Here is a 56,888-nt window from a genome sequence, read left to right as displayed (position 1 = left end):
CGGCCCGGCTCATCAACGCGCGGGCTGAGGACTTGTCGGCCAGCACGGACATCACGTGCGGAGGCGGGCCCACGAAGGTCAGCCCGTTGTCCGCGCAGATCTCCGCGAAGTCGGCGTCCTCGGAGAGGAAGCCGTAGCCCGGGTGCACCGCCTCGGCACCGACCTTGCGGGCGGCCTCCACCACCGCCGCCGCGTTGAGGTAGCTGCGGCGGCTGGCCGAGGGGCCGATCCGGACGGCCTCGTCGGCCAGCCGCACGGCCGCCGAGTCGGCGTCCGCCGTGGAGTAGACGACGGCGGTACGGATGCCCAACTCCCGGCAGGCGCGGAGGATACGCAGCGCGATCTCGCCCCGGTTGGCGATCAGCACCTTCGAGAACATCAGCACCACCCTCAGCCCGGGTCCAGGACGACAAGCGGCTGGTCGTACTCCACGGGTTGTCCGTCGGCCACCAGGACCTCGACGACCCGGCCGGGCCGGTCCGCGGCGATCTCGTTCATCAGCTTCATCGCCTCGACGATGCCGACGACCTGCCCGGGCCGGACCAGGTCACCGACGGCCACGAAGGGTGCCGCGCCCGGCTGCGGCGCCCGGTAGAAGGTGCCGACCATCGGCGAGCGGACGCTGATCCGGGTCGCCGGGGCCGCCGCCGACGGGGCCACGGACGGACCGGCCGGCGACCGTGGGGCGGGAGCCGTGGCGGAATCCGTGCGACCGGACGGTGCGCCCTGGTCCGGGCCGACCGGCCGGTCCCACTCCACCTCCAGTTCGGCGTCGCCGAGGCGCAGCCGCAGCCGGCGTAGCGGCTCGGCGAGTTCGGCGACGAGCTGCCGGGCGTGTCGGCGTAGCTCGGTCAGGGCGGCGTCGGCCGCCGCGTACCGGCCGGGACCTGCGACGCCGTCGACCAGGTGACCGGTCTCGTCACCGTCCGGGGTCGGCGCAGCGGTACGCGCGAGGTACGCGGCGTCGGCGTCGGACCGCCCGGAGCGGACCGCGTCCGACGGCGGCCCGGCGGTCGCGGTCGGTGCGCCGTCCACAGACGACGACGGGGCACCGGCGACGGTGGGCGCGGCACCGGCCGTGGCGCTCACCGGGCACCCGCCCGGGCACCGGCACGGGCGGCACCGAAGCGGCGGAAGCGCCGTCGCCGTCGTTGGACCAGGGTCACCGCCGGCACGTCCAGCAGCGGCAGCAGGTTCGCCAGCAGTGCCTGACGGACGGCCCGCGCCGTCGCCTCGGGATCGTCGGCGGCCGAGCCGTCCGGCTCGGGGACGACCTCGTCGACGACCCCGAGCCGGCACAGATCCGGCGCGGTCAACCGCAGGGCCCGGGCCGCCTGCGGGGCGGCGGTACGACCTGGCCAGAGGATCGCGGCGCAGCCCTCCGGGCTGATCACCGAGTAGACCGCGTGCTGGAGCATCAGCACCCGATCGGCCACCGCCAGGGCGAGCGCGCCACCGCTGCCACCCTCCCCGGTCACCACCGTCACCACCGGAGTGGGCAGCATGCTCAGGGTCAGGATGTTCTCCGCGATGGCCGCCGCCTGGCCGTGTTCCTCCGCGTCCACACCCGGATCGGCCCCCGGGGTGTCGACGAGGGTCACCACGGGCAGCCCGATTCGAGCCGCCAGTCGCATCAGCCGCAACGCCTTGCGATGTCCCGCCGGGGTGGCCATGCCGAAGTTGCGGGCCGCCAACTCGGCGGTGGTGTGTCCCTTCTGGTGGCCGATCACCATCAGGTGCCGGCCGTCGAGCCGCGCCAGCCCGCCGACGACCGCCGGACAGTCCCCGCCGAGCCGATCGCCGTGCAGTTCGGTGAAGCCGTCGAAGGTGGTCTCCAGGTAGTCCAGCGTGGTGGGGCGAGCGGGGTGTCGGGCCAGGCGTACCGTTTCCCAGGCGTCGCGGGCGGGTGCCCGGGACGGGTCGACCGCCGGGGCGGACGCCGACGGTGGCGCGGGCGCGTCGGACCGCTTCGTGGTTCGGCGGCCGGTGGCCGCCACGGCGAGCAGGGTCGCCAGCCGGGCACGCAGCGCGTGTCGGGGCACCACCATGTCGACCTGGCCGTGCCGCAGCAGGAACTCAGCGGTCTGGAATCCCTCCGGCAGGGTGCGACCGGTCACCTGGCGGATCACCCGGGGGCCGGCGAAGCCCATCCGGGCGCCGCTCTCGGCGAGGACCAGGTCGGCGCTGGTGGCGAAGGAGGCCGCCACCCCGCCGTAGGTGGGGTCGGTGAGCACGCTCACGGTGAGCAGCCCGGCCTCGCGTAGCGCGGCCATCGCCTGGCTGACCGTGGCCATCTGCATCAGCGACAGGGCGCCCTCCTGCATCCGGGCGCCGCCGGAGGCGGTGACCAGGACCAACGGCACGCCCGATTCCAGGGCCTGCTCAGCGGTACGGGTGATCAGCTCGCCGACGGCGCAGCCCAGACTGCCGCCGAGAAACCGGAAGTCCATCACCGCGAGCGCACATCGCGACCCGCCGACCGTCGCGGTGCCGCAGAGCACGGCCTCCGCGAGGCCGGTGTCGGCGCGGGCGGCGGTGAGCCGGTGCGGGTACGGCAGGACGTCGACGAATCCGATCGGGTCCACCTCGACCGCGCGGTCCGGCAGCGGCCGGAACGATCCGGGGTCGACGAGTTGGCTGATCCGCTCGGGTGCGGCGAGTCGGGTGTGCAGGCCGCACTCGGGGCAGACGTCGAGGTTGCGGCGCAGCCGCTTGCGGTAGAGCAGGGCGGCGCAGCCGCCGCATCGGGACCACAGGGTCTCGCCCGAGGGCGCGGTGGCGGTCACGGCCGACGCCCGTCGAAACGGTAGAAGCACCGCGCCATCGCGTCCCGGGGTGAGCGCCAGTCGGGCCGGTACGGCGAGATGTACGGGCTGAGCCGGCTGCTGACCCTGACGAACTCGGGGTGCTCCCGAACCGCCTCCACGGCGCCGTCCCCTGCCGACTCGGTCTCGATGAGGTGCACGTACAGGTCGTGCAGGCGGTACAGCGAGCGATGTCGGACCCCCACCAGGCGGGGCAGCTCGGTCGTGTCGGACTCGGCGAAGATCTCGGCGACCGCCGACTCGGCGGTCGGGACCACCTTCGCGACGATCAGCGTTCGGTCCATGCTGGTCCTCCCCCCATGGGGCCGGTGGCGACGCCACCGGAGGTGCCCGGACGGCTGCCGCCACGATGCGGAGCACCGCGTCACCCGGGCGTCACCGACGCCCTCGGAAAGAACAGGAGACGGTGACGCTGAGTTGACGCAAGCTGTGATTCCGCTGAGGAATCACGACGTCCATGATCAGCATGATTTAGCAGTTCAGAGGCGATCTCACAGAACCCGACGGGTTACATTGCCAACAGCATCGTTGACTCAGAGTAACTGCTATTGATAATCTTCGCGGCGGTCAGACCCGGCACCGCACCCCGCGTGCGACGGCGTAGCGAGTCGACAGTGGCGTCACGGCGGCCACGCCGGGGCCCGGCCGAGACCCGTAACCGACGCGTTCCGCAGGGGGTGCCGCCGTGGCCGCCGATCCGCCCGCCCCCACCACCGGCCAGCACCACGACACCGACATCCGGCTGCATCTGCTCGGCGGATTCCGTCTGACGCACGGCGACACTCCGGTGGTGGTGCCGCGCGGCCTGCAACGGATCATCGCGCTGATCGGGCTGCGCCCCGGCGCCACCCGTACCCACCTCGCCGGCCTGCTCTGGCCGGAAGCCACCGAGGAACGGGCGCTGTCCTCACTGCGGACCGCGCTGTGGCGACTGCGGCAGGATCCCTACTGCCCGCTGACCACCGCCGCCGACACCGTCCGCCTCGACCCGCTGGTCCGGGTCGACGTCGACCTGCTCGTCGACACGGCCGGTCGGGTACGTGACGGCCACGCCCCGGACGACGCCACGGAGGCTCTCGCCGCCGGGCGGCACGACCTGCTGCCCGGCTGGTACGACGACTGGGTCCTGGCCGACCGGGAACGCCTGCGCCAGCTCCGGCTGCACATGCTGGAACAGGTCGCCGGCCAGCACCTGGCCGCCGGTCGGCACGGCGAGGCGTTGGAGGCGGCGCTGGAGGCGATGGCGGCCGAGCCACTGCGCGAGACACCGCACCGGCTGGTCGTCCGCATCCACCTCGCCGAGGGCAACGCGTTCGAGGCGGTGCACGCCTTCTACGTCTACCGGGACCTGTTGCTGCGGGAACTGCGGCTGGAGCCGTCACCGGCGATGAGCGCGCTGCTCGCGGAGACCCTCGACCCGATCCGTCGGGCCAGCCGCCCGAGCAGCGGACCACGCCGGCACCCGGTCACCCGCGCCGCCTTCTCCGGTCCGATGGCGGTGCGTCACCGCACCGATCCCGGACGTTGACGGACAGGTGACTGCGCGGACGCCAGGGTGGGGCCACAGCGGCCCGCGACCCCGGTGTCCGTCCGGGCCGAACCACCGGTGAGAGGGATCCGATGAGCCGTCTAGTGATCGTCAGCAGAATCATCCCGGGCGCGGAGGGTCGGGTGGCGCAGATCTTCGCCGAGTCCGACGAGACCGAACTGCCAGCCATGACCGGCGTCCGCCACCGGTCCCTGTACTGCCTGCACGACCTGTGCGTACACCTGATGGAGACCGACGACGTCGGCGCGGACGCCCTCGCCGCGGCGCGCAACCATCCGTTGTTCCAGCAGGTGAACGAGCGGTTGTCCGCACACACCTCGCCGTACCTGCCGACCTGGCGCTCGCCACGCGACGCGATCGCCAACTGCTTCTACCGCTGGGACGGCGCGGACGTTCCGGCGCCACGCGTGGCCGGCTGACCGGGCGGGACCATGACGACCCGAGCACCGCACGTCCTGGTCATCGGCGCGGGCACCGGCGGCCTCTGCCTGGCGCACGGGCTGCGTCGGGCCGGCATCAGCGTCGACGTCTACGAACGACACCGGGCCAGGGGTGAGGGACTGCTCGGCTACCGGGTGGGCATCGGTCCCACCGGCAGTCGGGCCCTACGTGACTGCCTGCCACCGGAGCTGTTCGAGATCTACCTGGCCACCTGCGCCCGTTCGCCGCGCTACTTCAACGTGCTCACCGAGAAGATGCGCCACACGGCGTCCTTCCCGCTGCGACCGGACACCCATCCGGTCGACACGGAACGGTCCGTGGCCCGGATGACGCTGCGCCAGGTGCTGCTGACCGGACTGGAGGACGTGGTGCACTTCGACCGCACCTTCACCCGGTACGAGCAGCACGACGACGGCACTGTCACCGCCCACTTCGCCGACGGTGGAACCGCCACCGGCGACCTGCTCGTGGCGGCGGACGGCACCCACTCGGCGGTCCGTCGCCAGTACCTGCCGCACGCGGTCATCCGGGACGCCGGCACTGTCAACATCGCCACCCGGGTACCGCTCACCCCGCACACCCGGTCCCTGTTGCCGGAGAGCGTGCAGCGCGGCATCTCGCTGATCTTCGGCACCGGCGGGGTGATGGGCGTCCTGCACGTGATGGAGTTCAAGTGGGACCGCGATGGCCGCGTCAAGCCGGAGACCAGCTCGGCTGACGCGAAACTGCTCGCCGACTGGCCGGGGTTGGGCCACGACCCCACCCGCGACAACATCAACCTGGTGGTGTGGAGTACCGCCCGCCGGTTTCCGGCGGACGTGATGCGACGCCGGGGTACGGAGCTGATCCAGGTGGCCCTGGAGCTGACCGCCAACTGGCACCCGCACCTGCGAGAACTGCTCAGCCTGGCGGACCCGGACAGCGCCCTGCCGATCCGGGTGTCCACCTCGGAGCCGGTGCCGCCGTGGAAGAGCAGTACGGTCACCCTCCTCGGCGACGCGATCCACACCATGACGCCGGGCCGGGGTGTGGGAGCCAACACCGCACTGCGTGACGCGAACCTGCTGCGGCGGCAACTGATCCTCGCCACCACCGGCGAGAAGACGCTTGTGCAGGCGGTGGCCGACTACGAGGCGGCGATGGTGCCGTACGGCTTCGCCCGGGTCGCCGACTCGCTCGGCCGCAGCGGCACCAACGGCGACGACCGCATGTACCAGCCGGTGTTCGGACGGCTCGCGCTCGTCGGTGCGCGGGGATACTTCCGGGTCACCAGCCGGGTACCGAGGCTGCGGCGCAAGTTCGTCGACGACTTCTACACCTACCGGGGCGAGCAGGACTGAACCCCGTCGCGACCCCGGCACCCGACCCGGTGCCGGGGTCGCGGCATGTCCACATCCGCACGATGTCCCCCGCTACGGTTACCGCCGCACCGTCCGTCCCGTAGCGGACACCTGCCGTAGCCTCCACGTGTCCCGTACGGACTGTTACCTGGCCTGCCTGTCGCCCCGGGCGCGCGTGTGCGAAGCTGCGGCGAGTTTTTCTCGCGACGATCCGGACGTGAACCTCAGGGAGGGTTACCGTGGGCGAGTCCTTCGGGAGCTGGCTGATACTGCTCGTGGCGCTGCTGGCGGGGCTGGCGGTGGGCTGGGTACTGCTGCGTGGCCGGCGGACGGAACCGCCCACGCCGACGGCCGGTACGGCGAGCGACACGACCACCGAGGCAACCGGATCGGCCCCGGCCACCGCCGGGACCGAGCAGGCAACCGCCACGACTGAACCGACGACCGAGCCCGCTTCCACCGCACCGACGGGTAGCGGCACCACCGATCCGGCGGCCGAGCCCGTCGAGACCGACGCCGCGCCGACCACCGTCGACACCGACGCCGCGCCAACCACCGCCGACACCCCGGTCGTCGCCGAGACCGGCGCGACCCCGGTCGTCGCCGCCGACTCGACAGCCGTCACCACCGGGGAGCCGGTGACCGGTGAGCCCACCGAGCCGGTCGCGGGCGATGTCGAAGCGGCATCCGTCCTCGACAGACCGACGGCCGACGCCACCGCCGAACCACGCCCGGCGGTCGCCACCCCGCCGGTCCGCCCGAAGGCAGCCACCGAGCCCGCAGCGGCACCCTCCGCAACCGAACCGGCCACCAGCGCGGCAGCCGACCCGGTCACCACCACCGAGCCGATCACGGCAGCCGAGCCGGTCACGGCAGCCGAGCCGGTCACCGCAGCCGAGCCGGTCGCGGCGGACGCCGACGACTTCCGGCGCATCCAGGGGGTCGGACCGAAGATGGCGGCGGCGCTGCACGGCGCGGGCATCCGGACCTACCGGCAGCTGGCCGAGCTGGACGAGGCCGCGCTGCGGGAGACCATCAGGAGCGCCGGGCTGCGCGCCACGGCCAGCCTGGTCACCTGGCCCCAGCAGGCGAAGGTGCTGGCCGCCCAGGCCGACAGCGAGGCCTGACGAACCCCGGGCCGCCGGTCGTGGGAACGCCCGCACGGGCCCCACGCCGGCGGCCCCGGTGTACGCCGTTCCGGTGACCGGCAGCGACTCGGGCCCGGCCCGGCCCGGAGCGCGGTTACGGTCGGTACGCCGGTCGGACCGGCGCGCCGAACTGTCGCCGGCTGCCGGGAGTCGTCCTTGCCGTTCGCCCAGCAACAGCCCGAACACCCACGGCGACCTCCCACCCGCGGTCCGGGCACGCCCCGCCGGGTCACCCTGCTGGAGCTGTTCTTCGATCTGGTCTACGTCGTCGCGCTGGCGCTCATCTCCCGCGACCTGGCCCACGAGATCACCTGGTACCAGGCGACCCAGGCGCTGATCATGCTGGCCGCCGTGTGGTGGACCTGGGTCCTCACCTCTCTCGTCACCGACCTGTACGACCCCGCACGCACCGAGATCAAGGTGCTGATCGTCACTGTGATGTTCGGTGTGCTGTTGATGAGCACCGCGATCCCCAAGGCCTTCGGCGACCGGGGGCTGGTCTTCGCCGGCGCGTACGTCGCCATCCACCTCGGACGCGGCCTGATCCTGATGCCGACGGTACGCGTCGCCCCGATGATCCAGCGTCGGGCGGCGCGGGTCTTCTGCTGGTTCGCCGCCTCCGCGGTGCCGTGGATCCTCGGCGCGTTCTTCTCCGAGGACGTCCGGATGGCGCTGTGGTTGCTCGCCCTCGGCATCGACTACCTCGGGCTTCGGCTGGCCTATCCGGTGCCCGGGCTCGGCACCGTGCCCGCCGCCCAACTGCGGGTGACCGCCGAGCACCTCGCCGAGCGTTACCAGCAGTTCTACACGATCGCCCTTGGCGACACGATCCTGGTCACCGGCATGGCCTACAGCGTGGTACACGCGCAGGCGGAGAACACCGTCGGCCTCGTGCTGGCCTTCGGCACCATCCTGCTGCTGTGGCGGGTCTACGTGCACAAGTCCGGGGAGCTGCTGCCGCTGGCCATGAAGATCTCGAAGACGCCCAACCGGTTCGTCAAGACCGCGCCGTACAGCCATCTGCTGATGGTCGCCGGGGTGGTCATCACGGCGGCCGGCTTCGAGCTGGTGCTGCACGCCCTGCCCGCGCGTACCCCGCCCGCCTGGGCGGCGATCATCCTGGGCGGTCCGGCGCTGTTCCTGGTCGGCCGGGCCTTCTTCGAACGTGAGGTGTTCAACCGCGTCTCGTGGTCACGACCGGGCGGTGTGCTGGCCCTGGTGACCGCGGCACCGGCGGTGCTGTTCCTGCCCCCGCTGAGCGCGTCGCTCACGGCCATGCTGGTGCTCATCGGAGTGGCGGTGGTCGACCTGCTCCACAGCCGTGGCGGTCCGCCCGAGACGCCCACGCCGCCGTAGGGCGCGCCGGCCGCCGTTAGCCGCTCGACGCGTCTGGGTACAAGGGGCCACACCTTGAATCTCTCACCCCCGAATCCGTGGAGGAAGCCATGCGCGGCACGTCGATATTCGGAGTCCTCGTGGTGATCTGGCTCGTCATCGGCGCCATCGCCGCCGGCCAGCGCGGCTACTACAGCGACGAGGAAGCCAACTGCGCCGAGGTCGGCACGATCCTGGTCACCATCGCCGCCGGCCCGTTGAACTACGTCGGCGCCAACCCGAAGGTCGACTGCGATCTGCCCCAGCCCTCTCAGTGAGCCCCCGGTGACACACGACAGGGGCCCGTGCCGCTTCGGACACGGGCCCCTGTCGTACCGGGTCGTTCAGCGGAAGCAGTGCGCCACCGGCACCTTGCTTCCCGCACAGTTCGTCGGATCGTTCTCGATGACGACGCTGTCGTCATCGATCTTGACCTGGGCCCGCTCGGCCTGGATCCCGCCGGCCTTGACTGTGGACTTGTTGCCGACCACCCGGCTGCGGTAGAGCGAGGTCGAGCCGGCCGTCACGAACAGCCCCGCCCCCTGCGACCGCTTGCCGACCGCGGCGTTGCCCTTGACGTCGCTGCCCCGCACGAGCAGGTTCGACTTCTCGGAGTGGATGCCGCCGCCGTTGCCACGCGTGGTGTTGCCGCTGACCACGCTGTCGTCCACCGGCACCAGGCCCTGGAAGGTGGAGATGCCACCGCCCTTGACGGTGGCCAGGTTGTCGCGGACCGTCAGCTGTCGCGCCACCAGCACCGCGTCGGAGTTGGCCAGGCCACCACCGATCTCGGCACTGTTCTGCGCCACAAGCGTGTCGAAGACCTTGGTGCGGGCGGAGAAGCTGGCCATACCACCGCCCTGACCGGCGTTGTTCTGCACGAAGACGGAGGAGTACACGTCACCCGCGGCCCGGAAGTTGGCCAGGCCACCGCCGTAGCTGACCGCGCTGTTGTGCCGGAACTCGGTGCGGTGCATGGTCATCACGCCGCCGTTGAGCAGGCCCCCGCCCTTGCCCTGGGCGCCGGCGGCCCGGTTGCCGATCAGTCTGCTGTCGCTGATCTGGAGGTTTCCGTCGTTGAAGATGCCACCGCCACCGCCCTCCGCGGACAGCGAGGTGCTGCCGACGACGGTGACCCCTTCGACGACCGCCGTGGCGCCGTGCACGACGTGGATGCTGCCGCCCTCCGCCGCCGAGCGGCCGTTGCGCAGGGTGACGTCCCGGAGGGTCAGTTCGCCGCCGTCGCGGACGGTGAAGAAGCGGAAGTCAGGCGTGTTGACCCCCCGGACGATCGTCGCGCCGGAGCCCTCGATGGTGATCCCGTGGTAGATCACCGGCAGGCCGGCCTTGTCATCGGCGGGGTTGCGTGGCGGCGCTTCGGCGTCGCCGGGGTTCTCGGCGGCGTCGGCGGCCTCCCGCGCGTCGCGGATGCCGCCGTCGTACTCGTCGGGCTGCTGGAAGGCGTGGGTCAGGGTGTATGTGCACTTCTCCGCCAGTCGCAACGTGGCACCGCCCTCGGCATTCGCCCACACCAGCGCCGCGATGAGCCGGGCGGAGTCGCAGGGCACCGGCACCACCTTGCCGTCCGGTGCGCGCCCGTGGTGACCTGTCGACCGGTCGGCCCCGCCCGCTGGCGGTTTCGGGGACGCGTCCGGGTCGTGCCGCCACTCGGGCCGCTGCCGGTCCGTCCCCGGGCGTTTCGGCGTCTCGTCGACTCCGGGTACGTCATGCTGGAACATCGCGGCGGGCTGGCCCGGGTTCGGTGCCGCCGGGTCACGGTCGGCGGCCGAGGCGGTGACGGCGGACAGGCCCGCCGCCCCGACCACCAGGCTGCCCGCCACCAGGCCACCGGCCAGCAACCACCGGGACCGCCGACCGGGTCGGGTCGACCCACGGCTCCCTTGGTACGTGGACATCAGCGTTCCTGCCTCTCGTGCATGCGGAAACACGGCCGCACCGAATCGGGCGCGGGGTGGCTGACCTCGCCTCAGCCACCAGAGGCCACCGTACGGCGACACATGACGCAAATCAGGCATAAGTGAATGAGTAAGCCATTCGGCTTCACATCCACCCGGAGTTGGCGTGACCGGACGGTCGTCGCCGGTGCTCAACCCCCGACGTGGATGCCAGGGCGGCGCGCGGGATCAGGTTCTGACTTGCGCAGGATCTCCCGCACCACGGGCGGCGTGTCCCCCCGACCGAGGATGAGATAGCGCAGCAGGTGGGCGATCGGGTTCCCCTCCGACCACTCGAAGTGCGCGTGCGGGCGCACGCCTGTGGCGTCCCGCAGGGCCAGCAGGATGGCCGCGATGGCGTTGGGCGCCGCCGGGCTGCTGGCCCGCAGCACCCGGTAGCCGCCCACCTCGACGCCGCACACCCGCAGCACGTGGCGGAACCCGGAGGGATCCACCACGTCGATCTCCAGGAAGAGCACGTCGGTCGCCCCGGGCACGGGGTTCAGGCCGCGCTGCGCGCGCTCCTTGATGGTGTACTCCTTGACCGCCCCGCTGTGCCGCTTGTTGGCGATCACGTGCAGTCGACCGTCGTGCGCCACCGAGTCGGCGATGAACCGTCGCGCGGTCTGGTCGAACTCCACCCGCTCCGCCCGCAGTTCGGTGGTCCGGCTCACCCGCGAGACCAGCGACACGGCGATGATGCCGAGGATGAACAGCCCGGAGATGGCGATCCCGTCGGGTTTCGCGATCACGTTCTCGACAAGCGCGTACAGCAGCACCAGGGTGAGCACCGTGAAGCCGGCGGCGACCCCGTGCTGCCGGCGGCCGACGGCGGCGATTGCCACCGCGACCGCCGCCGAGACCATCATCGCCAGGATCCCGGTGGCGTACGCGCCGGCCTGCGCGTCGACGTCGGCGCGGAACACGACTGTCAACCCGATGCAGACAAGCGTGTAGACGATCACCACCGGGCGCACCGCGCGCGCCCACTCCGGCGCCATCCCGTACGAGGGCAGGTAGCGCGGCACGATGTTGATCAAACCGGCCATCGCCGACGCACCGGCGAACCAGAGGATCAACACGCTGCTCACGTCGTAGGCGGTACCGAAGGCCTCACCCACCTGCTCGTGCGCGAGATACGCAAGCGCTCGCCCGTTGGCGGGGCCGCCCGGAGCGAACGCCTCGGGTGGGATGAGCACCGCGGTGACGAAGGTGGTCGAGAGCAGGTAGACCGACATGATCAGCGCGGCCGTGGTGAGCAGTCGCCGGGTGTTGCGGATCCGGGCGGCCAACCGGGCCGGGGCGTCCGGCCCCTCCCCCGCGACCAGCGGCATCATGCTGACACCCGTCTCGAAACCGGACAGTCCCAGCACCAGCAGTGGGAACGCCAGCGCCGCGGTCAGCGCGATCTGACCGGGCCCGCCGCCAGCGGTGAGCGTCGCCGTCCAGTCCGTCAACGGACGGGGATCACCTGCCAGTTCGACGAGCGACACGCCCACGATCACCGCGTTCAGCCCGAGAAAGGCGGCCACCAACGGGACGGCCACCGCCACGGCCTCCCGGAAGCCGAGCAGGAAGACCGCGCCGAGGATCAGCAGCAGGACAACAGTGACCCCGACCGCGACGCCGGTGCCGCCGAACGACTCCGGCAGGTACGGATTCTGCAGCACGTGCACTGTGGCGTCGGCCGAGGAGAGAGTGATCGTGACGATCCACGACGTGGCGACGAAACCGAGCAGTACCAGCACGAATATCTTGCCGCGCCAGAACGGCAGCAGCCGCTCCAGCATCGCCACCGAGCCCTGGCCGTGCGGGCTGTCCCGGGCCACCCGGCGGTACATCGGCAACATCCCGAACAGGGTCAGTGCCACGATCAACAGGGTCGCCACCGGAGACAACGCACCGGCGGCCAGGGCAGCGATGCCGGGCAGGTAGGACAGGGTGGAGAAGTAGTCCACGCCGGTCAGGCACATCACCCGCCACCAGGCGTGCGACCGGGTCTGTCCCTCGGCGGTCTCCGGTCCGACCGGCTGCACCCGGTGGACGAACAACCACCGGCGCAGCCGGCTCTCCGGCGCCACCGGACCGCTCGGTACGGCGACGCGCTCGGGCACCGAAACCACACGTCCCGCCCGGTCCCCCTTGCGCGTGGGATCCCGGGCGGCCCGCAGCGCCGGCTCCGGTGCCCCGCTCGCCGGGCGGCGGCGTTCCCGGCCTCGTCGCGCTCTCGTCCCGTCCCCCATGCCCCCGCCTCACCCTTGTCGAACGGACCTAGGTGGTGGTTCGGTCGGCCCACCGCCGCACGACGGTCAGCGCCCGACCGTGATCGTCGCCCGGACCCGGGCCACGGTCAGCCGGTCGCCCCGTCAGCCGCCGTCCGGGCCGGTCAGCACCCGGGCCAGGTCGGCGGGATCGGCCACGGTGACCGTCATCCCGGGATGGCGCGGCCAACCGCCGGGAAGCAGGGCGGGCACCGGCCGGACGAACCGGACGCAGAGCCCAGCGGCCGTGTTGGTGCCGAAGGTGACGCCGGTGTCCGCGCCGGACAGGTGTGGGCCGATCACCCGCCACCAGCGGTACGGGCCGGCGGTCTCCACACCCGCGATGTTGTCCCGCCCGGTACGTAGCCGCCACGGTCCGAACCGGACCAGCAGTTGGGCGGCGTCGACCCGCACCCAGGCGCTTGTCGGCCGGACGCCGATCAACGCCAACGGTCGGCGGAACCGCGTCTCGAAGCGGAACTCGAAAACCTGGACTGTCATCCCCGGGCTCCCCGACCGGCGCGGTCTCCCGGGCGCGCGGGGCGGGGTGGGGCGGCGGGGCGCGGTCGCGGCCGGGCGGCCGGACGACGCCGGGACACAGCGGTCATGGTCGCGGCGTACCCCGCAGGGGCCGGCCGACACCCCCCGGGCCGGCCGGCCCCTGTTTCCCCGTGGTCCCCCCGTGCTCCCCCATGGTCCCCCCGTGCTCCCCCGTGCTTCCCGTGCCCGACTCCGGACGTTGCCGCCCGGTCGGGTCGGATGCCCCCGCGCCCCGCAGGCGGGCGGGGCGCGGGGACCCCCCGTCCGGCTACTGCAGGAACGCCCCGAGGGGCGACAGCAGCAGCCGACCGAGCGCGGCGGCCGTGTCGTCGAGCCGCCTGCGCTCGCGCTCGTGCTGGTGCGGGTCGTGCCGGCACCGCCAGATCCGCTGCGCGTTGCGCCAGGCGACATCGCGCGTGTAGTGGATCAGCTCGCCCTGGTACCAGTCGTCGATCTCACCGTTGAGCATGTCGATGAGCAGTTGCCACTGTTCGAGGTAGCCCCGGCGCAGGCCGGGGATCTTGTCGGCGAAGATCTTGTTGATCTCCAGGTAGTCGCGGTGCTGGTCACTGCCGTCGACCGGCTCGGACTCCAGATGATCGAACGTGGTGACCAATGCGAACGGCAGGTCGAAGTTGATGTGCGCGTTGACGCCGGCCGCCGCCGAGGGCAGCGGTCGAGCATCCGGTCCGCGCATCCGCTCGAACAGACACGCCCACGCTCGGGGCGTGCTCGGACTGGCGTCGCTCCACATCCGCAACGCGTCGAAGTAGCGGGCCGCGAACTCGACGTCCAACCGGGACAGGAAGACCGGATCGACGAACCGGTCGGCGTACAGCCCGTCCAGGACGCTTGTCGTGATCGTCAGGTACAGCTTGTTGAAGTCGGCGAGCGGGCAACTGTCCAGCAGCGGAGGGAGCCGGACCAGCATGTCCTGAAGCTTCGTCAGATGGTCGACGACAGCCGGCACGTCGGTCGGGTGATCGGCCAGCAGGTCCACGATGTCCCGGTGCACAGGCCCCCACACCGGCTCACCACACCCACTGCGCTCGCTCATGTCCCCTCCAGGCTGCTCACCGACGTCGTCGTGCCCGTTGCGACGTCGGGCCCAGCCTTTCAGGCGTCCACTGCGCGGACATCAGTAGAACGACGTATCCGAAACCTACGACCGACTACGCAGGAAGATGGCGCTCGCCTGGACCCGGGTACGTACCTGGAGCTTGTCGAAGATGTGCGAGACGTGGACGCCGATGGTCCGTTCGCTGATGAACAGCCGTTGGCCGATCTCCTTGTTGGTCAGCCCCTCGGCCACCGCGGCCAGCACCTCACGCTCCCGCGCGGTGAGGGCGGCGAGTTCCTCACCGCCCGACTCGTCCGGCGTGGCCGTCCCGACCGCGCCGCGTTCCTCCAAGGCGACCCGGGCCCGCCCGGCGAGCGTACGGATCTCGTGGGTCAACGGCACCGCGCCCAGTGACTGCGCCATCTGGTACGCCTGGCGCAGCAGCTTCCCGGCGGTGGCGGCCTTACGTCGGCTGGCCAGCAGCGCCTCGGCCTGACGCAGCCGCGAGTACGCCGCCGGGTACGGATGGTTACGGTGGTCCCACTCCGCCGCCGCCCGCGCCCACAGCTCCGGATCCGCCCCGTCGAGCCGGCTCACCTCGGCGGCGCACAACGCCAGGTACCCGTCGATCACGTAACGCACCGGTCGGGCCGCCCGCTCGCTGCGTGCCGCCACCCGGTCGGCGATACCCCGCAGCCGGCGCACCGCGTTGTCGTCGACGGCGACGGTACGGCTGGCGTGCGCCTCCGCCTCGGCGCGCAGCCCGTGCCAGACCAGCACCGCGAGGATGACCAGGTCGTCCGAGCGGGTCTCGGTCAGACCCCGCTGCACGGCGTGCCGGGCCACATCGTGCCGCCCCTGCCACATGGCCAGCCCGGCCCGCAGGGTGAGCAACGGGATGACGTGCCGGGCGCCGCCGCCGGCCAGGATTGTCGCGACCGCGTCCAGGTCCCGGTCGGCCGCCTCGACGTCGCCGTAGCCGACCGAGAGTCGGCAGCGGGCCAGCAGCAGCTCGACGGCGTCCGCGCCGGAGGGACGGTGCCGCAGAGCCGAGGCGATCACCTTCTCCGCCTCGGCCCACTGCCCCACCCGGAACAGTCCGTTCGTGGCGATGGCCAGCAACCGGGTCTCGTAGGACCGACCCAACCCCAGTTCGGCCACCCGCTCGGCGCCCCGGCGGGCGACCACCACCCCCTCCTCGAGGATGTTCAGCGGCCCGGTCAGCAGCTCGGCCAGGTGCAGGTAGGCCAATGCGACGTCCTCCGGACGACCGGCCCGCTCCGCGGTGGCCAGCGCCCGCCGCAGCACCGCCAGGCCCGCGTCCGGATCCTGGCGGTACGCCTCGGAGAAGCCGAGCGCGGCGCTCGCCAGCACCACCTCCGTGGTAGCTCCGTCCACCTGCTCGGCCAGCGCCAGCGCCTCCCGCGCCCGCTGGCCCGCCTCGGCGTACCTGCCGAGTTGCAGCAGCAGCTCCGCCAGCCGGGCGGCGGCGGCGGCCCGCTGCCCGGGCGTGCAGTCGGCGACGGCGAGGGCCTGCTCGTACTCCACCTCGGCCAGCGCGGACCGACCGGCGGCGGCCAGGTAGCGGGCCCGCCGGATGTGCAGCTCGCAGGCGGGAATGTCGGTGTCGGCGCCGGCCAGCTCCTCCAGCAGGGCCAACGCGCGGGCGTACTCACCACAGTGGTGGGCCGCCTCAGCCGCCCGCCCCAGCAGGGCGGCTCGGTCGACCCCCGGCAGCCCTTCGGCCGACTGCACCGCCACCGACCAGTGCCGGTGCGCCTCGGCGTAGCCGTACAGCCGCTCCGCCTCCTCGGCGGCGGCCACCGCGGCTGGCAGCGCCCGCTCCGGCTCACCGGCCAGCCGCCAGTGATGGGCCAACCGGGCCTGGTGCAGCTCGGCCGGTGCCGTGGTCAGCGCCTCCGCGTAGCGGCGGTGCAGCACCGCCCGCTCGGCGGGTAGCAACTCGTCCTCCAGCACCTCGGCGACGAGCCGGTGGCGCAGCCGGTACCCGTCGTCGGAGCCGACGAGCAACCGGTGGGCCACCGCCGCCCGGACCGCGTCGAGCAGATCCGGCTCCGGCAGCCCGACCACCTGGGCGAGCAGCCAGTGCTCCACCGGCTCGACTCCGGCGGCGACCGCGTGCACGGCCCGGTGAGCCGGTCGGGGCAGCGCGTCCACCCGGGCCAGGAAGACCTCACGGAGGGTGTCGGAGAGCCCGTCGCGACCATCGCGCAGCTCCCGGGACAGTTCCTCGACCACGAACGGGTTGCCGCCGCTGCGCTGCCACAGCTGCTCCGCTGCCTCGGCGGCCAGCGGCCGACGCATCACCGCGGCGGCCAACTCCTCGGTGCCGGCCCGATCCAGCGGGGCCAGATCGAGCACCCGCACCGACCGCAGCCGGCGCAGCTCGGTGAGCACGCGGCGCAACGGATGTGCCCCCTGCAGCGACTCCGACCGCACCGCGGCCAGCACCGACAGTTGCAGGTCACCGAGACCGGCGAGCAGGTAGAGCAGGAGTTGGCGGGTCGTCCGGTCGACCCACTGCAGGTCGTCCAGGACCAGCACCAGCGGCCGGCCGCCGGCGATCACGTTCAGCCCTCGGGACACCCGTTCCAGCAACGCGCCCGCGCCGTCCGAGCCGGACCGGTCCTCGGCGAAGACGCCGAGCAGTGCGCGTACGGACGCCGCGGCAGACGGGGCGAGGTCGGCGTCCAGGCGGCGCAGCGCCTGTCGCAGCGGGTGCAGCGGTGAGGCATCGCCGATGTCCAGACAGGACCCGGTCAACACCAGCGCACCCGCGTGCTCCAGTCGGTCACCGACCTCGCGCAGCAGGCGGGTCTTGCCCACACCACTCTCGCCGGTCAGGAACACCGCCGCCGTCTGTCCCGCCGTGACATCGTCGAGCAGCGCGGAGCGTACCGTCGCCACCAGGGCGTCCCGACCCACGAGCGGTGTGGTGTCCACGTCGCTGGCCATGGCTCGCAGCCTAGTCACAGGTTCCGTCCCCGTTCTACATGCGCCTCGCGTCTGTCCTCCTCATCGCGTCGACATTGCGACCAAAGGTTGCGTCCGGCCGACATACGTCGTTCTGCAGATCCGCCGTCGGACCAGCGGTGACAGGCTCCGGACATCGTCGGCACGCACGGGGGGAGAGGCAGGTGCGATCTCCATGCCCAGTTCTGTTGTCGCTGGTCCGGTAGCTGTCAGGCGGTCGCGGTGGCCCGTGCCGGAGGAACGACGGACGGTCACGGTCCTCTTCGTCGACATCGTCGGGTCGACCCGGTTGGTCGACCGGCTCGACCCGGAGGACGTGCGCGCCCTGCAACGGGCCTACTTCGGCACCGTCGCCCGGGTACTGCGACGATGGAACGGCGCGGTGGAGAAGTACGTAGGCGACGCCGTGATGGCCCTGTTCGGCGCGCGCCGGGCAGACGGGTGGGACGCGTACCGGGCGGTGCGGGCCGGGCTGGAGATCCAACGGGCGCTGGACCGCTTTCCACTGGTCCCGGCGCCGGGGCTGCGGGTCCGGGTCGGCGTCGCCACCGGCGAGGCCGTGGTCGACCTCGCGGCCAGCCACGACGGCGGGCACGGCATCGCCAGCGGTGCGGTCATCACCCTGGCCGCCCGGCTTCAGGAGCACGCCCCGCCCGGTGGGGTGGCGCTCTGCCCGGCCACGCACCGGGCCGTCGTCGGGCTCATCGCACAGCGCGCGGTCCCGGCGGTGACGGTCACCGGCAAGGCGCTGCCTGTCGGCGTCTGGCACGCCACCGGCACCGCACGGCCCCGACCGCCCCGGCACGACGGTCCGCTGCTCGGTCGCCGACGGGAGTTGGCGGTCGCCCGGGAACACCTCGCCGAGGCGGTACGCGGACGCGGCGGGCGGCGGGTCCTGCTCCTCGGTCCGCCCGGCAGCGGGCGCAGCCGGTTACTCGAGGAACTTGCCCGCACCACCCGAACGCTGGACGGGGTACCGGTGCGCTGGTGCCTCGCGGCCTGCCCGCCCTATCCGGAGGGGCCGCTGGAGCCCGCCGGGGACCTGATCCGCGCCCTGGCCCGGGCTCGCGTCGGCGACGACCCCGAGACGGTACGCCGCCGGCTCGCCGCCACACTCACCGGTCTGGTGCCGGTCGACCTGCTGACGCCAGCGCTGGACACTGTGGACGCGCTGCTCGGGGTGGCCGCCGATCCGGTACCGGCCCGCGCGGTGGCCTACTGGCGCGAGGTACTGCTCAGCCTGGCCCGGCGGCAACCGGTGGTGGTCGCCCTCGACGACCTCGACCGGGCCGCACCCGCGCTGCGCCGCCACCTGGCCACCCTCGTCGATCTGGCCGACGAGCGTGGCCTGCCGCTGGTGCTTGTCGGCACCGGCACCCAGGAGCTGGACCCTCCCGGTCGACAGGTGGCCCGGCTTCGCCTGTCGCCGCTCGACACCATCACCACCGGTCGGCTGCTGCGGCGGCTGCTGCGGCGGGCTGGTCAGCCCACCGGGTTGGCGGCCCGGCTGATCACCCTGACCGGTGGCAACCCTGGACGGGCGGTGGCCTACGTACGGGCGCTCACCGGCAGCGACCAGGGCCAGCTGCCGGTGCCGGAGTGTGTCCGGCGGATCGTCGAGGCCCGGCTGGACCGTCTCGACGGCGGTGCCCGCGCGGTCCTGATGGCTGCGGCGCTCGCGCCCGGCCGCACCCTGGCGGAGTTGGCCGACGTCCTCGACTGGCCGCAGCACCGGGCCGAGGCCGAGCTGGCCACCCTGACCCGGGACGGCCTGCTCGTGGTTCTGCCCGGTGGTGGTTACGACGTCGCCGATCCGGTGGTGCGACAGGTCGCCGATGCCCGGCTGCCCCGGGCGGTACGCGCCGTCTTCAGCAGGCGGGTCGACCGCGTTCCCTCGACGACCGGGACGCCCCCGCGCCGGGCCACCCCGGCACGGCGGGCCTGCGTCGCAGTCCCCCGACCGCCGGTCGGGTCACCTGTGGTCCAGGAAGGCCAGCACCCGGTCCCAGGTCAGTCCGGCGGCAACCGGGTCGTGGTCGGCGACTGTCGGGTCGGTGAAGAGGTGCCCCGCCCCGGGATAACTGTGCACCACGAGGTCCGCTCCGGCCGCTGTCATCTCCCGCTGCCACCTGTCGACCTCGTCGGGCGGGTCGTAGGCATCCGGATCGGCCAGGTGCAGCTGTACCCGGAGGCCGCGACGGACGGCGGCCGGCGACCCTCCGGTGCCGTGCAACAGCAGCAGACCTGCGGTGTCGGGCCGCTCGGCCAGCATCGCGCCGGCCACCCCGGCGCCCATCGAGAACCCGGCGAGCACGGTGTCCGGCGGCAGCCCGTCGAGCGCCGCGCGGGCCCGGTCGAGAACGGTCTGCTGGCCGATCCGGTGCAGCAGGGCGAAACCGTCGGTCACGGAGTCCACGGCGGGCACGCCGTACAGGTCGGGCGCGTGCACCCGGTGACCGGCGCCGCGCAGCCGGTCGGCGGCCTCCAGCACCGCCGGCCGCAGCCCGTACACCGAGTGGAAGAGCACGACGTGTCCCATCGGGACATCGTGCCCGATGCCCGCGCCGACCACGGATCGACGCGCACGGAATCCGTCCCGGGCGACCGGCTCGGTCGGGGCCGTCGACGTCGGGGGCGCCGACCGTCGCCACCGGACGACTGGCTCAGCGGTACCCGGTTCCGGGTGAGCGCCCCGGGCCGCCCGCTGGCGCGCGGTCCCGCTCCCCCGGTTCCGGCTCGCGGTCCGGGGCCGACAGCGGACGCAGGGTCCGGCTCTGGCCACGGAACTCCGCAATCACCTCCCCGCCCTCCCGACTCACCGTGACGTCGTAGATGCCGCTGCGGCCGTACCGGGTGCGCTCGCTGGCCCGCGCGATCAGCACGTCTCCCTGTCGGGCCGGGCGGACGAAGGTGATGTCGGCGCCGGCGGCGACGGTGGCCGGACCGTGGCTGTTGCAGGCCAGGGCGAAGGCGGTGTCGGCAAGCAGGAACACGAAACCGCCGTGCGCGATGCGGTGACCGTTGACCATGCCCTCGGTGATCGGCATCCGGGCCACCGCGCTGCCGTTGGCGGCGCTCACCAACTCGATGCCGAGCCGGTTGGAGGCCACGTCGGCGTCGAACATCTCGTGCGCGGCGGTGCGCTGCGGGTCCACCCTGCTTCCCGTCCGTTCCTCACCGGGCGCGCCTCGCCCTCGCCTCGGACATCATGGCACCGCCGGTCGGCGGGCGTAGGGGCAGGTTCGTCACGGGCGAGCCGGCGGGTGACGGTCGAGGCGCGACCGGGTCGGACCGGCTGCCCGGCCCGACCCGATCCGATCATCGCCCCGCAATTCTCGCCTAGTTGCAAAAGATTGGCAACAAGGCTGGACACGCGAGCCGCTGAGTAACTAGCTTGCTCCGCATGAGTCCTTACATCAGCGCCGCCGCCTGGCAGGAAAGTTGGGACCGCCAGCAGGAGGCGTACCTGCCGGACCGCGAGCACCGGTTCGCCACCATGCTCGACGCGGTCGACGCCGTCTGCGAGGCCACCCCACCCCGGCTGCTCGACCTGGCCGGCGGCACCGGCACCATCTCGCTGCGCGCCCTGCACCGGTTCCCCGACGCCGAGATCACCCTGGTCGATCTCGACCCGGCGCTGCTCGCCCTCGCCACCGCCTCCCTCGGCGACCGGGCCACAGTCGTCACCACCGACCTGAGCCGGTCCGACTGGACCACGGCCCTGCCGCACCTGCGTTACGACGCCGTGCTCACCGCCACCGCGCTGCACTGGTTGCCCGCGGACCGGTTGGGCACCCTCTACGCGGAGATCCGCGAGGTGCTCCGACCGGGCGGGCTGTTCATCAACGCCGACCACATGCCCGACGACGACCTGCCCGAGTTGACCAAACGGCTGCTCGCCCGGGCCGAGGAACGCCGGGCGGCCCGGCACGCCGCGGGTGCCGTCCTGTCCTGGTCACAGTGGTGGCAGCAGGCCGAGCAGGACCCGACGCTCGCTCCACTGGTGCGGCAACGTCACGCCATCTACCCGTCCGGGCACAGCCCGGAATGGACGCCCCCGGCCTCCTGGCACCTCACCGCCCTCAGAGACGCCGGATTCACCGAGGTCGGCACCCTCTGGCGCGGCGGCACCGACGCCGCAGTCGTCGCCATCCACTGATCCCGGTCTCCGCGATCATGCAGTTGTGGTAGGTGATTTCTCCACACAAGCCCGTCCTGTCCGGTGCCAGAACTGCATGATCGCCGGAGCAGGGGCGGGCCGCGGCGGGGGCTAGGGTGCGGTGGTGGTTGAGTGGGTGCATCTCGCGGGGCGGGTGTGGCTGTGTGCCGGGGACCCTGATCCGGAGTCGGTGCAGGCCGGGGTCGCGCTGATCGCCGACGAGCGGGGCAGCGTGCTTGTCGACGCGGGGCAGAGCCCGTCGCACGCCCGCGAGATCCGGGCCGCGCTGCTCGCCGCCGGTCTGCCGCCACCCCGCTGGCTGGTCTACACCCACCACCACTGGGACCACGTCTGGGGTGCCTGCGCGTGGCCGGACGTGGAGATCGTCGGGCACGTCAGCGGTGCGGACCTGCTGCGCGCCGAGGCGACCCGGCCGTGGAGCGTCCGCTACCTGCGCGAGGAGGTGCGGAGTAACCGTCGGCTCGGGCCGAGCTTCCGGGCCCGCGCGCTCGCCGTCGATTCCTGGGACGAGCTGCGGGTGCTGCCGCCCACCCGCGTCTTCAGCGACGAGGTGGAGCTGCCCACCGGCGTGCTGGTGCGCCACGTGGGGGGCCGGCACGCCCCGGACTCCACGATCGTCGTGGTACCCGATTCGGGGGTCATGCTCCTCGGGGACAGCTGGTATCCACCACCGGCGCACCTGCGTACGCCGACCGACGAACCCGACCTCGCGCTCGTCGGCCGGCTGCTCGACGACGACATCGGCTGGTACGTCTCCAGCCACAGCCCGCCGCTGACCCTCGACGAGGCCCGGAGAGCGATCACCGGCTGAGCGGGGCTCCGGGCCGACTCAGCGGACGCGCCGCTCCGGGTGGGCCCGGTTCCAGGCCCGCATCCGATCCGGGTACCCGACCTTCGTGGCCTCGTACAGCGGGATGGCGTGTTTGCGAGCCAGCGCCCCGGCGGCGCGCGGTGTGCCGGTGCGGCGCCGGATCCACTCGCCGTCGTGGGCGATGGCCATCACCGTGGTGTCGGTGGCGGTCGTCTCCGGCTCCAGGTAGAACTCCACCCCCTGCCGGCTGGTGGCGAACCGCTCCAGCGCGGCGAGGTCCTCGGGGGTGCCCTCGCGGTCGAGTTTCGTCGGGGTGCCCTGCGCGGCTCGTGACCGCCGGCTGAACCAGCCCATGCCCGGCTCCTCTCCTCGGCGTGGCTCCCAGTGCAGCACCGTCACCTGGCAGATCCCTGGGAGCCCGAGGAAAATCCCCCGGGCGGTAGGCTGACCCGATGATCCACTCGGCGGTACGGGAGAACGCCGCCTGGTGTGACCTGGTCTGCGCCACGCACGGGCAGCCCGGCGTACGGGACGCCGATGCCTGGTCGGTACCGCGCCGCTCGCCGCCGTTCCACCCGGATGCGGTGACCCTGCGGTCCGGCCTCGGCCCGGGCCTGCTGCGGCGGATCGACGCCGGGCCGGGTGCGTCGGTCAAGGACAGCTACGCCGACCTGGATCTCGCCGGGCACGGCTTCGACGTGCTGTTCGAGGCGCAGTGGCTGCACCGCCCACCCGGTGGCCCGGTAGGGCGCCAGACCCTGGTGCCGGTCACCACCGCCGACGACCTGACCGCCTGGGCGCACGCCCACGGTGGCGGTTCGATCTTCCGTGCCGGCCTGCTCGCCGACCCCCGGGTACGGATCCTCGGCCTGCCGGACGGCCACGGCGGTTGGTCCGGCGGAGCGGTGCTGCACGACGACTGTGACGTCGTCGGTGTCAGCAACGTCTTCGCTTGCGACGCCCCGCCGGAGCAGGTGTGGGCCGGAGTGTGCGCGGCCGGCGCGGGTCGACACCTCGTCGGCTACGAACAGGACGCCGACCTCCCGCCGGCCCGACGGCACGGCTTCCGGACCATCGGCGCGCTACGCGTCTGGCTCCGCTGAGCCCGCCCGCGCCGACGCCCCCGTGCCGCCGGCCGCGGGCGGGCGGGCCGCGGGGACCAGCAGCAGGGTCGGCAGCAGCAGCAGCGGTACGACAAGCAGCGCCTTCAGCGTGCCCACCTGGTCACCGAGCAGGCCCAGCAGCGGCGGCCCGGCCAGGAACGCGGTGTAACCGATCACCGCGACCACGCTGACCCGGACGTGCGCGTGCTCCTCCTCGTCGGCGGCGGCGCTCATCCCCACCGGGAAGCCCAACGAGGCACCGATCCCCCACAGCGCGACCCCGACCACCGCGACCGGACCGGAGCCGGCGAGCACCGCCAGACCGGCACCGACGACGGCGAGCAGGATGGTCGTGGTCAGCACCGGCCCCCGCCCCCAGCGGTCCAGCGCCACGGTGCCGGCGGTGCGGCCCAGCGTCATGCCCACCACGAAGACGCCGAAGACCGCCGCGCCGGCCGCCTCGCTGAAGCCGTAGCCGTCGATGAAGGCCACCGCGAGCCAGTCGTTGGCGCTGCCCTCGGCGAACGCCGCCGCCAGCACCAGCAGGCCGATGAGCAGGGTGCGCGGCTCCCGCCAGGCGGCCAGCAGCCGACTGCGACGCCCGGCCGGGGTGCCCGCCGCCGCCGGCTCGGCCGGCAGGAACGCGCGTGCCCCGAGCAGGGTGCCACCGAGCACCACGGCGGCCAGCACCCCGAGATGCACGGCAACCGGTACGCCCAGTCGAGCGGCCCCCGCGCCGAGACCGGCGCCGGCCACCGAGCCGAGGCTCCAGGCGGCGTGGAAACGTGGCATCACGGTCCAGCCGAGTCGCCGCTCGACCGCCGCGCCCTCGATGTTCATCGCGACGTCGCAACTGCCGGAGCCGTAGCCGAGCGCGAACAGGCCCACCGCCACCCCGGGCAGCGACCCGGCCACGCCGGCCGAGATGCCGGCGATGGTCAACCCGAGCGCGACGAGCAGGGTGGACGCCGCCACCGCGCGGGCCGCGCCGAGGCGCTGGGTGACCAGGCCGGCGGTGGGCATGGCCAGGATCGCCCCGGCCGACATGGCGAGCAGGAGCAGGCCGAGGCGACCCGGGGTCAGGCCGAGTCCGTCGCGGATCGCCGGCACCCGGGCGAACCAGGTGGCGACGGCCAGTCCGTTGAGCGCGAACACGACAGCCACGCCGTTACGGGCGGCCAGCACGGCCCGGGACGGTCCGGGGCTGGTCGGCGGGGTGACAGGGGTGGTGACGGCGGGGTCCACGTACGTACCGGTCCTCTCCTCGGGCATTACGACGATCACACACCTGGGAGCGCTGCCACCACAATCCGCCTCCGGTCCTTACCAGCGGCCACCACACCGGGCATGATGCTGGTGGGCGCCCCACGCGGGCGACGAGGAACAACGGGGAGAACGTTCATGACGACGGCAGCGCGCCGCCCGGCCACCCTGGACGACGTGGCCCGGGCCGCCGGGGTGTCCCGCTCGACGGCGTCGCGGGTCCTGGCGGGCAACGGCTTCGCCTCATCGACCGCCCGCGAGCGGGTACGCACCGCCGTGAGCCTGCTCGGGTACGTGCCGAATGCGGCGGCTCGGGCCCTGGTGCACGGTTCCGGGGTACGGCTGCTGGTGGCGGTGGCGGGCACCGGCCCGGCCGTCCTCGACGACCCCTACGTCGACCAGGCGGTCGCCGCCGTGGCGCGGGCCTGCGCGCCGCACGGTCTGGGCGTCGCGGTGCAGTGGGTGCCGGTGGACGCACCCGAACGCCTGACCCGGTTGACCGACGACCGGGGCGTGGCCGGCCTGGTGCTGCTCAACACGACCACTGACCTGCTGGATCTGGTGCCGCGGCGGCTCAGTGGCCGGACCGTGTCGATAGGGATCGGTTCGGCCACCGTGCCGTCGGTGGACATCGACAACGGTGGCGGCACCTCGGCGATCGTCCGTCACCTGTACGAGGCTGGCCGTCGACGGATCGCCATGGTGACCGGTCCCCGCTGGCTGGCCTGCGCGAACCGCTCGGTGCGGGCGTACCGGAGGCTGCTGCACGACGCCGGTCTACCCGCCCGGGAGGTGGTCGGCGACTTCAGCGCGGCCCGTGGCCACGCCGCCGCGCGGGAGGTGCTGCGACGCTGGCCGGACACCGACGCGATCGTCGGCATCAGCGACGCGACGGCACTGGGTGTGATCGGCCGGCTGCGGGCCGACGGTGTCCGGGTGCCCGACGACGTGGCCGTGACCGGTTTCGACGACATCCCGTTGGCCGCGACGGTGGCGCTGACCACGGCCAGCCACCCGGTCCGGCAGATCATCAACACGGCCGCGACGATGGTGCTGGAGGAACGCGCAGCGCCGGCGACGACCGTCTTCCCGTCGACGCTGGTGCTACGCGAGAGCGCCTGATTCCTACCCGGTCGTCGCTCGGTCGACGAGGGCACGCAGCAGGTCACGTACCGCGTCGGTGAGGTCGGCGCGGCTGGCCGGGGTGCCGGGTGGCGGTGCGCTGAGCGCACCGGCCCCGACCAGCCTGTCGAACAGCAGGCCGTCGACGAAGGCGACGAACCGGTGTCCCCGACGGCGGGGATCCGGGGCACCGGCGCGGGCGAGCAGTTCCTCGGCCTGTGCCCGGAGCACCGCGCCGTGTTCCAGGATCCCGCGCAGTTGCGGTCGGTGCACCGCTTCCAGCAGGCAGGCGTACCGGGCCAGGGTGCGTACCCGGGCGGTGGAGAGCCAGTGGTCGAGCACACCGGCGATGCCGGCGGCGAGCCGGTCGAGGTCCGCCGGTGACAACGACGGCCCCGGCGGGACCGATGGCGTCCCGCTCGGTAGCTCGTGCCCGGTGAGGTCGGCGCGGTCCAGGTCCGCGAGGCGCTGCACGACCGCCTCGATCAGCGCCTGCCGGGTGCGCAGGTACGCCGATGTGGTTCCCGCCGGCATGCCGGCCCGGACGTCCACCGCCCGGTGGGTGAGACCCCGCATGCCGCTCTCCGCGATCAGCGCGATGGCGGCGTCGGCCAGTACGGCAATCCGTGTCGCCCGCCCACTCAACCGGCTCCCCCAACTCTCTTGTTCTACGGATGTAGTATGCACTTCTACAGACGTAGAAGGGGTGGGTTGCGGTGGCGGAGAGACGAGCGGTCGTGGCCGGGGCGGGGATCGGCGGGCTGGCCGCCGCCCTCGCCCTGCACCGACGCGGTTGGCGGGTCACCGTGCTGGAGCGCGCCCCCGAGCCGCGTGAGGTCGGCGCGGGCATCACCCTGATGGCGAACGCGGTACGCGGGCTGGACGCCCTCGGCCTCGGCGGCGAGGTGCGCCGGCTGGGGCGCGACGGCGCCACCGGCGGGCTCCGTAGCTGGGACGGGCGCTGGCTGTCCCGGGTGGACGCGGCGGAGTTGGAGCGCGTGCTCGGCACCACGGCCCTCGGCGTACACCGGGCTGCCCTGCACCGGATGCTGCGCGAGGCACTGCCGGCCGGGACGCTCTGGACCGGCTGCGAGGTACGCGACGCCGATCCGACGAGCGGCAGCGTGCACTACCACCGCGACGGCGAGCCGGCCGAGGTACGCGCCGATCTGGTGGTCGGCGCCGACGGGCTGCGCAGCGCGCTGCGTACCCGACTCTGGCCGGACACCCCGCCACCGACGTACGCCGGCTCCACCGCCTGGCGTGCGGCGATCCGCTTCGACGAGCCGGTCCCGGCGGCGGTCAGCTGGGGGCCCGGCAGCGAGTTCGGCACCGTCCCACTCGGTGACGGGCAGGTCTACTGGTACGCCGCGATCACCGCCCCGCCCGGTGGACACGCCGCCGACGAGCTGGCCGAGGTACGCGAACGTTTCGGCCACTGGCACGACCCGGTACCGGCGCTGCTCGCCGCCACCCGCCCCGACGAGGTGCTGCGCAACGACCTGTACCACCTGGCCACGCCGCTACCGCACTACGTGCGCGGCCGGGTGGCCCTGCTCGGCGACGCGGCGCACGCCATGACCCCCCACCTGGGGCAGGGCGCCTGTCAGGCGATCGAGGACGCGGTCACCCTGGGCGCGGTGGCCGGCCCGACGGTCGACGTGCCGGCGGCACTTGACGCGTACGACCGGCTGCGCCGGCCCCGCAGCCAGGCCATCGCCCGCGCGGCTGCCCGCACCGCCCGGTTCGGGCAGGAACTGCGGCACCCGGTGGCCATCGCGGCACGCAACGCGATGCTGCGCCTGACGCCGAGCCGGACAGCGCTGCGGGGCATGGCCCGACACGCCGACTGGCATCCGCCCCGGCCCACCTGACGCCCCACCCCAGACAACCCGATCAAGAAATTGCGGCCAACCTTTCAGAATATCGATTTTCCCGGTTCACGACCTCGGCCGAATGTGACGGGGTACCGGTAAGATCGGCGACTGGCATGTGACTGATCGCTGACTGATGACTCGGCCGGCGAGAGCACACACTGAGCCCATGAATTCGCGGCTCCGGCGCATCAGGACACTCCGCGGCGCGGCGTGTCTGCTGCTGCTGGCGGCCCTTTCCGGCTGTATGCAACTCAATGCCGGGCTGACCGTCAACGCCGACGACACGGTTAGCGGCCAGCTCCTCCTCACGGCCGAGCGAAACGTGCTGACCTTGAACAACAGGCCGGTCGAGGCGGGCTTCGCCGAACTCCGGCAGAACATACCGGCGCTACCCGCCGGACCCGAGACCCGGTACGAGGACGCCACCCACTTCGGCTCCCTGATCAACTATCGGAACGTGCCGCTCAACCAATTCGCCAGCGAAAGTCTGAGCATCGTCCGTACCGACGACCGATACGTGTTCACCCTTCCGCTGGACCCGAAGAAATACGGCGGAAAAGTGGCCGAACAGGACCCACAGAATCAAGAACGATTCATGTTGTTGATGTCGTTCGAGATCGCCGTGACGTTCCCCGGCCGCGTCCTGGACGCCAGCACCGGCGGTCAGGTCAACGACCGTACGGTCACCTGGCGGGTCAATCGCAACGAGCAGAAGCCCGCCGAACTGCGCGCCGTCGCCGAGGCTCCGCCCCGACCGTCCACGGCGGCCGGCGGGGACTCCGGCGGCGGGTTCCCGTGGCTGCTGATCGTCGCCGGCACCGTGGCACTGCTGCTCGTCGCGGTGCTGGTGGCGGTCCTGCTCCGCCGCTCCCGCACCGGCGGGACACCGCCCGAGAATGCCACACCCACGGCCGGCGGACCCACACCGGTGACGCCGGCCGCCACGAATCCCGGCTCGCCGGACGCCGGCTGACCGCCGGCCGACCGCCCGCCCACCGCGGACGGCCCGCTCACCCACACCCCACCCCGCAGTACGTAGCACCGAAGGGGGATCGGCGATGAACGATCTCTTTACCTGGGCGGCCCTCGGCAGTCTCACCGGCGCCAGCGCCGCGACGCTGCTCGCCACGAACGTCATCGGCGGACTCATCGGCCCGAGCGCCGACAAGGCCCGCAAGTGGATCGCGCTGGGCATCGCGCTCGCGCTGTCGTACCTCACCGCGGCCTTCGCCACCGAGGCGGGCGGCGAGAAGTGGATCATCGCGTTCTTCAACGGCCTGGTCATCTTCTCCGCCGCGCTCGGCGTCAACCAGCTGCCCCCCGGCAACCGGCAGGCGACGCCGGTCCAACTGGCGCAGGGCAACGAGCCCCGCTTCATCCGCTCCTGGGCCTGAGAGGAGCCGGACATGATCTTCGGAATCCTCAGCGCCGTCGCGCACGTCGCCGCGGGCGCCGTCTTCGGCCAGCTGGTCGGCGGCGGCGTCGGGCTGCTCATCGGCGCGGGCGTCGGCCTGCTCATCGGCGCGGTCTTCGGCTGGGCGGTCGCCGCGGCCGAGGTGTACGCGGTCAGCCCGCGCGGTGTGTTCCTCTTCGTCGTCGACCACACCTGGAGCCTGCTGAACACTCTCGTCGGCGCGATCTACCTGGCTGTGCACCTGGTGTTCGGTCACTCGCTGGACCGGGCCACCTCCCGGCACAGCTGTCGGGTGAACGTGGTCGAAGGGGTCTCCCCGCGCTACGCCACGACGCTCGGCACGGTCTGCGCCGGCTCCGGCCCCGGCATCCAGCGGCACGAGGACGTGCACATCTTCCAGGCCCGGCTGCTCGGCCCGCTCTACATCCCGCTCGTCGTGGCGAACTACGTGCTGTTCACCATCGCGCCGGTCTGGCTGCTGTACCACGACCACACGGGCGCGCCGATCAACCGCTTCACCCGGTACTTCGAGATCGGCGTCTACCCGCACGTGTGGAACGAGGCCATCGCGTACCGGATCCAGGGGACGCCGCCGCGATGAGCGACGACGGGCCGATCTCCGCCGCCACCGACGAGTTGGTGACGTGGCTGGCCGGGGCGGTGGGTGACGCCGTCCCGGTCGGCCCGCCCCGGCTCGACGCCGACCCGGGCCGGTTGGCCCTGTGGCCGCTGGAGATACGGCCGGCCCGGCAGACGCGGGGCAGCGGCGGCCCCGAACCGTACCGGCTCACGGTGCGCTACCTGCTGGCGGCCGGCGGCCCGGAGTCCCTGGCCGCGCTGGACCGGGTGCTCGTCGCGGCCACCGGCGCGGCCGGACACACGTTGGTGCTGGAAGCCGGGGATCCGGCCCTGTGGGCGGCCTTCGGGGCACCGCCCCGGCCGGCGTTGCTCATCGACGTGCCGGTGCAGGTGACTCACCCGACCCAGCCGGCCGCGCCGGTGCTCCGACCGTTGCGGCTGCGGCAGCTGGAGATGCTGACCTTCGACGGACGCGTCGTCGGCCCGGCCGAGCAGCCCCTCGCCGCGATGCGGGTCGAGGTCGTCGGTCAGCCGTACGCGACGCACACCGACCCGGCGGGCCGCTTCCGGGTCGTCGGCGTACCCCACGACCCGGAGCGTCCCGCACCGGTCCGGCTCCGGCTCACCGGCCGGGGCCAGGTGCTCACCGCCGAGGTCGACCCCACCGAAGCCGACATCGTCATCGTCTGCGCGCCGCCGACCCACTGACCCGACAAGTACGGGAGGACCGATGCCCACCTACTTCTCGCCCGGCATCTACGTCGAGGAGGTGCCCAGTGGTGCCCGGCCGATCGGACCGGTCGGCACCAGCACGGCGGCCTTCGTCGGCGTCGCGCCGGACCGCACCGCCCATCTGGGCGAGGCCCTCGCGGTGAACAACTGGACCGACTTCCTCCGCCTGTACGCCGACGGCGACCAGCTGGAGAGCACGCCGCTGGCCCGGGCGGTCTTCGGCTTCCTGGACAACGGCGGCACCCGCTGCTGGGTGGTGAACGTCGGTGAGGGCGGCGCTGTCTCCGGCACCGGCCGCAAGCGTGCCGGCCTGGACCTGCTGGAGGCGGTCGACGAGGTCTCCATCCTGGCCGCTCCCGGATTCCACGACCCGGTCTCGCACGAGGCGCTGCTGAGCATGGCCGAGCGCACCCGCACCATGGTCGCCATCTGCGACCCGGCACCCGACATCGACGACGTGTCCACCCTGACCCGGGTCGCCACCCCCGGTTCCGGCCGACCGGCGAAGCCGAGCGACACCACCGGATCGGACACCGCATCCGGCGGCGGGGGCGGGGCCAGCGGGAGCGGTCCGGTGGCGCACCGCCCCCGGCAGTCGGACTTCGGTGCCCTCTACTACCCGTGGCTGCGGGTCCGCGATCCGCTCAGCGGCGAGCTGGTGCTCACCCCGCCGAGCGGGCACGTCGCGGGCATCTGGGCCCGTACCGACGCCCTGCGCGGCGTGCACAAGGCGCCCGCCAACGAGCCGGTACGCGGTGCTGTCGACCTGGGCCACCTGGTCACCCGCGCCGAGCACGACGTACTCAACCCCAAGGGTGTCAACGTCATCCGCTACTTCCCCGGCGAAGGCATCCGGGTCTGGGGCGCGCGTACCCTCGCCGCCGAGGCCAGCGAGTGGCGTTACCTCAACGTCCGGCGGCTCTCCATCGCCATCGAGCAGGCCATCGCCAACGGCACCCGCTGGATGGTGTTCGAGCCGAACGACTACACGCTGTGGCGGTCCATCCGGCGGGACATCGGTGCCTTCCTCACCCGGGTGTGGCGTGACGGGGCGCTGCTGGGACGCACTCCCGAGGAGGCGTTCTTCGTCAAGTGCGACGAGGAGACCAACCCGGCCGACGTCCGCGACGCCGGCATGGTGGTCGCCCACATCGGCATCGCCGTGGTCAAGCCCGCGGAGTTCGTGGTGTTCAAGCTGAGCCAGTGGGCCGGCGGCACCGAGACCGAGACGATTGGAGGCTGACATGGCGACCACGGCGACGCCGCAGCCGGGCACCCCTGTCGACCCGTACCGGGCCTACAACTTCAAGCTGCTTGTCAACGGGGTGACAAACGGCCACTTCACCGAGGTCAGCGGCCTGGAGGTGAACATTCCCGCGGTCCCGTACCGGGAGCAGGGCAACGACCGGATCCGGATGGTCCCGGGCCAGGTGGAGTACGGACCGGTCACCCTGCACTTCGGCCTCACCGCGTCGCGGGAGCTGTGGGACTGGGTGCACGCGGTCGCACGGGGCACGGTCAGCCGCCGCAACGTTTCGGTGGTGCTGCTCGACGCCGCCGGCACGGCGGAGGTGCTGCGCTGGAACCTGATCAACGCGTGGCCGACCAACTGGCGCGGCGCCCACCTGAACACGCTCGGTCAGGAGATCGCCATCGCGGCACTGACGCTGCGCTACGAGAGCCTGGAACTGGAGGCCGGTGGTGCCGCGCCGACGCCCGCGTAGCTGGCTTGCCGACCGCCTCCGGTCCGCGGCGGCTGCCGTGGACCGGCTCGCCGGTGCGGTCGACTCCCCCGCTCCCCGGCCACCCGCCGGATCGCCCGCGACGCCGGACCGGGCCACGGTCGCGACGCCGGACCGGACGCCGGGCGGGGGGCCGCCTGCGGTCGAGGGTGCCGTCGTAACAGTCGCCGACGAGCCGGACGATCGACGTCGGCGACCGGGGCAGCCGCCCGACCACTGGTTGCGGGTCGTCACCACGTACGCCCCCGGCCTGCTGCGAGACCTGGCCCTCGACCCGCCGGTCGACGACGTTTCCGCGCCGGTCGGGGCGTACCACCATGAGCCGGACCGCCGCGAACCGGACCGCGACGGCCGCCCGGCGGCGTATCCCGCCGGCCCCTCGGACAGGGCCGAAGCGGACCGGCCCGGGCGTCGGCCGCCGACGTCGGCCGGCCGGCACGCTCACCGACCCGGCGCGACGGCTGGTCGCGCACCGGCCGGCGGGCCGGACCCGCAGTCGACCGAGCACGCCCCGACGCCCGGGCCGCCGTCCGCCACCCACTCCCCCACGTCCTTTGCTCTGCCTCAACCCACGCATAACCCGACGTCCGGTATCCGGACATCGACAGGTGCGCCGGTTGAAGCAGAGCAACGGGACCACAGAGGAATGTCCCGACCCGGCCCGCAGACGGCCAAACCGGGTGAACCTGATGGACCGGATGGACCGGAGACGGGTGGTTTCCTTCACCGGTGGCGGCGTAGGACGCTGCGGGCACCGGAGGCGGCGGCGTCAACCGTCACCGATGCCCACGACGGAACCGGGTCGGGGCCGGTTCTGCGCCCGGCCACACCGCAACGGCGACCGGCGCGGACGGGACAGGGCACGGCCCGGATGCGCGTCATCCCGGCACCGCCCGGAGCAGCTCCGGCACCGGCCAAGCCGCCGCTTCCGCACAGCCCGGCCCTCCGGCACGCCGACCCGGCGGGACAGTCCGCCGACGTGGCCGGCCCGCCTGCCGTCGGGCAGGGCCGGTGGGCAACCGGGATGCGGCCGGGGCATCCGGAAGCCCGCTCACCCGGGGCCGCACCAGGGCACCGCCCGGCACTCCGGCTGGTGACGGCAGACCAGCGGATTGCCGACACCCGTCCGCCGGGTGGGCACGGCGGGGCAGAAGGTCGGATCCGACCCAGCACCGGAGGCTGGTTGCCCGCCGGTCCGGCCACCCGCGATGGGCGCTGGCCCGGCAGCGGGCTTCCCACCGGCGACGGACGCTGGCGGGTGGACGCGGACCTCCGCTGGCCGGAGCTGGAGTCGCCGCACGGGCGGGATTCCGGGGCTGACCGCTGGCCGGCCCTGCCTGACGATCGGGCCCTGTGGTCGGTACCCGACCCGGCCGGCGGTGACCAGCACCGGACGCGTCGGCTCGACGGTGAACAGGCAGGTGACTGATGCAACGGGTGGCTTTCCTGATCGACACCGGCGAACGGATCGACTGTCTGCTCAACCCGGAGACCGTGCAGGTGACCCGCCTCGCCGGAGTGCGTCAGCGCGGTGGCTCGGACGGCCAGCTCACCGGCGCCGGGCTGGCCGACGACCCGCTGCTGTTCACCGGGGGCGGACGCACCGAACTCGTGCTGGACCTGCTCTTCGACATCGATTTCGCCGAGGGGCAGGTCCGTCCGACAGACGTCCGGGCGCTCACCCGACCACTGTGGATGCTGGCGGAGAACTCGGCCGTGGAACACGGTTGGCTGCGTCCTCCGTTGGTGCGGATGGTCTGGGGCAAGACCTGGAACGTGCCCGGGGTGATCGTCGCCGTGGCGGAACGTTTCGACGCGTTCACCGCCACCGGCTCCCCGCGCCGCTCCTGGCTGCGGCTCAAGCTGGTCCGGGTGGCGGAGGACGCCCGCCACGCCGAGGAGGGCTTCGCCGAGGAACTGTCCGCCGCGCAGACCCCCACCGTCGCCCCGGGCACGGCCGTGGTGGCCGCCGGCGACGGCACCGCCGCCGCCGACACCTCGGGCGTACGCTTCGATCTGCTCGCCCACGACGCACTGGGCTCTCCCCTGCGCTGGCGGTTGCTCGCCGAGCACAACCGGATCACCGACCCGTTGGCCGTGCCCGCCGGCACCGCTCTCGCCGTACCGCCGCTGCCCGGCACCGGGCCGGCGGCGACAGTGTCCGCCACCTCACCCGGGAGCGGGTCGTGACCGCCGCCGCGCCCCGGGCGCTGACCGTGCTGCTCGACGGCAGATCACTGCCCGACACGGTGACCGGCCGGGTCACCTCGGTACGGGTGGCCGCCCGGCTGAACCGGCCCACCCAGTGCGAGGTGACGCTGCGCACCAGCCCCGGCACCGCCGCGCTGACCGTGCCGGTGCAGGTCGGCGCGAGCCTGGACGTCCGCCTCGACGGTCACCCGGAGGGGCTGTTCACCGGGGAGGTCACCGCCGTCGAGGTCGAGTACGCCGCCGACGGCACGGCCACGCTGCGGGTGCGCGGATACGACCTGCTGCACCGGCTGCGCAAGCGGCAACGGATCCGGGTCTTCGAGTCGGTCACCGCCGCCGAGCTGGCCACGGAACTCTGCGCCGACCTCGGGCTGCGCGTCGAGGCGGAGGTCGACGGGCCGCAACTGGACCGGCTGCCGCACCACCGGCCCAGCGACCTGGACCTGCTGGTCGAGGTGTCCGGACGGGCCGGGCTGCACCTGAGCCTCGACGGCGACGTGTTGCGACTTGTCACGCTTGACGGCCACGGCGACGCGATCCCCCTGGAGTTGGGCCGTGACGTGCACGGCCTGCGGTTGTCGGTGAACGCCGACAGCGCCGCCGGGGAGAGCGCGGCGCTGGGCTGGCATCCGCAGCGGGCCGAGCCGATCGTGCAGAGCGTCGGCACCCCCCGCTGCGGGCGCCGTACCCCGGCGGATCCCGATCCGGCCGACGTCGGCGCGGACGGCACGCGTACCGCCCTGGACCAGCCGGGGCGCAGCGACGACGAGATCGCCGCGCTGGCCCAGGCCCGGCTCGACACCCGGGCCGCCGCCCTGGTCACCGCCGACGGTACGGCCGAGGGCAGTCCCGCGCTGCGGCCCGGCCGGCGGATCCGGCTGACCGGGGTGGCCGAGCCGGTGGCCGGCACGTACGTGCTGACGGAGGTGGTGCACACAGTGGACGCGAACGGTCACCTGAGCCGTTTCTCCACCATGCCGCCGCCGGCGCCACGCACCGGTTCGCCGGCACCCGCGGTGGTCACCCTCGGCACCGTCACCGACGTGACCGACCCGGACGGTCTGGGCCGGGTGCGAGTGGAGCTGCCCGCGTACGGCGGGGCGGACGCCGGTTGGCTGGCAGTGCTGTGCCCGGGCGCCGGCCGGGGCAAAGGGCTGGTGGCGCTCCCCGATCCGCAGGACAGCGTGCTGGTGGCACTGCCCGGTGGTGAGCCGGCGTCGGGTGTGGTGCTCGGCTCGCTGTTCGGCACCGTCGAGCCGTACGACACAGGCATCGACGACGGGCGGGCCCGGCGCTGGTCGCTGCGTACCGCAGGTGGTCAGCAGGTGGTGGTCGACGACGTGGCGCGCAGCCTGCGGCTGAGCACCGAGGCCGGCAGCTGGCTGGAACTGACCCCGGAGTTGACCACCCTGCACGCCGCGACCGATCTGGTGCTCTCCGCGCCGGGCCGGGCGATGGTCGTCCGCGCCCGCAGTGTCGACTTCCTGCACGCCGAGACGGTCGAGGACCCGGAGACCGCGGCCGAGCGGGCCCGGGTGCTCGCCCGTGCCCACCACGAAGGAGGCAGCTGATGCGCTGGATCCACCGCGACTCGGTGATCAGGTGCAGCCACGACGGCCGGGTCCGCAACCGGGCGTCCCAGCAGTGGGTCACGGTGGCCGGCGTACCGGTGCTGGTAGCCGACGACCCGAAGGGCCGGGAGATCGTCGCCTGCCCGAACTACGGCACCACGGTCAAGCCGTGCACCGGCACGGAGGCGGTGCGGGCCGGCTACAGCGACTGGGTACGCGTGGGCGGCCGACGGATCGTGCTGTCGCACCTGTCCGGCTTCACCAACGGCAGCCCACCGGGTCAGTTCACCTACCGGGTACGCGATCCCCGGCAGCGTTTCGTGGGGGCCGACAGGTGAGGGCTATCCGGTTCGTCGGCGCCGGCTTCGACCCGGGTCAGGGCGGCGGGCTCGGGTTGACCGCGGCCGGCGGCCTGGCGATGACCGACGGCGACGAGACCGTACGTCAGGCGTTGTTCCTGCTGCTGTCCACCACGCCGGGCGAGCGGCTGATGCGACCCGGGTACGGCTCACGCCTGCACCGGCTGGTCTTCGCGCCCAACGACGACACCACCGCCGGGCTGGCCATCCACTATGTCCGCGCGGCCATCGCGCGCTGGGAACCCCGGATCGACGTGCTCGACGTCGACGCCGGACCGGATCCGGACGACCCGTGGCGTCTGGTGATCCGGCTGGACTACCGGATCCGGGCCAGCCTCACCCCCGGTCAGCTGGTCTTCTCGGTCGACCTGCTGCCCGCCGACGACGACCCGCCCGCCCGGCCGACTACCGGTTCCGACGCCGACACCGAGGAGGCACGATGACGCTGCCCGTGCCGCACCTGGACGACCGGAGCTTCCTCGACCTGGTCGTCGAGGCCCGGGACCGGATCCGGCAGTCCTGCCCGGGATGGACCGACCTGTCCGCGCACGACCCCGGTGTCGCGCTGCTGGAGGCGTTCGCGCACCTCACCGAGGTGATGATCTACCGGCTGAACCAGTTGCCGGAGAAGGCGTACGTCTCCTTCCTCAACCTGCTCGGGGTGACCCGGCACCCACCGGCGGCGGCCTGGGCGGACGTCCGGTTCACCCGTACCGGCAGCGACGAGGCCGCGCTGCGGATCCCCGCCGGCACCCGGGTGGCCGCCGCCCGGGGGGCCGACCCACGGCCTGTGGTCTTCGTCACCTGCGAGCCGGCGCTGCTCGCCGCCGGGCAGCGCGAGGTGACCATCCGGATGCACCACTGCGAGCCGGTGGAGGCGGAACTGCTGGGCGTGGGTACCGGGCAGCCGGGGCAGGTGCTGCGGGCCGGCCGTGCCCCGCTGGCACGGACCGCCGAACCGCTGGACCTGCTGCTCGGTGTCGAGGTGCCGGCCGGCTCGGTGGAGTTGGGCGCCGCGGCCCGGGAACACGACGGGCGCACCTTCGAGATCTGGCGGGCGGTGGACAGCTTCGCCGGCCTCGGCCCACAGGACAAGGCGTACCTGGTGGACAGGTGCTCCGGCACGGTGACCTTCGCACCGGCGCTGGACCTGCGGGCCGCCGACGGCGGGACGCTCACCGTCGGCGACGGCGCGGTCGCGGCGGTGCCGCCGGCCGGGCGGCAGGTTCGGCTGTGGTACCGCGCGGGCGGTGGCCCGGCCGGCAACGTGGCCGCCGGCACCCTGACCAACCTTCGTGACCCGCTGCCGGGGGTGAAGGTGGCCAACCCCCTGCCGGCGGCCGGTGGGCGGGAGATCGAGGCCATGGAGTCGGTGCTGCTGCGCGGGCCGTACGCCTTCTTCGCCCAGCAGCGCGCGGTCACCGCCCGGGACTTCGAGGTGCTGGCCACCGCCTCCGGCGGGGTGATCCGGGCACGTGCCTTCACCCGGGCCGCCGTGTACAGCTTCGCCCGCCCCGGCGAGGTGGAGGTGATGCTGGTGCCGTACGTGCCGGACGACGCGCGACCCGGCGGCCGGCTGCCGGTGACGGTGCTCCGCGACCACGAGGTGGAGGAGGTGCGGTTGCGGGTCGAGGCGGACCTGGAGCGCCGCCGTTCGCTGGGTACCACCTGCCGGGCGACCTGGGCGCGGTACAAGGCGGTGTCGATCCGGGCCCGGGTGGTGGTCCGCCGGGAGGAGGACGTCGACGCGGTACGCCGGCGTATCCACGACCGCCTGCACCAGACGCTCAGCCCGCTGCCGACCACGCTCAACCCGACCGGCTGGGCGTTCGGCGAACCGCTGCGGGCGTCGAACGTGTACCGGCTGCTGGAGCACGCCGAGCCGGGGGTGCGCTACGTCGAGTCGGTGCGGTTCGAGGTCGACGAGGCACCGGACAAGCAGGTGCGTACCCTCGCCGCCGACCAGTACCAGCCCCGCACCTGGTACGCCGGCAGCGGGTCGGTGCTGTTCCGCTCCACGAACGCGGGGGCCGGTTGGGAGCCGGCGGGCCGCTTCGACGGGGAGACCGTGCAGCGGGTGGTGCCGGCGCCCGCTCCGGTGCGGCCGGGCATCGTGCCCCGGGCCGGCTCGCTGGCGGTCGCGACGGTACGCGGCGGCGGCGGGTCACGGGTACACCTGAGCACCGACCTCGGTGAGACGTGGTCGCTGGTGGCGGACCTGGACTCGCGGATCGGCGACCTGGCGTGGATCGACCGGGACGGCGCCGGAGCGCTGCTGGTCGCCACCGACACCGGCCTGTACGAGGTGTCCCTGCTGCCGGGGGCGGTGCCGTTGCAGATCCTCGTCGATCCGGCCGACGCGGACCGGGGCTTCTACGCGGTGCGGGCGTTCGTCTCCGAGCGTGGCGCGGCCGGGGTGGCGGTGGCCGCCCAGGCCGGTTTCGGGGTGTACCTGTCCAACAACGCCGGCCGCCCCGGCAGCTTCAGCCACGTCGGTCTGGCCAACGTCGACAACCGGGTGCTCGCCGTGCAGTACGACGGACCCGCCACCCTGCTGTGGAGCGGCGCCGGTGAACCGGACCCGAACAAGCCCGGCCAGGGCTGCTTCCGCGCCCGGCTCTTCGAGTCCGACGTGAAGTGGCAGGCCCTGTCGGCGGGCTGGCTCGGCGGCACCTGCCGGGACCTCGCCTTCAGCGGCTCGCTCGCGCTGGCCGCGACGCAGAGCGGCGGGGTGCTCCGGTTGGACACCCTCGCCGCGCAGCCGCAGTGGACGTCGGTGTCGGTCAACTGCGGGCTGCCGCTGCGCGACCGGACCCGGTTCATGCCTGTGGACGCGGTAGCCGCCACCGGCGCTACGGAACGCCTGGTGCTGGCCGGCGGGGAACGCGGCGTGCACCGCAGCGACCAGGCGGTGGAGTGGTCGGCGAGTGCCAACCAGTCCACGGCCGACGTGGTGACAGTCCCGGACACCTGGCTGCTCTGCTCCGGCGAGCACGACATCGAGGTGGTGCGGCAGGATGCGACGAGCGGCAATTGAGCGGCTGCTGCCCGCGGCCTACCAGCGGGCGGCCGTGCCGGGCAGCGTGCTGTGGGCGCTGCTGGACGTGATGGAGGCGTTGCACGCCCCGGACGAGGCCGTGCTGGCCGAGGTCGACGCGCTCTTCGCGCCGTACCAGGCACCGGGCCCGATGGTGGCGTACCTGGCCCGGTGGGTGGCGATGGACCACCTGGTCGCCGCGCCCCGGCGGGACGTCCCGCTGCCGCTGCCGCTGAACCGGCTGCGCGATCTGGTGGCCCATGGTGCCGCGCTGGCCGCCTGGCGGGGCACGCCTGACGGCCTGCGGACCGCCCTGGAGCTGGCCACCGGGGTCACCGGGTTCGTCCTCGACGAGCCGGCCGAACGGCCCTTCCACCTGGTCGTCCGGGTGCCCACCGAGGCCGCCGACCAGGTGGCCCTGATCGACCGGATCGTGGCGGCGGAGAAGCCGGCCGCCGTCACCGCCGAGATCACGGTCGAGGACTTGCCGTCCGGGCGGGCGGTCGGCCGGGCCAGCGTGCCGTCACCCAGCGTCGCCCCGCCAGCTCCCGCCTCCCCCGTTCCCGCTCCCGAGGAGCCGTCATGACCACCGAATGGACAGTCGTCGCCGCCGCCGAGCAGTTCACCCTGGACGTCCGCAACGCCGGTGAGCTGACCTTCACCGTCTCCAACCCGGGCGTCGCACCGGACACCGTGGTGTTCGACGTAGCGCCCGGCGAGGGCACCCAACGGTCGTGGTTCACCGTCACCGAGCCGCAGCGGGTGGTGCCGGGTCAGGGTTCCGTGTCGTTCCTGGTCCGCCTGGCCGTGCCGGCGGGCACACCGCCTCGGCGCTACGACATGACCGGGTTCGCGTACTCGGCGAACACCGCGCCGGAGGAGAGTTCCCGCTCCAGCGGCCGGGTCACCTACGAGGTGCGCGCGGTGGCGCCGCCGAAGCGTACGCCCTGGCCCTGGATCGCCGCGGCGGCGGCGTTGGTGCTCGTCGTCTCGGCGGTGGTGGTGTTCCTGGTGGCCCGCGACGACGAGCCACCACCGCAGGCGCAGGTGGTGACGGTCGAGGCGGAGACGCTCGTGGCCGGGGCCCGGGTCGAGTCGCCGTCGGGTTCCGGGGCCACCGTGACGGTGCAGCAGAACTGCTGCGAGGTGACCTGGTCGCAGGACGCCCAGCTGTTCTTCCTCGGTCGCGCGGTAAACGACCGGGTGACCGTGACGGTGGAGCTGCCCGGCGAGGCGACCTGGCAGTTCTCCGCCGTGCTGACCACCTCGTTCGACTACGCCAACACCGTCTTCCTGATCGACGGCCGGCAGGTCGGCGACGCGTTCATCGGGTTCACCCCGAAGGTGCAGATCACCGACTGGGTCGACGTGGGTCGGGTGCGGCTCGGCCCCGGGACACATGAGATCACCCTGGTCGCGATCGGCAAGACGCAGAGCACGAACCGCTACTTCGCCGGCATCGACATGCTCCGGTTCACCGAGGTCGCTGCGGACGATCAGCGGTGACCGACATGAGCGAGCGGCAGCGAGCGAATCATGACTTCAGCGCGGTGGTGCCTCATGACGGCACGCAGCGAAGCGGAGTGCGGTCATGAGCGGGCAGCAGAAGGCGCTGCTGGCGGCGCTGGGCGTACTGCTTGTGGTGCTGTTCGCGGTGGCGGTGGGCGCGGGTCGCGACGACCGGGGTGATCCGGCCGCCCGGCATCCGCTTGTCGAGCTGCTGGGCCGGGCCGGCGGCGGGCGAAGCGCCGTCGATCCGACCGGCGTGGACGCGGACTGTGCCGAGGCCGTCGGGCAGTTGGTCATCAACGGCCGGTGTGAGCTGCGGATCGCCGACCCGGGCGGGCTGCGCACCCTGATCCTGCGCAGTCCGCAGCCGTTCAGCGTGCGGGCCACGGCTCCGGGTGACGCCGACTTCACAGTCACCGACGAGGTGGATCCCGCCGAGGACGGCAGCGGTGCGGTGGCCCGGGTCGCCGTCGACCGGGCCACCACCGTGCTTGTGAGTTGTCCGGCCGGGTGCCTCGTCACGATCGCGCAGGACTGAGGCGAGGGGGCCGGGATGGGTGCGCTGCGCAAGCCGTTCCTGGTGCTGGCGATGCTGGCGCTGGTGTTGGCGGTGGGCGTGGAGGTGGGCGCCGGGCTGTTGCTGGGTGGCGGCGACGCGGGGGCGGAACTGGCCGGCAGCGCCGCCGACCTCGGTGTCGAGGTCGGCGACGTACGGGAGGTCAGCGAACCGGCCGGCCGTGGTACGGGCTACCTGGCTCTTGTCGACGCGGCGGCGCTCTGGACGACCGGGCTGTTCTGTCTGGGTCTGGTGCTGCCGGAACGGCTGCACGGTCGGATCCAGGGCGTCGCCACCCTGATCTTCTCCATCATCCTCATCATCGTGGCGCTGCTCGCGCTGGTGCTCGCGTTCATCGAACTGACGATCATGGTGTCGTTGTTCCTGGCCCCGCCGTTCGGCACGCTGGCGTACCTGGCGCTGTGGGGGTTCTTCCCGGTCGGGGAGGCCACGGTGCTGCTCGGCCTGGTGCTGCTGCTCAAGCTCGCCTGGGCCGGGCTGCTGATCCTGGCCCAACCGAAGTTCCTGCAGAACAAGGGCCTGGTCATGCTGATCCTGACCAGCCTGCTCTGCACTGTGGTGCTGGAGTTCCTGCACCACCTGGTGCCGGTGATCCTGGTGAGCATCCTCGACTCGGTGGGCGCGCTCGTCTTCGCGGTCATCGCGATCATCTGGGCCCTGGTCCTGCTGATCGGCGCGGTACCGGCGATCGTCAAGGCGGTGCGGGCCACCGCCGCGCTGCGCGCCGAACCGGACCCGCACGGTTGACCGGGGTCCGGTGGCCGTACCCGGCCGCGTCGCGGCACCGCACATCCTGGACAGCCATCGTGGCGTGGGGCGGATATGGTTGCCCTGTGATCGGGCTGGGCGTGCTCTGGTACCTCGTCGGCGTGTTGGCCGACGCCGGTGCCGCCAGCATGCTCTCCGGCACGGCGGCGGTGACCGGCGTCCTGCTGACCGCAGTGCTCGCCGCCGCGATCCTGCTCCCCGCGACCGCTGCCGATCCCGACCTGCGGGTCACCCGCCGGATGCTGCGGGAGCGCTCCGGCCGGACCGGCGTACCCCGCCACCGCGATCCGGACGCCGCCGGTCGGGCCCGCCCCAGAGCGCCCACCGCCGCGACCCTCGCGGTCGCCTGAGCCTCACCTCTTTCTCACCCATTTCTGCCGCTCGTCGGCGACCGCTGGTGACCGTTCCTGCTCACTTCAGCTAGGCCGTCTCGAGGGGTGTTCCATGTCCATGATCTACCACGCCATCTCCGCGATCCTGCTGTTCTGGCACAGCGCCTGGCAGCGGTTGCTCGGCGACGGGACCGCGCTGGGGACCACCTGGTCCTGGGTGCTGGGCATCGTCTTCCTGGTACTCACCGTTCGGATCATCCTGTTCCCGGTCTTCGTCAGGCAGATCCGGTCGCAGCGGGCGATGCAGGCGTTGCAGCCGAGGATCGCCGAACTCCAGGCCAGACACCGCGACGACCGGGAGACCCTGCAGAAGGAAATGGTCGAGCTGTACCGGGTGGAGAAGGCCAACCCGCTCATGGGTTGCCTGCCGATGCTTGTGCAGATCCCGGTCTTCCTGGGTCTGCTCCACGTGTTGCGGCATCTCAAGCCGACGATGCCGGAGCACCTGAAGACGCTGTACGGCTGGTCGGTCGCCCAGTTCGACAGCGCCTCGTCAGCCACGCTGTTCGGCGCTCCGATCGCGGGCACCTTCGGTTCCACCGGGCCGGAACTGGCCCAGCTCGGAGCCGACACCGCCACGGTCCGGATCGTAGCCGCCGTGCTGATCGCGACGATGGTCGCCACGACCTACCTGTCCAGCCGTCAGCTGATCCTGCGGAGCGGCTGGGCCGAGGCACCGCAGCAACGCCTGGTGCAGCGGCTGATGCTCTACGGCATCCCCGCCTCGCTGCTCGTCTCCGGACTGATCTTCCCGATCGGCGTGATCATCTACTGGGTGACCACGAACCTCTTCTCGCTCGGCCAGCAGACCTGGATGCTGCGCAGGTATCCGCCGCCCGCGAGCGGCACGACCGGCGCGGGGGCACGCGGCAGCACACCCAGGACGATCGCGGAGCGTACCGGCGACGAGTCGGTGCGTCCGCCCGCACCCAAGGTCGGGGCGAGGCCGACGAACCGCCGTCGTCGGCGGGCCGGCTGAGTCGCGCGTTCACCGGACCGACGCACCAGGGCAGTTCCCGGTGATCGGGAACTGCCCTGGGTCGCCCGGGCGGCCACCATCGCGGCGGTGGCCGGCCGTGCCGGAGTCAGCTGATCTCGGCGGTCGTCCAGCGGGCCGAGGCGTTGGTGACGGGCGCGACATCGCCGACGAGCGTGGTCGACGCCTCGACGTCACGACGGGCGCTGGTGCCGACCCAGAGGTCCACCTCGCCGGGCTCCACCACACGGGTGAGCGACCGGTCGGAGAAGGCCAGCCGGGTGGTGGGCACGGTCAGCGTGACGGTGACCGCCTGACCCGGTGCCAGGTGGACCCGCTGGTAGCCGAGCAGCTGCGCCACCGGTCGGGTCACCGACGCCACCAGGTCACGGCCGTAGAGCTGCACCACGTCGTCGCCGGCCACCCCGCCGGTGTTGGTGACGCGCACGCTCACCGTCAGCGCCCCGTCGGTCGGCACCGTGGCCGGTACCGTCAGGTCCGAGTACGCGAACGTCGTGTAGGACAGGCCGTGGCCGAACGGCGCCGCGGGCGTCGCCAGCAGGTTCGTCACCTCGTTGCCGTCGCCGAGCGTGGGGTGCAGGTACGAGTACGGCTGCGCCCCCGCCGAGCGGGGCAGGCTGACCGGCAGCCGGCCCGACGGGTTGACCCGCCCGGAGAGCACACCGGCGATCGCACCGGCGCCCTCCTCGCCGGGGAAGAACGTCTGCACGACAGCCGCGCAGCGACTCAGTGCCCAGTCGATCGCGTACGGCCGGCCGGTGAGCAGCACCAGCACGACGGGCCGGCCGGTCGCCAGCACCGCCTCGACCAGGTCCCGCTGCACGCCGGGCAGCTCCAGGTCGTCCCGGTCGCAGCCCTCGCCGACCGTGCCGCGCCCGAACAGGCCGGCGTGGTCACCGACGACGAGTACCGCGACATCCGCCGCGGCGGCCGTCGCCATCGCCTCGTCGAAGCCGGACCGGTCGTCGTCGTCCACCGCGCAACCGGCGGCCGTGGTGACCAGTTCGGTGCCGAACTCGGCGCGCAGCGCGTCGAGCACGGTCGGAACCTCGATGCCGGTCTCCACGTCGGGATGCTGCACGAGCACGTGGTTGAGGAAGGAGTAGCACCCGAACAGGGCACCCTGCCGGTCGGCGTTCGGCCCGATGACCGCGATCCGCCGGCCTGCCGGCAGCGGCAACGCGTCCTGGTTGGTGACCAGGACTATCGACTTCTCGGCGAGGCGGCGGGCGATCGCCCGGTGCTCGGGCGAGTCGAGGTCGACCGACGCCGCCGGCTCGTCGGTGAAGGTGGCGTCGAGCAGCCCCAGTTCCAGCTTCTGCCGCAGCACCCGCAGCACCGCCTGGTCGATCACCGACTCGTCCAGCCGGCCGGCACGCACCGAGTCCGCCAGGGTCAGGTACGCGTCGCCGGTCGGCAGCTCGATGTCGACGCCGGCGGTCAGCGCCTGCACGGCCGCGTCCGCGTGGTCGGCGGCGACCTGGTGCAGCAGGTTCAAGAAGGCGACACCGAAGTAGTCGGCCACCACCGTGCCGTCGAAGCCCCACCGGTCCCGCAACAGCCCGGTCAGTATCGTCGGATCGGCGGCCACGGGCACGCCGTCGATCTCGGCGTAGGAGTGCATCACGGAGCGGGCGTCGCCGTCGAGCAGCGCCATCTCGAACGGCACGAGCAGCACGTCGGCCAGTTCGCGCGGACCCGCGTGCACCGGGGCGAAGTTGCGCCCGGCGCGGGAGGCGGAGTATCCGACGAAGTGCTTGAGCGTGGCGAGCACGCCCTGCGACTGGAGTCCCCGCACGTACGAGGTGCCGAGGGTGCCGACCAGGTACGGGTCTTCGGCGATGCACTCGTCGACCCGCCCCCAGCGGGGGTCACGGATCACGTCGAGCACCGGGGAGAGTCCCTGGTGGATGCCGAGTGCCCGCATCGACGCCCCGATCGCCGCCGCCATCTCGGTGACCAGGTCGGGGTCGAAGGCGGCTCCCCACGCCAGCGGCGTGGGGAAGGTCGCCGCCTTCCACGCGGAGAGCCCGGTCAGGCACTCCTCGTGCACGATCGCCGGGATGCCGAGCCGGGTGCCGGTCACCAGGTCGGACTGGAACTTCCACAGCCATGACGCCCGCGATGCGGCCTCGACGGGTCGGGTGCCGTAGGCGCGGGTGAGGTGGCCGAGCCCGTGCCGGGAGAAGTCCTCGAGTCTGCCGATGTCGCCGAACTCGCCCTGCAACGGCGCGACGGCCTCGCCCTCGGCCTTCTCCCAGAAGCCGACGAGTTGCGCGACCTTCTCCTCGATCGTCATCCGACCGAGCAGTTCACGAACGCGCGTCTCGCTATCGGACCCGTACCGGCTGGGCCGGTCGTGGCCCGAGCCTGTCTGGGCCGGCACGGATGCCGGCCCGCCCACGACCTCGCGGACCTCAGTCATGCTGTGTTACCCCTTTGTGTTCGTGCCGCTGCCGCTCAGCCCTTGACCGCGCCCTGGAGGCCACCGACGATCTGCTTCTCGGCGAACGTGAAGAAAATAAGTGCTGGCAGCATCGCCAGCGAGGTGAAGGCGAGGATTCCCGCCGTGTCGGAGGTGTACTGGCTGGAGAAGTTCTGCACGCCCAGCGGCAGGGTGTGCAGGCTCGCGTCGCCGAGCACCAGCAGCGGCAGCAGGAACGCGTTCCAGCTCGTGACGAAGGCGAGAATACCGACGGTGACCAGCGCGGGTCGCGACAGGGGCAACAGAATGCGCCAGAGGAAGCCGAGCCGGCCGGTGCCGTCGATGGCGGCCGCGTCCTCCAACTCGCGGGGGATGGCGGTGAGGAACGGTCGCAGGATCACGATCGTCAGCGGCAGCGCGAAGGCGACCTGCGGCAGGATCACCGCGTAATACGAGTTGATCAGGTTGAGGTCACGCAGCATGAGGTAGAGCGGCAGGATCGCCGCGCCAGCCGGAAACAGCAGACCGAGGGTGAAGAAGGTGTAGAGCACCTCGCGGCCCCGGAAGGTGTAGCGGGCCAGCACGAACGCGGCGCAGACCCCCAGCACCACGACGCCGATCGTGGTGCCCAGGGACACCACGGCGCTGTTGAAGACCTGCCGCCAGAAGTCACTCTGGGTCAGCACCCGGGCGTAGTTGTCCCAGACCCACGGATCGGGCAGTCCGGCCGGATCCGCGACGATCTGCGGCGTGGTGCGGAAGCCGCCGATGATCACGTAGACCACCGGAGTGATCGACACGGCTGCGACCGCGAGCGCCAGCGCGTAGGTGAGCGGGTTTCCCCACGACACCGGACGGCGCTTGGCGGTTGGCGAAAGGACGGCGTTCGCGGCCACTGTCAGTTTGCCCTTCTGGTGATGGCGCCCTCGATGTCACGACGCAGGAGGAAGCGCTGGAACAGCACCGCCGCGACGAACGAGATGGCGAACAGGATGACCGCCACCGCGTTGCCGTAGCCCCACAGGCGAGCGAAGAACCCGTTGTCCACCATGTACGTCGCCATGGTCGCCGACGCACCCAGCGACCGCACCGCGGGCACGGAGGTCACCCAGATCACGTCGAAGACCTGCAACGAGCCGATCATGGACAGGAACATCCAGATCCGGATCGTGGGCCCCAGCAGCGGCAGCGTCACGTGCCGCTGAATCTGCCACCAGCTCGCGCCGTCGATGGCGGCGGCCTCGTTCAGCTCCTGCGGCACGTTCGACAGCCCGGCGAGCAGAAGGATGATGGCGAAACCCACGTACTTCCAGGTGAGCACTGCCAGCAGCGTCCAGATGACCACATCGAGGTCGGCCAGCCACGCCTGCACCAGGCCGCCCAGCCCCAGCGACTCCAGCATCGCGTTGATCGTGCCGGCGTCGGACAGCAGCAGCTTCCACATGATGCCGACGGTGACCTCGGCGAGCACGTACGGCACGAAGGCCAGCAGCCGGAACACCGTCCGACCGCGGAAGTTGCGGTTGAGCAGCAGAGCCACGCCCAGGGCGATGGGCCCCTGGATCAGCAGCGACCCGAACACGATTATCGCGTTGTTGCGCAGCGCGTCGAGGAAGATCGGATCCTGGAACGCCAGGACGTAGTTGTCGAAGCCGACATAGTCGGTGGGCGGTCCGACGCCACGCCAGCGAAAGAGGCTGTAGTAGAAGGCGAAGCCCATCGGGACCAGCACGAACATCACGTAGACGATCACGGCTGGTGTCGTGAGCCCGATGATCTCGTACCACTTGCGTCGGGTCTCGGCGGCCCGAGCTGACGAGCGCCGGGCGGGCCGAGGCCCCGCCGGCGGCGCGGATGCGCCGCCGGCGAGGTCCAGGGTCGGGTTGGTCGACGTCACTTGCGCGCGGCCGCCTTCATGGCCTCGACAACCTTTTCCGGGCTGCCGTTGCCGGCGAAGATGGCGACGATGGCGTCGTTCATCGCGTTACCGACGGTGCTGCCGAAGGCCGTGTCCAGCCAGAGCTGCACGTAGGTGGCGCTGGTGGTGGCCTCCAGGATGGACTTGAGGGCGGGGTCCTTGACGCCGTCCTCAGCGCCCTTGGCGACCGGCAGGCCGGTGCCGGTCTCGGCGTAGCCCTTCTGCACCTCGGGGCTCACGATGTACTTGAGGAACTCGACGCACTCGGCCGGGGCGTTCTTGGCGCAGGCGAACCCGTCGCCGCCGCCGAGGGCCGCCTTCGGGTCACCGGCGGAGCCGGCGATGGCCGGAACCGGGAACCAACCGATGAACTTGTTCAGTGCCTCCTGGTCCTCGGTGACCGTGTCCAGGGTGCCCTTGTTCCAGTCACCCATCAGCTCCATCGCGGCCTTGCCGTTGGCCAGCAGGCCGTTGGCGCTGGTCGGGTCGTTCTGACCCGGCGTGGCGATGAAGTTGGGCTGGAACGGCTTGGTGTCGATGAAGGTCTTCAGGTCCTGACCGGCCTTGACGAAGCACTGGTCGTCGAAGACGTTCTCCAGGGACGCCTTGCGCAGGGTGTCGACCGAGCAGGCGCGCAGGGCGAAGTTGTACCACCAGTGCGCGGCCGGCCACTTGTCACCGGCGCCGACGGCGATCGGGATGACGTTTATCGCCTTGAGCTTGGTGACCGCGTCGTTCAGCTCGTCAAAGGTGGTCGGCGGAGCGGCGATGCCGGCCTGCTGGAACAGGTCCTTGTTGTACCAGATGCCCTCGATGCCCATCCGGTACGGCAGGCCGTACTGCTTGCCGTCCACCTGCCAGATCTCGACAGCGCTGCCGATGTTGGCAACCTCGTCCTTGACCTGCTCGGTGATGTCCTTGAGGTAGTCGGCCTCCACCTGCTCGCGGATCTCGCCGCCGCCCCACGCCTGGAAGATGTCCGGCGGGTCGTTGCTCAGCAGCGCGGCGGGCAGCCGGGTGCGCTGGAGCTGGTTGGTCTCGATGCCCTCGATCTCGATAGTGACAGTGGGGTGCAGCGCGTTGAAGTCCTTGGCGACCTTTTCCCAGTAGGTCTTTCCGGGACCGTCCTGGGAGGCGTTGTGCCACCAGGTCAGCGTCACCGGGTTCTTGTACAGCTCGCTCTCGGCGGGTGCTTCGTCCTCACCGCCACCGCCGCAGCCGGCGACGAGTAGTGCGGTTGTCATGGACAGCGCTAGAAAGGTGGTTGCACGGCGCTTTATAGCCATCGATGTCTCCTCGACCAGTCAGTCGGGTGCTCGGCCTGAGCGAGTTTTTCAGTCGGGTAACCCAGTGTCAATCGGTGTCGATAACGTTTTCGACTCGTCTCCGTAACCGGCCCGATGGCCCTCTATCATCATCGACGTGGTGTTTCCCCAGCGTGTCAAGATGTCGGACGTAGCCCGCACAGCCGGCGTCTCCGTGGCGACCGTATCAAAGGTTGTGAATGGCCGTTACGGAGTGGCCCAGGCGACCGTGGAACGGGTTCAGCAGGTCATCCGTCAACTCGGCTATGAGGCGAGCCTGGGGGCGCAGAGCTTGCGCAGCCATCGCACAAACGTCCTGGGCATCCTGGTCGCCGAATTCGAGCCGTTCTCGACCGAACTGCTCAAGGGTGCCAGTGTGGAGGTCGCCGGCACCGGCTACCAACTGCTGGCGTACTCCGGCGGCGACGGTGCCGGGACGGCCGTCGGTTGGGAACGCCGCTCGCTGGCCCGGTTGTCGGGCACGCTCATCGACGGCGCCGTGATCGTCACGCCGACCGTGGTGGAGACCAAGCAGGGCTTCCACGTCGTGGCCGTCGACCCGCACACCGGCCCGTCGGGGTTGCCGACTGTCGACTCCGACAACTTCGCCGGTGCCGTCATGGCCACCAATTACCTGCTCTCCCTCGGCCACCGCCGCATCGGGCACATCAGCGGACGCGCCGACCTCGAATCGTCGCGCCTGCGCGAGGCGGGCTTCCGGCAGGCCATGGCCGACGCGGGCGTGACCGTGGACGAACGGCTGGTCCGGGTCGGCGGGTTCCGGATCGAGAGCGCCGCCGAAACCGCCGCTGAACTGCTCTCACTGCCCGACCGCCCGACCGCGGTCTTCGCCGGTAACGACCTCTCCGCGATCTCCACCATCGACGTCGCCCGGAGCATGGGCCTGTCGGTCCCCGACGACCTGTCCGTGATCGGCTTCGACAACATCCCGGAGTCGGCGCTTGTCAACCCGCCGCTGACGACGATCATGCAGCCGTTGCAACGGATGGGCGCGGAGGCGTTGCGCCTGCTCGTCGACCTGATCGCCGGTGTCGAGCGGGACACCCACATCCGCCTGCCCACCGAGCTGGTGGTCCGCTCCTCCTGCCGCCCCCACGACCCCACCGGCACCTAGCCACCCCCGCGCCCGCCGCCCGCCGCCCCGCGCCCGGCGCTCGGCAGGCCGCGCCGGCGCTGGAGATGCGGCATCTCGCGGTATCCCTGGCGCCGGAGACCCCGACATGCCGCATCTCAAGAGCCGGCCCAGAGGCCAAGCCGGCCCAGAGGCCGAGCCAGGCCCAGAGGCCGAGCCAGGCCCAGAGGCCGAACCAGGGCCAACGGCCGAACCAGGGCCGGACGCGCCGAGCTGGCTCTCAGGCGTCGGCGAGGGTGGCGGCGGTGTCGCGGTCGAGCGTGCCGTCAGCGACGGCCACCCGGTAGTGACCGCGCCGGCTGGTGCCGGCCGGGATGGTCAGGGTCTGCTCGAAGGCGAAGGCCACACAGACCCCCGGGTACATGGCGGTCCGGACGAACCACCTGTCGCCGTCGCCGAGACCGCTGAAGACCAGGGTGTACGCGCCACCCTCCGGCGCCCGCGCCCGCATCGCCACCCAGGGCTCCGCGCACCCGTTTACCTGCTCCTCGCCGGCCAGCCGGGCGGTGCAGACCTCGGGCGGTTCGGCCGTCACCGCGCGCCAGAAGAACCCGCCGTAGCCCGCGCCGCCGGGGCGACCGTTTGTGGCCGGGCTGCCCAGCGTGATGTCGCGGTCGGCGGGCGCGGTGAGGGTGCTGGTCAGGTCGAGTCGCCAGGCGCTCTGGTGACCGGGTAGCGCCGAGGCGGCGAGCACCCGCCGCTCGGTGAGCAGCACCCGACCTGTCGGGTCGCACCAGTGCAGCCGGTGGTCGAGCCGGTCGGTCGCCAGGTGCTCCCATCCGGTGTGCACGATCCGGCCGTGGTCCGCGCGCCACGTGTAGCCGGTGCCACGCACGTACGTCCGCCCGCCCCACAGGTTGGTGCCGGCCACGTCCTGCACGGCCAGCGACGCCCCGAGGTGCCACACGTGATCGGCGGGCAGCACGTCGGTGACCTGGGTGCCGGCCAGGGTACGCACCGGATGCAGGTACGGCCGGGGCCCGTGCCGGACGTCGAGGTCGGGCGCGAGCACGTAGCTGGCGACCGGGGTGCCGTCGACGACCAGTTGGGGTTCGGTCACGACAGCTCCACGCGGGCGACCGACCGGCGGCGGGCGACGGCGTGCACGGCGGCCAGCGCGTACCCGGCGAGGATCGGCACCGCCACCGGGGTGACGAGCACAGCCAGCAGGACCACGAGGACTGTGGTGCCGGCGAGGGCGGCCCAGTTCGCGGGGTGGTCGAGGCAGGCGCGGGCGGCCCGGGTGACCGCCGACCGCCACCCGGTGCCGCCGGCACGCCCCACCTCGACCACGATCGCGGCGGCGTAGCCGAGCAGGGCCGCCGCGACGACGATTGTGAGTACCAGCGCCACCGTACCGCCCGGGACCCGACCGGTGGCCAACGCGGCCAGGTCCGCGACGAGCAGTCCGGCGGCGGCCAGGCCGATCAGGACCGCCGGCACCCCCGGCAGCAGCGCCCGGCCGAAGCGCGACAGCGTACGTCGTGCGGGCGGCCAACTGCCGGTGGTGAGCCAGTCGTGCACGGCCGCGCTGGCGGTGCCGACCGCGGCACCGGCGGTCAGCACCGGCGCCGCGGCGAGCACGGCCAGGATGCCCAGCAACGCGAGGTCGGCGGCGTCGCTGACGGTGTCCCGCCAGTCCCGCCCCGACCCACGCCGCTCGGCGCGAGCGTCAGCCCTTGAGTCCACTTGTGTTGATCCCCTCGACGAGCATCCGCTGGAAGGCCACGAAGAACAGGAAGACCGGCAGCAGGGACAGCACCGCCATGGCGAACATCGGCCCGACGGCGCTCTGGCTTGTCGAGTCGATGAACAGGGTCAGCGCCACCGGGACCGTGTAGTCGCTCAGGTTGGACAGGAAGACAAGCTGCCGGAAGAAGTCGTTCCAGGTCCAGATGAACGAGAAGATCGCGGTGGTGACCAGCGCGGGCCGGCTCAGCGGCAGGATCACGTGCCGGAAGATGCCGAACGCGTTCGCGCCGTCGATCCGGGCCGCCTCGTCCAGCTCGCGGGGGATGCCGCGCATGAACTGCACCATCAGGAAGACGAAGAACGCCTCCGTGGCCAGGAACTGCGGGATCAGCAGCGGCAGGTACGGCCATTCCCCACCGACCAGGCCGAGGGTACGGAAGAGGATGTACTGCGGCACGATAAGCACGTGGCCCGGCAGCAGCAGGGTGCCGATCATGACGGCGAACCACACCCCGCGCAGCCGGAACTTCAGCCGGGCGAAGGCGTACGCGGCCAGCAGGCAGCTCACCGCGTTGCCGACCACGGTGAGCAGGCTGACCATGGCGCTGTTGAGGAAGAAGCGGGCGAAGCTGACGTCGAAGTTGGTCCACCCGTCGAGGTAGTTGCCCGGGGTGAAGTTCCGGGGCAGCAGCCCGATGTTGTTGACGATCTCCTCCTGGGACTTCACGGAGGTGCCGATCATCCAGAACAGCGGGTAGAGCACGACCGCGACGATGGCCAGCAGCACGACCAGCCGCAGCCAGGAACGGCTGCGGGGGCGTCGCGGGCGGGTCGCCACGGGCGGGGCGACGGTACTGGCCACCATCAGCTGTCCTCCCCGTCGGAGTAGTGCACCCAGAACCGGCCGGTGCTGAAGAAGACCACTGTGATGAGGGCGATGGCGAGCAGGAACACCCAGGCCATCGCGGAGGCGTAGCCCATCTCCAGGTCGGTGAAGCCGGTGATGTAGAGGTTGAGCGTGTACATCAGGGTCGAGTCGACGGGCCCGCCGGTGCCGTTGCTGAGCACGAACGCGGCGGTGAAGCCCTGGAAGCCGTTGATCGTCTCCAGCACCAGGTTGAAGAAGATCACCGGGGAGAGCATCGGCAGGGTCACGTTGACGAACTGCCGGAACCTGCCGGCCCCGTCCACCGAGGCGGCCTCGTACAGCTCGGTCGGCACCTGCTTGAGCCCGGCCAGGAAGATCACCATCGGTGCGCCGAACTGCCAGATGGCGAGCACCATCAACGTCTCCAACGCCCAGTCCGGATCGTTGACCCAGGGTTTGCCCTCGATACCGAAGAGGGCGAGGAAGGAATTGAACGCGCCGTCCCGGTTGAACATGTTGACCCAGACGATGGCCAGCGCCACACTGCCGCCGAGCAGCGACGGCAGGTAGAACAGGCCACGGAACAGCCCGACTCCGCGCCAGGCGCGGTTGAGCAGCAGGGCGACCCCGAGCGCCGCGGCCAGCTTCAGCGGTACGGCGATCAGGGCGAAGCTGAGGGTGACCCGTACCGAGTGCCACCACGAGGGGTCGCTTGTGAACATCCGCTCGTAGTTGGCCAACCCGACCCATTCCACCTCGGACAACGGGGTGAGGATGTCGTAGTTGGTGAAGCTGAGGTAGAGCGACAACAGCATGGGTATCGCCGTGATGCCCATCAGACCGATGAGCCAGGGCGACAGGAAAACGTATCCGGCCAGACCTTCCCCGTGCCGGATCCGTCCGGTCCCGCGCCGTTTGGCGTCGGGCCGGACGGATCCGCTGCCGCGTCGGGTCGGGTCGGGCGCCGTGGTCAACGCCACGAACTGCTCCTCTCCGGGTGGTGCGGCGGGTCAGGAGGCGATTGCCGCCTTGCATGCCTCGACGAACTGGGCAGCGGCCTCGGCCGGGGTGGCCCGGCCGTACTGGGCGTTCTCGGCGGCCTTGGTCAGCTCGGCGCGAACCTTGCTGTGGCCCTTGATCGGCACCTGGGGCGACTCACCGAACGACTCGGCCAACTCGGTCTCCACTGCGATGGACTGCTTCATCGCCTCGTCGGTGGTGTCGTCGCTGACCACCCGGCGCAGGTCCAGGTTGGACGGCAGTCCCCGGTCGGTGCCGAGCAGCTTGACCGCATCGGGGTCGTTCGCCAGGAAGTTGATCACGTCCACCGCGATGTCGGCGTTCTTGCTGCCCCGGAAGACCGACCAGTACATCGAGGCGCGGGCCCACTGGCCGCTGGGGTCACCCGGGTAGGCGATGACACCCAGCTCGTCCGTGGTGTTCTTCTTCAGCTCCGGCATCTGGTTCACCCAGACCCAGGAGGTGGCCGACTTGCCGGTCACCACGAGCTGCTTGGTGATGTCCGTGGCGTTGCCCTCGTGGATGACGTCCGGGGTCGGGGTGGCGCCCCGGTCCCGGGCGCCCTTCCACAGCTCGAACCACTTGGTCACGTCCTCGGCGGTGAAGCCGAGGTCGGTGCCGGAGTAGAGGTCCTTGCCCTGCTGGCGCAGCCAGACCCAGAACGCCTTGTAGTCGGCGCTCGGGTCCTGGGTGCCGGGCACGCCCGTCTTCTTGCTGACCTGCTCGGCCCAGGCGATGTGCTCCTCCCAGCTCATCCCGGTGGTCGGCTCGGGCAGGTCGTTCTTCACCAGCAGCGTCTTGTTGTAGACCAGGCCCTGGGTGTTCTCCCCGGAGGCGACGCCGGCGAGCTTGCCGTCGACCACGCCGTACTGGAGCAGGCTGGGCGGGAACTTCGTGGTGTCGAGCTTGCCCGAGTCCTGGTACGGCTTGAGGTCCAGGGTGGTGTTGCGGGCCGCGTACTCGGCGAGGAAGTTGTCGTCGATCTGGAAGATGTCCGGCGGGTTGCCACCGGCGGTGAGGGTGGCCAGCTTGTCGAAGTAACCCTGGTTGGCCTGCCAGGTCTTCTCGAAGGTGACGTCGGGGTTCTTCTGCGTGTAGAGGTCGAGTGCCTGCTCGGTGAGCTGGGCGCGGGCGTCGCCGCCCCACCAGAAGATGGAGATCTTGGTCTTGCCGTCGGAGCCGGCGTCATCGCCGCAGGCCGCGGCCATGCCGACGAGCGGCAGGGCCACCACGGCGGCGAGCAGGCCGCGCAGCAACCGGCGGCGTAGCTGGGGGGTACGGTAGGTGCGCCCGTCGGGCGCGCTGGCGGTGGGGTGCGTTGCGGGGTGCATGTGCGCTCACTCCTTGGCGTTAGGAGGCGACGACGTCACCGGCGGCCACGATCGGGTTGCCCGGGTCCGCACGGCGATGCGGGCCCGGGCCAGCGGCAGCGGCTCCGGGACGTTCCCGACCGGCGTAGGGGCCCGGCCCGGTGGAGTCGCGGATGACCAACTCGGTCTGGAGCATTACCTGTGCGGTGGTGCGACGGACGCCGACCGCCACTGTGGAACCGCCGCCCCGCGCGGTACGCGGGAGGTCGGTGTCCTGTTGCAGCAGCATGTCGACGGCCGTCCGGCCGGCGGCCGCGGTAGGCGTGGCCACCGTCGTCAGCTTGGGACGGGTGAGCCGGCTCAGGGAGATGTCGTCGACGCCGACGACACTTATCTCCTGCGGTACCCGGACCCCGAGTGCGTCGAGCCCCTCCAGGAGGCCGATCGCCATCAGGTCGTTGTAGGCGAGCACGGCGCTCACGCCGGCCCGGCGGACCTGCTCCGCCTGGGCCAGACCGCCGGCCTCGGTGGGCGGGTTGGGACCGATGACCGTCAGGTCCGCACCAGCGGCCCGGGCGGCGGCGCCGGCCGCCCGGCGGAGTTCCCGGCTGGTCCACGAACCGCGCGGCCCGGCGAGCAGCGCCATCTCCCGGTGGCCCAGCCCGGCGAGGTGCTCGATGGCCGAGCGGGCGCCCTGCCCGACGTCCATCAGCACACACGGCAGCCCGGCCAGCTGTCGGTTCACCACCACAAGTGGCACCTCCCGGCTGAGCTGCTCGATCAGGCTGTTGCTCATCCGGGGGCTGCACAGCAGCACCCCGTCGACCTGCTTGGCCAACGCGTGGACCAGTTCTTCCTCGGCGGCGGCGTCCTCATTGGTGTCGGCCACGAAGACGTGGTAGTCGCGGTGTCGGGCCTGGCTCTCCGCCGCTTTGATCAGTGGCGGGAAGAAGGGGTTGGCGATGTCGGCGATGATCAGCCCGATGTTGTGGGTACGGCCGGTGATGAGAGCGCGCGCGGCCCGGTTCGGCCGGTAGCCCAGATCCTCGGCGCACGCGAGCACCCGTACCCGGGTCTCCGGATTGACCAGGTGGGGTGCCGAGAAGGTGCGGGAGACGGTGGAGATGTGCACGCCGGAGGCCCGTGCGACGTCCCTGATGGTGACTGGCATCCAGGCCCCCTTCGTCGATGTGTCGGCGGTCACGGTGTCGCCAATTAATGCAAACGGTTGCTCCAGTGTCAACGGTGGATGGTTACAGCTGTGTTTCGGCGGGCCACGTTCCATGCGCATTTAAGCCCATCAAACGGGGCAAAGGCCGCCGATTTTTCGACGCTCGTTGACGAAGGCCGATCGACCGTGGTTACTTCAATGCAAAGGTTTGCAGAGAGATCGAGGAGGGTCGGTAGGTGTCACCGCAACCTGGCAGGCGGGTACGGCACGCCGTGGTCGGCACCGGCGCACGCGCC

At 72.1% G+C, this 56,888-nt stretch carries 54 protein-coding genes and 2 pseudogenes (2 of these 56 cut by a window edge); 32 read left to right on the top strand and 24 right to left on the bottom strand.

Features of this window, described 5'->3' with window-relative positions; translation table 11 throughout:
* The 4 genes in view from Van01_RS13100 to Van01_RS13085 are tightly spaced (at most 11 nt apart) and all read right to left on the bottom strand, a layout consistent with a single transcriptional unit that may run on beyond the window.
* Nucleotides 1–379: the 5' end (the start) of an acetyl-CoA carboxylase biotin carboxylase subunit gene (locus tag Van01_RS13100; RefSeq protein WP_204006446.1), read on the bottom strand. It extends 1,001 nt beyond the left edge of the window; the window shows 379 of its 1,380 coding nt (coding positions 1–379); it begins with the start codon at nt 377–379; its stop codon lies beyond the left edge, outside the window.
* 11 nt (nt 380–390) lie between these two features.
* Nucleotides 391–1,089 (bottom strand): acetyl-CoA carboxylase biotin carboxyl carrier protein, encoded by a 699-nt coding sequence (accB, locus tag Van01_RS13095; RefSeq protein WP_373306249.1) that lies wholly within the window; start codon nt 1,087–1,089, stop codon nt 391–393.
* The gene (locus tag Van01_RS13090) at nt 1,086–2,786 is read right to left on the bottom strand and encodes an acetyl-CoA carboxylase carboxyltransferase subunit alpha (RefSeq protein WP_204006444.1); all 1,701 of its coding nucleotides are present in this window, start codon (nt 2,784–2,786) and stop codon (nt 1,086–1,088) included. Before Van01_RS13090 ends, accB begins: the two co-directional genes overlap by 4 nt.
* Entirely contained in the window at nt 2,783–3,109 is a 327-nt protein-coding gene (locus Van01_RS13085; protein ID WP_204006442.1) for a TcmI family type II polyketide cyclase, read from the bottom strand. The genes Van01_RS13090 and Van01_RS13085 overlap by 4 nt, the downstream gene beginning before the upstream one ends.
* A 401-nt stretch (nt 3,110–3,510) precedes the next feature.
* Between Van01_RS13085 and Van01_RS13080 the strand changes: the two genes are divergently transcribed.
* The 6 genes from Van01_RS13080 to Van01_RS13055 all read left to right on the top strand — a co-directional run bounded on the left by Van01_RS13080 (nt 3,511) and on the right by Van01_RS13055 (nt 8,955).
* The gene (locus Van01_RS13080; protein ID WP_204006440.1) at nt 3,511–4,353 is read left to right on the top strand and encodes an AfsR/SARP family transcriptional regulator; all 843 of its coding nucleotides are present in this window, start codon (nt 3,511–3,513) and stop codon (nt 4,351–4,353) included.
* Nucleotides 4,354–4,445: 92 nt separating this feature from the next.
* Complete coding sequence (locus Van01_RS13075; RefSeq protein ID WP_099846269.1) at nt 4,446–4,793, top strand: TcmI family type II polyketide cyclase; 348 nt, start codon at nt 4,446–4,448, stop codon at nt 4,791–4,793.
* A gap of 12 nt (nt 4,794–4,805) precedes the next feature.
* The gene (locus Van01_RS13070) at nt 4,806–6,155 is read left to right on the top strand and encodes an FAD-dependent oxidoreductase (protein WP_204006438.1); all 1,350 of its coding nucleotides are present in this window, start codon (nt 4,806–4,808) and stop codon (nt 6,153–6,155) included.
* Between the two features lie 239 nt (nt 6,156–6,394).
* Nucleotides 6,395–7,282, top strand: coding sequence for a helix-hairpin-helix domain-containing protein (locus Van01_RS13065; protein WP_204006436.1), 888 nt, complete (start codon nt 6,395–6,397; stop codon nt 7,280–7,282).
* Nucleotides 7,283–7,459: 177 nt separating this feature from the next.
* Nucleotides 7,460–8,659, top strand: coding sequence for a low temperature requirement protein A (locus Van01_RS13060; protein ID WP_204006434.1), 1,200 nt, complete (start codon nt 7,460–7,462; stop codon nt 8,657–8,659).
* A gap of 89 nt (nt 8,660–8,748) precedes the next feature.
* The gene (locus tag Van01_RS13055) at nt 8,749–8,955 is read left to right on the top strand and encodes a hypothetical protein (protein ID WP_204006432.1); all 207 of its coding nucleotides are present in this window, start codon (nt 8,749–8,751) and stop codon (nt 8,953–8,955) included.
* Nucleotides 8,956–9,021: 66 nt separating this feature from the next.
* Here Van01_RS13055 and Van01_RS13050 read toward each other — a convergent pair whose 3' ends face one another.
* The 5 genes from Van01_RS13050 to Van01_RS13030 form a co-directional block, all read right to left on the bottom strand.
* Nucleotides 9,022–10,593: a hypothetical protein gene (locus Van01_RS13050; RefSeq protein ID WP_204006430.1), complete on the bottom strand. Its 1,572-nt coding sequence runs from the start codon at nt 10,591–10,593 to the stop codon at nt 9,022–9,024.
* Nucleotides 10,594–10,784: 191 nt separating this feature from the next.
* On the bottom strand, nt 10,785–12,875 hold the full coding sequence (locus tag Van01_RS13045; RefSeq protein WP_204006428.1) for an APC family permease: 2,091 nt from the start codon (nt 12,873–12,875) through the stop codon (nt 10,785–10,787).
* 123 nt (nt 12,876–12,998) lie between these two features.
* Nucleotides 12,999–13,394 (bottom strand): hypothetical protein, encoded by a 396-nt coding sequence (locus Van01_RS13040; protein ID WP_204006426.1) that lies wholly within the window; start codon nt 13,392–13,394, stop codon nt 12,999–13,001.
* A 307-nt stretch (nt 13,395–13,701) separates the two neighbouring features.
* Nucleotides 13,702–14,490, bottom strand: coding sequence for a DUF5995 family protein (locus Van01_RS13035; RefSeq protein WP_204006424.1), 789 nt, complete (start codon nt 14,488–14,490; stop codon nt 13,702–13,704).
* 105 nt (nt 14,491–14,595) lie between these two features.
* Entirely contained in the window at nt 14,596–17,469 is a 2,874-nt protein-coding gene (locus Van01_RS13030) for a helix-turn-helix transcriptional regulator (protein ID WP_204006421.1), read from the bottom strand.
* On the opposite strand from Van01_RS13030, the pseudogene Van01_RS33010 reads away from it, so the two are divergent.
* A pseudogene (locus tag Van01_RS33010) lies at nt 17,468–18,799 on the top strand (adenylate/guanylate cyclase domain-containing protein); the annotation flags it as partial. The gene Van01_RS13030 and the pseudogene Van01_RS33010 overlap by 2 nt on opposite strands.
* Nucleotides 18,800–19,459: 660 nt before the next feature.
* Here the strand turns inward: Van01_RS33010 and Van01_RS13020 are convergent.
* Nucleotides 19,460–20,026, bottom strand: a complete 567-nt coding sequence (locus Van01_RS13020; RefSeq protein WP_204006504.1) for a dienelactone hydrolase family protein — start codon at nt 20,024–20,026, stop codon at nt 19,460–19,462.
* A gap of 223 nt (nt 20,027–20,249) precedes the next feature.
* A pseudogene (gene paaI / locus Van01_RS13015) lies at nt 20,250–20,612 on the bottom strand (hydroxyphenylacetyl-CoA thioesterase PaaI); the annotation flags it as partial.
* A 278-nt stretch (nt 20,613–20,890) separates the two neighbouring features.
* Here paaI and Van01_RS13010 point away from each other — a divergent pair.
* Both Van01_RS13010 and Van01_RS13005 read left to right on the top strand, forming a co-directional pair.
* Nucleotides 20,891–21,646: a class I SAM-dependent methyltransferase gene (locus Van01_RS13010; RefSeq protein ID WP_204006419.1), complete on the top strand. Its 756-nt coding sequence runs from the start codon at nt 20,891–20,893 to the stop codon at nt 21,644–21,646.
* Nucleotides 21,647–21,770: 124 nt separating this feature from the next.
* Entirely contained in the window at nt 21,771–22,478 is a 708-nt protein-coding gene (locus tag Van01_RS13005) for an MBL fold metallo-hydrolase (protein WP_239099045.1), read from the top strand.
* 18 nt (nt 22,479–22,496) lie between these two features.
* Here Van01_RS13005 and Van01_RS13000 read toward each other — a convergent pair whose 3' ends face one another.
* On the bottom strand, nt 22,497–22,832 hold the full coding sequence (locus Van01_RS13000) for a hypothetical protein (protein ID WP_204006415.1): 336 nt from the start codon (nt 22,830–22,832) through the stop codon (nt 22,497–22,499).
* Between the two features lie 98 nt (nt 22,833–22,930).
* Between Van01_RS13000 and Van01_RS12995 the strand changes: the two genes are divergently transcribed.
* The gene (locus Van01_RS12995; RefSeq protein ID WP_204006413.1) at nt 22,931–23,581 is read left to right on the top strand and encodes a hypothetical protein; all 651 of its coding nucleotides are present in this window, start codon (nt 22,931–22,933) and stop codon (nt 23,579–23,581) included.
* Here the strand turns inward: Van01_RS12995 and Van01_RS12990 are convergent.
* Nucleotides 23,561–24,853 (bottom strand): MFS transporter, encoded by a 1,293-nt coding sequence (locus tag Van01_RS12990; RefSeq protein WP_204006405.1) that lies wholly within the window; start codon nt 24,851–24,853, stop codon nt 23,561–23,563. The two genes, Van01_RS12995 and Van01_RS12990, sit on opposite strands and share 21 nt — an antisense overlap.
* A gap of 129 nt (nt 24,854–24,982) precedes the next feature.
* Here Van01_RS12990 and Van01_RS12985 point away from each other — a divergent pair, with 129 nt between their 5' ends.
* Nucleotides 24,983–25,966, top strand: coding sequence for a LacI family DNA-binding transcriptional regulator (locus Van01_RS12985; protein ID WP_204006403.1), 984 nt, complete (start codon nt 24,983–24,985; stop codon nt 25,964–25,966).
* Nucleotides 25,967–25,969: 3 nt separating this feature from the next.
* On the opposite strand, the gene Van01_RS12980 is transcribed toward Van01_RS12985, so the two are convergent.
* Nucleotides 25,970–26,611 (bottom strand): TetR/AcrR family transcriptional regulator, encoded by a 642-nt coding sequence (locus Van01_RS12980; RefSeq protein WP_204006400.1) that lies wholly within the window; start codon nt 26,609–26,611, stop codon nt 25,970–25,972.
* A 71-nt stretch (nt 26,612–26,682) separates the two neighbouring features.
* On the opposite strand from Van01_RS12980, the gene Van01_RS12975 reads away from it, so the two are divergent.
* From Van01_RS12975 to yidC, 19 genes are all read left to right on the top strand, one after another.
* Nucleotides 26,683–27,840: an FAD-dependent oxidoreductase gene (locus Van01_RS12975; RefSeq protein ID WP_204006398.1), complete on the top strand. Its 1,158-nt coding sequence runs from the start codon at nt 26,683–26,685 to the stop codon at nt 27,838–27,840.
* A gap of 169 nt (nt 27,841–28,009) precedes the next feature.
* On the top strand, nt 28,010–28,816 hold the full coding sequence (locus tag Van01_RS12970; RefSeq protein ID WP_204006390.1) for an LppM family (lipo)protein: 807 nt from the start codon (nt 28,010–28,012) through the stop codon (nt 28,814–28,816).
* An 85-nt stretch (nt 28,817–28,901) separates the two neighbouring features.
* Nucleotides 28,902–29,237: a hypothetical protein gene (locus tag Van01_RS12965; protein WP_204006388.1), complete on the top strand. Its 336-nt coding sequence runs from the start codon at nt 28,902–28,904 to the stop codon at nt 29,235–29,237.
* 12 nt (nt 29,238–29,249) lie between these two features.
* On the top strand, nt 29,250–29,858 hold the full coding sequence (locus Van01_RS12960; protein ID WP_204006386.1) for a glycine zipper family protein: 609 nt from the start codon (nt 29,250–29,252) through the stop codon (nt 29,856–29,858).
* Nucleotides 29,855–30,544 (top strand): carboxypeptidase regulatory-like domain-containing protein, encoded by a 690-nt coding sequence (locus Van01_RS12955; protein WP_204006384.1) that lies wholly within the window; start codon nt 29,855–29,857, stop codon nt 30,542–30,544. Before Van01_RS12960 ends, Van01_RS12955 begins: the two co-directional genes overlap by 4 nt.
* Nucleotides 30,545–30,566: 22 nt before the next feature.
* Complete coding sequence (locus tag Van01_RS12950; RefSeq protein ID WP_204006382.1) at nt 30,567–31,811, top strand: phage tail sheath family protein; 1,245 nt, start codon at nt 30,567–30,569, stop codon at nt 31,809–31,811.
* A 1-nt stretch (nt 31,812) separates the two neighbouring features.
* Nucleotides 31,813–32,292, top strand: coding sequence for a phage tail protein (locus Van01_RS12945; RefSeq protein WP_204006380.1), 480 nt, complete (start codon nt 31,813–31,815; stop codon nt 32,290–32,292).
* Nucleotides 32,293–33,493: 1,201 nt separating this feature from the next.
* Nucleotides 33,494–33,739 (top strand): hypothetical protein, encoded by a 246-nt coding sequence (locus Van01_RS12940; RefSeq protein WP_204006378.1) that lies wholly within the window; start codon nt 33,494–33,496, stop codon nt 33,737–33,739.
* Entirely contained in the window at nt 33,739–34,500 is a 762-nt protein-coding gene (locus Van01_RS12935; protein WP_204006377.1) for a CIS tube protein, read from the top strand. The genes Van01_RS12940 and Van01_RS12935 overlap by 1 nt, the downstream gene beginning before the upstream one ends.
* The gene (locus Van01_RS12930; protein WP_204006375.1) at nt 34,497–36,092 is read left to right on the top strand and encodes a phage baseplate assembly protein V; all 1,596 of its coding nucleotides are present in this window, start codon (nt 34,497–34,499) and stop codon (nt 36,090–36,092) included. Before Van01_RS12935 ends, Van01_RS12930 begins: the two co-directional genes overlap by 4 nt.
* A complete protein-coding gene (locus Van01_RS12925) occupies nt 36,092–36,430 on the top strand; it encodes a hypothetical protein (protein ID WP_204006372.1) in 339 nt (112 codons plus the stop codon). The genes Van01_RS12930 and Van01_RS12925 overlap by 1 nt, the downstream gene beginning before the upstream one ends.
* Complete coding sequence (locus tag Van01_RS12920; protein ID WP_204006364.1) at nt 36,427–36,894, top strand: GPW/gp25 family protein; 468 nt, start codon at nt 36,427–36,429, stop codon at nt 36,892–36,894. Before Van01_RS12925 ends, Van01_RS12920 begins: the two co-directional genes overlap by 4 nt.
* The gene (locus tag Van01_RS12915; protein WP_204006362.1) at nt 36,891–39,488 is read left to right on the top strand and encodes a putative baseplate assembly protein; all 2,598 of its coding nucleotides are present in this window, start codon (nt 36,891–36,893) and stop codon (nt 39,486–39,488) included. Before Van01_RS12920 ends, Van01_RS12915 begins: the two co-directional genes overlap by 4 nt.
* Nucleotides 39,469–40,074, top strand: coding sequence for a phage tail protein (locus tag Van01_RS12910; protein WP_204006360.1), 606 nt, complete (start codon nt 39,469–39,471; stop codon nt 40,072–40,074). Before Van01_RS12915 ends, Van01_RS12910 begins: the two co-directional genes overlap by 20 nt.
* On the top strand, nt 40,071–40,994 hold the full coding sequence (locus Van01_RS12905; RefSeq protein WP_204006358.1) for a hypothetical protein: 924 nt from the start codon (nt 40,071–40,073) through the stop codon (nt 40,992–40,994). The genes Van01_RS12910 and Van01_RS12905 overlap by 4 nt, the downstream gene beginning before the upstream one ends.
* Nucleotides 40,995–41,079: 85 nt before the next feature.
* Nucleotides 41,080–41,535: a hypothetical protein gene (locus Van01_RS12900; RefSeq protein WP_204006356.1), complete on the top strand. Its 456-nt coding sequence runs from the start codon at nt 41,080–41,082 to the stop codon at nt 41,533–41,535.
* A 15-nt stretch (nt 41,536–41,550) separates the two neighbouring features.
* The gene (locus tag Van01_RS12895) at nt 41,551–42,321 is read left to right on the top strand and encodes a hypothetical protein (protein ID WP_204006354.1); all 771 of its coding nucleotides are present in this window, start codon (nt 41,551–41,553) and stop codon (nt 42,319–42,321) included.
* An 86-nt stretch (nt 42,322–42,407) separates the two neighbouring features.
* Complete coding sequence (locus Van01_RS12890) at nt 42,408–42,692, top strand: DUF6412 domain-containing protein (RefSeq protein ID WP_204006352.1); 285 nt, start codon at nt 42,408–42,410, stop codon at nt 42,690–42,692.
* A gap of 94 nt (nt 42,693–42,786) precedes the next feature.
* Complete coding sequence (gene yidC, locus Van01_RS12885) at nt 42,787–43,713, top strand: membrane protein insertase YidC (protein WP_204006350.1); 927 nt, start codon at nt 42,787–42,789, stop codon at nt 43,711–43,713.
* A 106-nt stretch (nt 43,714–43,819) separates the two neighbouring features.
* On the opposite strand, the gene Van01_RS12880 is transcribed toward yidC, so the two are convergent.
* The 4 genes from Van01_RS12880 to Van01_RS12865 all read right to left on the bottom strand — a co-directional run bounded on the left by Van01_RS12880 (nt 43,820) and on the right by Van01_RS12865 (nt 49,318).
* Complete coding sequence (locus Van01_RS12880; RefSeq protein ID WP_239099044.1) at nt 43,820–46,030, bottom strand: beta-xylosidase/alpha-l-arabinosidase; 2,211 nt, start codon at nt 46,028–46,030, stop codon at nt 43,820–43,822.
* Nucleotides 46,031–46,191: 161 nt separating this feature from the next.
* Nucleotides 46,192–47,058, bottom strand: coding sequence for a carbohydrate ABC transporter permease (locus Van01_RS12875; protein ID WP_204006500.1), 867 nt, complete (start codon nt 47,056–47,058; stop codon nt 46,192–46,194).
* Nucleotides 47,055–48,053 (bottom strand): carbohydrate ABC transporter permease, encoded by a 999-nt coding sequence (locus Van01_RS12870; RefSeq protein WP_204006346.1) that lies wholly within the window; start codon nt 48,051–48,053, stop codon nt 47,055–47,057. The genes Van01_RS12875 and Van01_RS12870 overlap by 4 nt, the downstream gene beginning before the upstream one ends.
* The gene (locus tag Van01_RS12865) at nt 48,050–49,318 is read right to left on the bottom strand and encodes an ABC transporter substrate-binding protein (protein WP_239099043.1); all 1,269 of its coding nucleotides are present in this window, start codon (nt 49,316–49,318) and stop codon (nt 48,050–48,052) included. Before Van01_RS12865 ends, Van01_RS12870 begins: the two co-directional genes overlap by 4 nt.
* A 202-nt stretch (nt 49,319–49,520) precedes the next feature.
* Here Van01_RS12865 and Van01_RS12860 point away from each other — a divergent pair, with 202 nt between their 5' ends.
* On the top strand, nt 49,521–50,513 hold the full coding sequence (locus Van01_RS12860) for a LacI family DNA-binding transcriptional regulator (protein WP_239093281.1): 993 nt from the start codon (nt 49,521–49,523) through the stop codon (nt 50,511–50,513).
* Between the two features lie 238 nt (nt 50,514–50,751).
* On the opposite strand, the gene Van01_RS12855 is transcribed toward Van01_RS12860, so the two are convergent.
* From Van01_RS12855 to Van01_RS12830, 6 genes are read right to left on the bottom strand one after another with little or no spacing between them, the layout of a single operon-like run.
* Nucleotides 50,752–51,591, bottom strand: a complete 840-nt coding sequence (locus Van01_RS12855) for a DUF6807 domain-containing protein (protein WP_204006333.1) — start codon at nt 51,589–51,591, stop codon at nt 50,752–50,754.
* Entirely contained in the window at nt 51,588–52,220 is a 633-nt protein-coding gene (locus Van01_RS12850) for a hypothetical protein (RefSeq protein ID WP_204006331.1), read from the bottom strand. Before Van01_RS12850 ends, Van01_RS12855 begins: the two co-directional genes overlap by 4 nt.
* Nucleotides 52,204–53,088 (bottom strand): carbohydrate ABC transporter permease, encoded by an 885-nt coding sequence (locus tag Van01_RS12845; RefSeq protein WP_204006329.1) that lies wholly within the window; start codon nt 53,086–53,088, stop codon nt 52,204–52,206. The genes Van01_RS12850 and Van01_RS12845 overlap by 17 nt, the downstream gene beginning before the upstream one ends.
* The gene (locus Van01_RS12840) at nt 53,088–54,071 is read right to left on the bottom strand and encodes a carbohydrate ABC transporter permease (RefSeq protein ID WP_204006327.1); all 984 of its coding nucleotides are present in this window, start codon (nt 54,069–54,071) and stop codon (nt 53,088–53,090) included. The genes Van01_RS12845 and Van01_RS12840 overlap by 1 nt, the downstream gene beginning before the upstream one ends.
* Nucleotides 54,072–54,101: 30 nt before the next feature.
* Nucleotides 54,102–55,442 (bottom strand): ABC transporter substrate-binding protein, encoded by a 1,341-nt coding sequence (locus tag Van01_RS12835; protein WP_204006325.1) that lies wholly within the window; start codon nt 55,440–55,442, stop codon nt 54,102–54,104.
* Nucleotides 55,443–55,461: 19 nt separating this feature from the next.
* The gene (locus Van01_RS12830; protein ID WP_204006316.1) at nt 55,462–56,592 is read right to left on the bottom strand and encodes a LacI family DNA-binding transcriptional regulator; all 1,131 of its coding nucleotides are present in this window, start codon (nt 56,590–56,592) and stop codon (nt 55,462–55,464) included.
* A gap of 236 nt (nt 56,593–56,828) precedes the next feature.
* Between Van01_RS12830 and Van01_RS12825 the strand changes: the two genes are divergently transcribed.
* A protein-coding gene (locus tag Van01_RS12825; protein ID WP_204006314.1) for a Gfo/Idh/MocA family protein crosses the window boundary here: on the top strand, nt 56,829–56,888 show its 5' end (the start). The gene runs 1,269 nt beyond the window's last position; 60 of the gene's 1,329 nt are visible here — the first part of the coding sequence; it begins with the start codon at nt 56,829–56,831; its stop codon lies off the right edge, out of view.

This window comes from Micromonospora andamanensis (genome assembly GCF_016863495.1).
Lineage (GTDB): Bacteria > Actinomycetota > Actinomycetes > Mycobacteriales > Micromonosporaceae > Micromonospora > Micromonospora andamanensis.
The sequence above is the reverse complement of the archived record's forward strand: the minus strand, read 5'-3'. Positions and strand labels throughout refer to the sequence as shown.

Coding starts and splice junctions, on each gene's coding strand:
- Van01_RS13085 (WP_204006442.1), bottom strand. CDS start 3,109: ATGGACCGAACGCTGATCGTCGCGAAGGTGGTCCCGACCGCCGAGTCG.
- Van01_RS13075 (WP_099846269.1), top strand. CDS start 4,446: ATGAGCCGTCTAGTGATCGTCAGCAGAATCATCCCGGGCGCGGAGGGT.
- Van01_RS13070 (WP_204006438.1), top strand. CDS start 4,806: ATGACGACCCGAGCACCGCACGTCCTGGTCATCGGCGCGGGCACCGGC.
- Van01_RS13055 (WP_204006432.1), top strand. CDS start 8,749: ATGCGCGGCACGTCGATATTCGGAGTCCTCGTGGTGATCTGGCTCGTC.
- Van01_RS13050 (WP_204006430.1), bottom strand. CDS start 10,593: ATGTCCACGTACCAAGGGAGCCGTGGGTCGACCCGACCCGGTCGGCGG.
- Van01_RS13045 (WP_204006428.1), bottom strand. CDS start 12,875: ATGGGGGACGGGACGAGAGCGCGACGAGGCCGGGAACGCCGCCGCCCG.
- Van01_RS13040 (WP_204006426.1), bottom strand. CDS start 13,394: ATGACAGTCCAGGTTTTCGAGTTCCGCTTCGAGACGCGGTTCCGCCGA.
- Van01_RS13035 (WP_204006424.1), bottom strand. CDS start 14,490: ATGAGCGAGCGCAGTGGGTGTGGTGAGCCGGTGTGGGGGCCTGTGCAC.
- Van01_RS13030 (WP_204006421.1), bottom strand. CDS start 17,469: ATGGCCAGCGACGTGGACACCACACCGCTCGTGGGTCGGGACGCCCTG.
- Van01_RS13020 (WP_204006504.1), bottom strand. CDS start 20,026: ATGGGACACGTCGTGCTCTTCCACTCGGTGTACGGGCTGCGGCCGGCG.
- Van01_RS13010 (WP_204006419.1), top strand. CDS start 20,891: ATGAGTCCTTACATCAGCGCCGCCGCCTGGCAGGAAAGTTGGGACCGC.
- Van01_RS13000 (WP_204006415.1), bottom strand. CDS start 22,832: ATGGGCTGGTTCAGCCGGCGGTCACGAGCCGCGCAGGGCACCCCGACG.
- Van01_RS12995 (WP_204006413.1), top strand. CDS start 22,931: ATGATCCACTCGGCGGTACGGGAGAACGCCGCCTGGTGTGACCTGGTC.
- Van01_RS12990 (WP_204006405.1), bottom strand. CDS start 24,853: ATGCCCGAGGAGAGGACCGGTACGTACGTGGACCCCGCCGTCACCACC.
- Van01_RS12985 (WP_204006403.1), top strand. CDS start 24,983: ATGACGACGGCAGCGCGCCGCCCGGCCACCCTGGACGACGTGGCCCGG.
- Van01_RS12970 (WP_204006390.1), top strand. CDS start 28,010: ATGAATTCGCGGCTCCGGCGCATCAGGACACTCCGCGGCGCGGCGTGT.
- Van01_RS12965 (WP_204006388.1), top strand. CDS start 28,902: ATGAACGATCTCTTTACCTGGGCGGCCCTCGGCAGTCTCACCGGCGCC.
- Van01_RS12960 (WP_204006386.1), top strand. CDS start 29,250: ATGATCTTCGGAATCCTCAGCGCCGTCGCGCACGTCGCCGCGGGCGCC.
- Van01_RS12955 (WP_204006384.1), top strand. CDS start 29,855: ATGAGCGACGACGGGCCGATCTCCGCCGCCACCGACGAGTTGGTGACG.
- Van01_RS12950 (WP_204006382.1), top strand. CDS start 30,567: ATGCCCACCTACTTCTCGCCCGGCATCTACGTCGAGGAGGTGCCCAGT.
- Van01_RS12945 (WP_204006380.1), top strand. CDS start 31,813: ATGGCGACCACGGCGACGCCGCAGCCGGGCACCCCTGTCGACCCGTAC.
- Van01_RS12935 (WP_204006377.1), top strand. CDS start 33,739: ATGCAACGGGTGGCTTTCCTGATCGACACCGGCGAACGGATCGACTGT.
- Van01_RS12925 (WP_204006372.1), top strand. CDS start 36,092: ATGCGCTGGATCCACCGCGACTCGGTGATCAGGTGCAGCCACGACGGC.
- Van01_RS12915 (WP_204006362.1), top strand. CDS start 36,891: ATGACGCTGCCCGTGCCGCACCTGGACGACCGGAGCTTCCTCGACCTG.
- Van01_RS12910 (WP_204006360.1), top strand. CDS start 39,469: ATGCGACGAGCGGCAATTGAGCGGCTGCTGCCCGCGGCCTACCAGCGG.
- Van01_RS12905 (WP_204006358.1), top strand. CDS start 40,071: ATGACCACCGAATGGACAGTCGTCGCCGCCGCCGAGCAGTTCACCCTG.
- Van01_RS12900 (WP_204006356.1), top strand. CDS start 41,080: ATGAGCGGGCAGCAGAAGGCGCTGCTGGCGGCGCTGGGCGTACTGCTT.
- Van01_RS12895 (WP_204006354.1), top strand. CDS start 41,551: ATGGGTGCGCTGCGCAAGCCGTTCCTGGTGCTGGCGATGCTGGCGCTG.
- yidC (WP_204006350.1), top strand. CDS start 42,787: ATGTCCATGATCTACCACGCCATCTCCGCGATCCTGCTGTTCTGGCAC.
- Van01_RS12880 (WP_239099044.1), bottom strand. CDS start 46,030: ATGACGATCGAGGAGAAGGTCGCGCAACTCGTCGGCTTCTGGGAGAAG.
- Van01_RS12865 (WP_239099043.1), bottom strand. CDS start 49,318: ATGACAACCGCACTACTCGTCGCCGGCTGCGGCGGTGGCGGTGAGGAC.
- Van01_RS12860 (WP_239093281.1), top strand. CDS start 49,521: ATGTCGGACGTAGCCCGCACAGCCGGCGTCTCCGTGGCGACCGTATCA.
- Van01_RS12845 (WP_204006329.1), bottom strand. CDS start 53,088: ATGGTGGCCAGTACCGTCGCCCCGCCCGTGGCGACCCGCCCGCGACGC.
- Van01_RS12835 (WP_204006325.1), bottom strand. CDS start 55,442: ATGCACCCCGCAACGCACCCCACCGCCAGCGCGCCCGACGGGCGCACC.
- Van01_RS12830 (WP_204006316.1), bottom strand. CDS start 56,592: ATGCCAGTCACCATCAGGGACGTCGCACGGGCCTCCGGCGTGCACATC.